Annotated in this window: 49 protein-coding genes (1 of these 49 running past the window's edge); 12 read left to right on the top strand and 37 right to left on the bottom strand. The window is 57.7% G+C overall.

The window, feature by feature from the left end; genetic code table 11:
* Nucleotides 1-1,025: 1,025 nt before the first annotated feature.
* Nucleotides 1,026-1,796: a Crp/Fnr family transcriptional regulator gene (locus CA948_RS13660; protein WP_108728300.1), complete on the top strand. Its 771-nt coding sequence runs from the start codon at nt 1,026-1,028 to the stop codon at nt 1,794-1,796.
* Here CA948_RS13660 and CA948_RS13655 read toward each other — a convergent pair.
* Complete coding sequence (locus tag CA948_RS13655; RefSeq protein ID WP_108728299.1) at nt 1,735-3,102, bottom strand: hypothetical protein; 1,368 nt, start codon at nt 3,100-3,102, stop codon at nt 1,735-1,737. The genes CA948_RS13660 and CA948_RS13655 overlap by 62 nt on opposite strands.
* 4 nt (nt 3,103-3,106) lie before the next feature.
* On the bottom strand, nt 3,107-3,328 hold the full coding sequence (locus tag CA948_RS13650; protein ID WP_094195343.1) for a DUF2249 domain-containing protein: 222 nt from the start codon (nt 3,326-3,328) through the stop codon (nt 3,107-3,109).
* A gap of 248 nt (nt 3,329-3,576) precedes the next feature.
* Between CA948_RS13650 and ubiU the strand changes: the two genes are divergently transcribed.
* The 3 genes from ubiU to ubiT are packed head-to-tail and all read left to right on the top strand — an operon-like array spanning nt 3,577 to nt 6,006.
* Nucleotides 3,577-4,572: a ubiquinone anaerobic biosynthesis protein UbiU gene (gene ubiU / locus CA948_RS13645; protein WP_108728773.1), complete on the top strand. Its 996-nt coding sequence runs from the start codon at nt 3,577-3,579 to the stop codon at nt 4,570-4,572.
* A gap of 18 nt (nt 4,573-4,590) precedes the next feature.
* Nucleotides 4,591-5,493: a ubiquinone anaerobic biosynthesis protein UbiV gene (ubiV, locus tag CA948_RS13640; RefSeq protein ID WP_094195344.1), complete on the top strand. Its 903-nt coding sequence runs from the start codon at nt 4,591-4,593 to the stop codon at nt 5,491-5,493.
* Between the two features lie 24 nt (nt 5,494-5,517).
* Nucleotides 5,518-6,006, top strand: a complete 489-nt coding sequence (gene ubiT / locus CA948_RS13635) for a ubiquinone anaerobic biosynthesis accessory factor UbiT (protein WP_238988597.1) — start codon at nt 5,518-5,520, stop codon at nt 6,004-6,006.
* Nucleotides 6,007-6,013: 7 nt separating this feature from the next.
* On the opposite strand, the gene CA948_RS13630 is transcribed toward ubiT, so the two are convergent.
* The 9 genes from CA948_RS13630 to CA948_RS13590 form a co-directional block, all read right to left on the bottom strand.
* On the bottom strand, nt 6,014-6,763 hold the full coding sequence (locus tag CA948_RS13630) for an anaerobic ribonucleoside-triphosphate reductase activating protein (protein ID WP_108728298.1): 750 nt from the start codon (nt 6,761-6,763) through the stop codon (nt 6,014-6,016).
* Between the two features lie 17 nt (nt 6,764-6,780).
* Complete coding sequence (nrdD, locus tag CA948_RS13625; RefSeq protein ID WP_094195346.1) at nt 6,781-6,963, bottom strand: anaerobic ribonucleoside-triphosphate reductase; 183 nt, start codon at nt 6,961-6,963, stop codon at nt 6,781-6,783.
* Nucleotides 6,964-7,143: 180 nt separating this feature from the next.
* Nucleotides 7,144-8,988 carry a ribonucleoside triphosphate reductase gene (locus CA948_RS13620; protein ID WP_108728297.1) on the bottom strand — a complete coding sequence of 615 codons (1,845 nt, stop codon included), beginning with the start codon at nt 8,986-8,988 and terminating at the stop codon, nt 7,144-7,146.
* A 444-nt stretch (nt 8,989-9,432) separates the two neighbouring features.
* The gene (locus tag CA948_RS13615; protein ID WP_108728296.1) at nt 9,433-9,891 is read right to left on the bottom strand and encodes an HIT family protein; all 459 of its coding nucleotides are present in this window, start codon (nt 9,889-9,891) and stop codon (nt 9,433-9,435) included.
* Nucleotides 9,888-10,688 (bottom strand): indole-3-glycerol phosphate synthase TrpC, encoded by an 801-nt coding sequence (gene trpC / locus CA948_RS13610; protein WP_042488673.1) that lies wholly within the window; start codon nt 10,686-10,688, stop codon nt 9,888-9,890. The genes CA948_RS13615 and trpC overlap by 4 nt, the downstream gene beginning before the upstream one ends.
* Nucleotides 10,685-11,719 carry an anthranilate phosphoribosyltransferase gene (gene trpD / locus CA948_RS13605; protein WP_108728295.1) on the bottom strand — a complete coding sequence of 345 codons (1,035 nt, stop codon included), beginning with the start codon at nt 11,717-11,719 and terminating at the stop codon, nt 10,685-10,687. The genes trpC and trpD overlap by 4 nt, the downstream gene beginning before the upstream one ends.
* 3 nt (nt 11,720-11,722) lie before the next feature.
* Nucleotides 11,723-12,286 carry an anthranilate synthase component II gene (locus tag CA948_RS13600; protein ID WP_108728294.1) on the bottom strand — a complete coding sequence of 188 codons (564 nt, stop codon included), beginning with the start codon at nt 12,284-12,286 and terminating at the stop codon, nt 11,723-11,725.
* Nucleotides 12,287-12,323: 37 nt separating this feature from the next.
* On the bottom strand, nt 12,324-13,844 hold the full coding sequence (trpE, locus tag CA948_RS13595) for an anthranilate synthase component I (RefSeq protein WP_108728293.1): 1,521 nt from the start codon (nt 13,842-13,844) through the stop codon (nt 12,324-12,326).
* 216 nt (nt 13,845-14,060) lie between these two features.
* On the bottom strand, nt 14,061-14,741 hold the full coding sequence (locus CA948_RS13590) for a phosphoglycolate phosphatase (protein ID WP_230018843.1): 681 nt from the start codon (nt 14,739-14,741) through the stop codon (nt 14,061-14,063).
* Between the two features lie 210 nt (nt 14,742-14,951).
* Between CA948_RS13590 and CA948_RS13585 the strand changes: the two genes are divergently transcribed.
* Nucleotides 14,952-16,754, top strand: a complete 1,803-nt coding sequence (locus CA948_RS13585; RefSeq protein ID WP_094195353.1) for a GGDEF domain-containing protein — start codon at nt 14,952-14,954, stop codon at nt 16,752-16,754.
* A 55-nt stretch (nt 16,755-16,809) separates the two neighbouring features.
* Here CA948_RS13585 and rpe read toward each other — a convergent pair whose 3' ends face one another.
* Complete coding sequence (rpe, locus tag CA948_RS13580) at nt 16,810-17,505, bottom strand: ribulose-phosphate 3-epimerase (RefSeq protein WP_094195354.1); 696 nt, start codon at nt 17,503-17,505, stop codon at nt 16,810-16,812.
* 117 nt (nt 17,506-17,622) lie between these two features.
* Here rpe and apaG point away from each other — a divergent pair, with 117 nt between their 5' ends.
* The 7 genes from apaG to CA948_RS13545 all read left to right on the top strand — a co-directional run bounded on the left by apaG (nt 17,623) and on the right by CA948_RS13545 (nt 26,596).
* Nucleotides 17,623-17,997 (top strand): Co2+/Mg2+ efflux protein ApaG, encoded by a 375-nt coding sequence (gene apaG, locus CA948_RS13575; RefSeq protein WP_094195355.1) that lies wholly within the window; start codon nt 17,623-17,625, stop codon nt 17,995-17,997.
* A 15-nt stretch (nt 17,998-18,012) separates the two neighbouring features.
* Nucleotides 18,013-19,308, top strand: a complete 1,296-nt coding sequence (gene mltA / locus CA948_RS13570) for a murein transglycosylase A (RefSeq protein ID WP_108728291.1) — start codon at nt 18,013-18,015, stop codon at nt 19,306-19,308.
* Nucleotides 19,305-20,498 carry an FAD-dependent monooxygenase gene (locus tag CA948_RS13565; protein ID WP_108728290.1) on the top strand — a complete coding sequence of 398 codons (1,194 nt, stop codon included), beginning with the start codon at nt 19,305-19,307 and terminating at the stop codon, nt 20,496-20,498. The genes mltA and CA948_RS13565 overlap by 4 nt, the downstream gene beginning before the upstream one ends.
* A gap of 39 nt (nt 20,499-20,537) precedes the next feature.
* Entirely contained in the window at nt 20,538-21,269 is a 732-nt protein-coding gene (locus CA948_RS13560) for a DsbC family protein (RefSeq protein WP_108728289.1), read from the top strand.
* Between the two features lie 312 nt (nt 21,270-21,581).
* Complete coding sequence (locus tag CA948_RS13555) at nt 21,582-23,198, top strand: EAL domain-containing protein (RefSeq protein ID WP_108728288.1); 1,617 nt, start codon at nt 21,582-21,584, stop codon at nt 23,196-23,198.
* Nucleotides 23,199-23,376: 178 nt separating this feature from the next.
* The gene (locus tag CA948_RS13550) at nt 23,377-24,909 is read left to right on the top strand and encodes a methyl-accepting chemotaxis protein (RefSeq protein ID WP_238988596.1); all 1,533 of its coding nucleotides are present in this window, start codon (nt 23,377-23,379) and stop codon (nt 24,907-24,909) included.
* A 109-nt stretch (nt 24,910-25,018) separates the two neighbouring features.
* Complete coding sequence (locus CA948_RS13545; RefSeq protein WP_108728286.1) at nt 25,019-26,596, top strand: alpha/beta hydrolase; 1,578 nt, start codon at nt 25,019-25,021, stop codon at nt 26,594-26,596.
* Between the two features lie 853 nt (nt 26,597-27,449).
* Here the strand turns inward: CA948_RS13545 and CA948_RS13540 are convergent.
* The 25 genes from CA948_RS13540 to CA948_RS13420 form a co-directional block, all read right to left on the bottom strand.
* Nucleotides 27,450-28,232: a 2,3-dihydro-2,3-dihydroxybenzoate dehydrogenase gene (locus CA948_RS13540; protein ID WP_108728285.1), complete on the bottom strand. Its 783-nt coding sequence runs from the start codon at nt 28,230-28,232 to the stop codon at nt 27,450-27,452.
* A gap of 13 nt (nt 28,233-28,245) precedes the next feature.
* Nucleotides 28,246-28,884 carry an isochorismatase family protein gene (locus CA948_RS13535; RefSeq protein ID WP_108728284.1) on the bottom strand — a complete coding sequence of 213 codons (639 nt, stop codon included), beginning with the start codon at nt 28,882-28,884 and terminating at the stop codon, nt 28,246-28,248.
* Nucleotides 28,885-28,898: 14 nt separating this feature from the next.
* Complete coding sequence (locus CA948_RS13530; RefSeq protein WP_108728283.1) at nt 28,899-30,104, bottom strand: isochorismate synthase; 1,206 nt, start codon at nt 30,102-30,104, stop codon at nt 28,899-28,901.
* Between the two features lie 69 nt (nt 30,105-30,173).
* A complete protein-coding gene (locus CA948_RS13525) occupies nt 30,174-31,571 on the bottom strand; it encodes a YncE family protein (RefSeq protein WP_108728282.1) in 1,398 nt (465 codons plus the stop codon).
* Between the two features lie 97 nt (nt 31,572-31,668).
* Nucleotides 31,669-32,919: an enterobactin transporter EntS gene (entS, locus tag CA948_RS13520; RefSeq protein WP_108728281.1), complete on the bottom strand. Its 1,251-nt coding sequence runs from the start codon at nt 32,917-32,919 to the stop codon at nt 31,669-31,671.
* A gap of 3 nt (nt 32,920-32,922) precedes the next feature.
* Nucleotides 32,923-36,846 (bottom strand): non-ribosomal peptide synthetase, encoded by a 3,924-nt coding sequence (locus tag CA948_RS13515; RefSeq protein WP_108728280.1) that lies wholly within the window; start codon nt 36,844-36,846, stop codon nt 32,923-32,925.
* A gap of 21 nt (nt 36,847-36,867) precedes the next feature.
* Nucleotides 36,868-37,113 carry a phosphopantetheine-binding protein gene (locus CA948_RS13510; RefSeq protein WP_108728279.1) on the bottom strand — a complete coding sequence of 82 codons (246 nt, stop codon included), beginning with the start codon at nt 37,111-37,113 and terminating at the stop codon, nt 36,868-36,870.
* Nucleotides 37,110-38,756: a (2,3-dihydroxybenzoyl)adenylate synthase gene (locus tag CA948_RS13505; RefSeq protein WP_108728278.1), complete on the bottom strand. Its 1,647-nt coding sequence runs from the start codon at nt 38,754-38,756 to the stop codon at nt 37,110-37,112. The genes CA948_RS13510 and CA948_RS13505 overlap by 4 nt, the downstream gene beginning before the upstream one ends.
* Nucleotides 38,757-38,806: 50 nt before the next feature.
* Nucleotides 38,807-39,484: a 4'-phosphopantetheinyl transferase family protein gene (locus CA948_RS13500; RefSeq protein WP_108728277.1), complete on the bottom strand. Its 678-nt coding sequence runs from the start codon at nt 39,482-39,484 to the stop codon at nt 38,807-38,809.
* Nucleotide 39,485: 1 nt separating this feature from the next.
* Nucleotides 39,486-40,202: an ABC transporter ATP-binding protein gene (locus CA948_RS13495; RefSeq protein WP_108728276.1), complete on the bottom strand. Its 717-nt coding sequence runs from the start codon at nt 40,200-40,202 to the stop codon at nt 39,486-39,488.
* Nucleotides 40,199-40,957, bottom strand: coding sequence for an ABC transporter ATP-binding protein (locus tag CA948_RS13490; protein ID WP_108728275.1), 759 nt, complete (start codon nt 40,955-40,957; stop codon nt 40,199-40,201). The genes CA948_RS13495 and CA948_RS13490 overlap by 4 nt, the downstream gene beginning before the upstream one ends.
* Nucleotides 40,954-41,892, bottom strand: coding sequence for a branched-chain amino acid ABC transporter permease (locus CA948_RS13485; RefSeq protein WP_108728274.1), 939 nt, complete (start codon nt 41,890-41,892; stop codon nt 40,954-40,956). The genes CA948_RS13490 and CA948_RS13485 overlap by 4 nt, the downstream gene beginning before the upstream one ends.
* The gene (locus CA948_RS13480; RefSeq protein ID WP_094195374.1) at nt 41,893-42,774 is read right to left on the bottom strand and encodes a branched-chain amino acid ABC transporter permease; all 882 of its coding nucleotides are present in this window, start codon (nt 42,772-42,774) and stop codon (nt 41,893-41,895) included.
* On the bottom strand, nt 42,771-43,973 hold the full coding sequence (locus CA948_RS13475; protein WP_238988595.1) for an ABC transporter substrate-binding protein: 1,203 nt from the start codon (nt 43,971-43,973) through the stop codon (nt 42,771-42,773). The genes CA948_RS13480 and CA948_RS13475 overlap by 4 nt, the downstream gene beginning before the upstream one ends.
* Nucleotides 43,974-44,225: 252 nt before the next feature.
* A complete protein-coding gene (locus tag CA948_RS13470) occupies nt 44,226-44,687 on the bottom strand; it encodes a MarR family winged helix-turn-helix transcriptional regulator (RefSeq protein WP_094195376.1) in 462 nt (153 codons plus the stop codon).
* 128 nt (nt 44,688-44,815) lie between these two features.
* A complete protein-coding gene (locus CA948_RS13465) occupies nt 44,816-45,592 on the bottom strand; it encodes an ABC transporter permease (RefSeq protein ID WP_238988594.1) in 777 nt (258 codons plus the stop codon).
* Nucleotides 45,593-45,632: 40 nt separating this feature from the next.
* A complete protein-coding gene (locus CA948_RS13460) occupies nt 45,633-46,418 on the bottom strand; it encodes an ABC transporter permease (RefSeq protein WP_094195377.1) in 786 nt (261 codons plus the stop codon).
* Nucleotides 46,415-47,179, bottom strand: a complete 765-nt coding sequence (locus tag CA948_RS13455) for an ABC transporter ATP-binding protein (RefSeq protein ID WP_094195378.1) — start codon at nt 47,177-47,179, stop codon at nt 46,415-46,417. Before CA948_RS13455 ends, CA948_RS13460 begins: the two co-directional genes overlap by 4 nt.
* A complete protein-coding gene (locus tag CA948_RS13450) occupies nt 47,176-48,150 on the bottom strand; it encodes an ABC transporter substrate-binding protein (RefSeq protein WP_108728272.1) in 975 nt (324 codons plus the stop codon). The genes CA948_RS13455 and CA948_RS13450 overlap by 4 nt, the downstream gene beginning before the upstream one ends.
* Before the next feature lie 74 nt (nt 48,151-48,224).
* Complete coding sequence (locus CA948_RS13445; RefSeq protein WP_094195380.1) at nt 48,225-49,241, bottom strand: 3-hydroxybutyryl-CoA dehydrogenase; 1,017 nt, start codon at nt 49,239-49,241, stop codon at nt 48,225-48,227.
* On the bottom strand, nt 49,241-50,323 hold the full coding sequence (locus tag CA948_RS13440; protein WP_108728271.1) for an NAD/NADP-dependent octopine/nopaline dehydrogenase family protein: 1,083 nt from the start codon (nt 50,321-50,323) through the stop codon (nt 49,241-49,243). The genes CA948_RS13445 and CA948_RS13440 overlap by 1 nt, the downstream gene beginning before the upstream one ends.
* A gap of 164 nt (nt 50,324-50,487) precedes the next feature.
* Nucleotides 50,488-51,267: an alpha/beta hydrolase gene (locus CA948_RS13435; RefSeq protein WP_108728270.1), complete on the bottom strand. Its 780-nt coding sequence runs from the start codon at nt 51,265-51,267 to the stop codon at nt 50,488-50,490.
* Between the two features lie 6 nt (nt 51,268-51,273).
* Nucleotides 51,274-52,407 carry an ABC transporter substrate-binding protein gene (locus CA948_RS13430; protein ID WP_108728269.1) on the bottom strand — a complete coding sequence of 378 codons (1,134 nt, stop codon included), beginning with the start codon at nt 52,405-52,407 and terminating at the stop codon, nt 51,274-51,276.
* A gap of 14 nt (nt 52,408-52,421) precedes the next feature.
* Nucleotides 52,422-53,207: an ABC transporter ATP-binding protein gene (locus CA948_RS13425; protein ID WP_108728268.1), complete on the bottom strand. Its 786-nt coding sequence runs from the start codon at nt 53,205-53,207 to the stop codon at nt 52,422-52,424.
* A 3-nt stretch (nt 53,208-53,210) separates the two neighbouring features.
* A protein-coding gene (locus CA948_RS13420; protein ID WP_094195385.1) for a FecCD family ABC transporter permease crosses the window boundary here: on the bottom strand, nt 53,211-53,432 show its 3' end. The gene runs 831 nt beyond the window's last position; the window shows 222 of its 1,053 coding nt (coding positions 832-1,053); the start codon falls outside the window, past its right edge; its stop codon occupies nt 53,211-53,213.

Below are 53,432 nucleotides of genomic sequence, written 5' to 3'. Positions count from 1 at the left end.
GCCACACGTACACACGGCTGCCCAGCTGTGTTCTGGCGGCATAAGGACCGGATCCCTGCGATCATCGGTCGGACGTCCCTTCCTTCCTCCTGGCCCGTTCTGGGCACCTTGTCTCCCTTCTTCTTCTGTACGGCTTACTCGTGTCTGCTTCGGCTTGCCCCTCGGGTAGCTCCGCCGCGTAGCATCCGGTGCTGCTAATACAGGTCGGAGCCTTCAGCCTCACCTTCCTTCCTTCTTCTGTACGGCTGTTGTCCGCCCCTTCTTCTCGGCTTGCCTCGGGTAGTTACGTGGATTGGCATCCAGTGAGCCAAGAAAGCCTGTGGTTTGATCGAGCTGATGGTCTATCGGCTGGGGGGACGCTGGATCTTCCCCATTCTTCTTCTACAACACCCCTCCATCCCACCCGTAAAAACTCATTCCGGGCGCTTCTTAACCTACCTTCCTTCCTCTGTTCGCTTACCCACCGTCGCTTCTATCGTCATGGTGCTTGCCTAACTCTGGCTGCGTGGGGTGTTTGTTGTTGATAGCTCTGCACACCTGCATCACCATCAGCCCGTTTCGGTTACTGATCTTCCTTCCTGCTGTACGGCTGTTACCCGCCATTGCTTCCATCGTCATGGTGCTTGCCTGACTCTAGCTGCGTGGAGCGTCTATTGTTGATAGCTCTGCACACCTGCATCACCATCAGCCCGTTTCGGTTACCGATCCTCCTCTGGTCTCGGAGCTGTCAGGCCTGATAGGTGGATTGCGCTTATTCAGCATTTAAGAAGATGTGGGTAACGCGCTTGTTTCAATCAATTCTGCCATCTCATATTCCTTACCTCTAACATGGTCAAATTTGACCGCTTCTTGCTTGGATCTGTTCTTAAGTCATGTTGAACTAACCGTTCTGACAGCCTTTTACTTTCTCCTGAATGCCTCGATTTATCCGTTTGACGTGTATCAATCAGGCGCCGAGCGAATCTGAACAAGAGGGAAAGGAGTGTGTCAGTCTAGCAATGGTTCTATTGGTTTATGGAAAAGATATGGCGGTTCAAGACACAGCCTCACCGGCAAGCAATGAAGATTTATCAGACACCAAGCTAGCGCAGGGGGAAGGGCCTGGCCGTTGGAAACGCATACAGGCTCAATTGGCTCATCTGCCCATATTCAAGGAGTTGCCCTCAGAGCAGTTGGAGCCTATCGCTAAAGGCACTCAGGAAGTGCACGCTTTGCGTGGAACGACTTTATTTCACAGCGGCGACCCTTGTTTGGGCTTTCATATGCTGGTCTATGGTCGGGTGAAACTAGTATTTGTATCGTCCACGGGGGCCGAGCGTGTTGTACGTTTGGTAGGCCCAGGTGAGGGATTTGGAGAGGCGTTGATGTTCATGGGGCGCAATTACATTGTGACGGCCCAGACATTAGTGGATTCTCTGTTATTGCATATCAACCGCGACACTCTGATGGAGCAGTTGGGCAAAGGCAGTGACGTTGCTCGTCTGATGCTGGCTGGCTTAAGTGAGCGACTTTACCGTTTGATGGGAGAGCTGGAGGCTTATACCTTGCAAAATGGTGTGCAGCGTTTAGTCAGTTATCTTTTGCAAGAGTGGCCGGGCGAAGAAGGCGTGCCTTTCAAGATAGAGGTAGGCAAGTCTGTGATTGCTTCCCGCCTGAATCTAACCCCGGAGCATTTGTCACGTACTTTGCGTGATTTGATGGACCGGGATCTGATTCGGGTTCAGCGGCGTAATTTTACGATTCTGGACAGTGCGGCTTTGCGGCAATATGGTGCTCTGCCTGATATGCGCGGATAGCATGTAGGCTATTGCGGTAGCGCTGCCAGGCTGTCCAGAGATTCCACGACAAGATCGCAAAGGACAGTAGCAAGGCAGGTGCGGCTATCCACGTGAAAGATTCGATACCCAAGCTTGCACCGGTCCAAAGCGCCAGGCTTAGGCTATGCAAAGCCCAGTGAGCTCGGGCGGTGGATGCGGGGATGTAGTTGGCAGTCTTGGGGATGAAGCGCAAGAGGGCGCGTGTGTGCTCGGTATTATCGGTGTCCATGCTGACATGCTTTTGTGCCTCGCGCCAAAGCAGAAAGGGTACGATGGTATAGAGCATTCCACACACTACGGAACCTAAGGCTCCCATAATAAGCAACACTCCTATCGCCAGTTCTGTGTTGGAAGCGGCGGGGTTGTGAGTCCAGAAGTTCAGAAGTACAGCAATCAACAGGCTGCTTAAGGAGCTATACCAGAACAAGGTGCTGGCTCCTGCTGTTGGACGCTTGCGTTGCCAGAGCCGCGCCCAAGTGATCACTGCCCATAAACCGTAGCTTAGGAAGATCAGGTAGGTGACCAGATCACGCACAGGTAGCCAGGAGCCAGGCAAAGAGGCCAAGGCCCACTGCGCGATCAGCAACGCGCTGACAACCCAAGGTAGCCAACGCACCAAGGGGGCAGGGTAAAGCTCGGTGATTTGAAAAATGGGCAGCAACTGGAATGACATGGCAAGCAGTAGTAAGCCTGCCCAGGCGGCCAGACCCATCATCATGTGCAGGTTCAGTAGATTGGCGACGGCTTGTTCGCTTGCCAGCGCAACCAGCATGGCCAGTCCGGTCAAGACAGTCAGCAACAGCCCCAGCAAAGCCAGTCGGATAGGGGCGACGATCTCTTTGGCTCCGCGAAAGACGTCGCGCCGAGAGTGCCACAAGGCCAGCATGACCGTCAGCAGATAGCCTCCCAGAGCAAGAGCCAGGCAAATGCCCGCCAGCTTGTATGTCCAGCTTTGCCAGCTAAGGAAGCCTGTCATCAGGAGCAGTGTGCCGACGCTGAGCAAGCTCCAGAAAACCAGAGCCCGACCGCTTGATACCTGAATACGCACATTACAGGCCACCGCCAAAATATGCGTCAAAGAGGCAAACATGGCGCTGCCCACGATCCCCAAGGTCCAGGCGTGGGTCAAGGCCAAGGTAGCCGGGTGCCAGCGGGAGTTGAACAATTCCGGTCCGCTATAGAGCGCCAGCAAGGCAGCCAGCAGTCCAAAAAAAGGGACGTTCGCAAACAGGGGCAAGGTCAGGGACAAAGAGGGCGATTGATCCAGCGATAAAGCGCGTTGCATAGATTTAGTTCCTGCGGATGATGAGCCGAAAGCCGTTTTCTTGGTGTGTGCCTTGATACTTGAAGCCACTGCGCCGCAGAATTTCATATAAAGGGAAGGGCTCTCTATCCAGCCACATGAGCAAAGCCTGGGTGGGGGCCAGTTCGGCCAGGGCTTCCAGGCAATGCTCCATGGGCTCGGGTGCGGGCAGGCCGCGAGTATCCAGTGTGATCTCAGTCTGTGTCATCAAAACTCCAGCACGAAAGGCTTGAAAAGCATTGTGGACTATTCTGACCGCCGATGGCGCAGGCAAAGTGGGACTTGTTTGCCGAGGGTCAGGAGGTGGGAAGAATTTGATATGCGTTAAGGCCCCTTCATTTCAGAGCAGGCATAGTGGTGGTCTTGTCGAGCCAGGATTCGCCCTGGCCAGATTGCTGATCGGGGAATGTCATGAATACTGCGTCCACGGCTTTAGCCGCGTCCGATAACCCGCAGATGGAATTGGTTTGTCCTGCAGGCAGCCTGCCTGCCTTGAAAGCGGCGATTGATAACGGCGCCGATAGTGTTTACTTGGGGTTTCGGGATGCCACCAATGCCCGGAATTTCGCCGGGCTTAATTTTGATGCGCAGGCGATTGCACAAGGGATCGATTACGCACATCAGCGCGGCCGCAAGGTTTTGCTGGCTCTTAATACCTATCCGCAACCCAATGCCTGGCAGCAGTGGCGCGACGCGGTGGACCGGGCTGCCCAGGCTCAGGTCGATGCAGTCATCATGGCAGACCCTGGTTTGATGGCGTATGCCAGCCAGACACATCCTAATTTGCGCTTGCACTTGTCGGTGCAAGGCTCAGCCACCAACCCGGAAGCCATCAAGTATTACCACCAGAACTTTGGTATTCAGCGTGTGGTCTTGCCGCGTGTCTTGTCCATGGCCCAAGTGGAACAGGTCTGTGAGCAGGTCCCTGTTCAGGTTGAAGTTTTTGGTTTTGGCAGCTTGTGCGTGATGGTGGAGGGCCGTTGTGCCTTGTCCTCCTATGCCACCGGTGAATCGCCCAATACGCATGGAGTCTGTTCTCCCGCCGGGCATGTGCGTTGGGAACAAACTGATCAGGGCCTGGAATCACGTTTGAATGGTGTGTTGATCGACCGTTATCAGGATGGCGAGAACGCGGCTTACCCTACTTTATGCAAAGGGCGCTTTGATGTGGCGGGCGAAAACTATTACGCCCTGGAAGAGCCCACCAGTCTGAATACCTTGTCCTTGTTGCCACAGTTGCTGGCGGCGGGTGTTAGCGCAATCAAGATTGAAGGCCGACAGCGCAGCCCGGCTTATGTGGCTCAAGTTACCCAGGTTTGGCGTCAAGCCATTGACTCGGCCAAATCCACGCCAGCCCGTTATTCCGTTCATCCAGCCTGGATGGGGGCTTTGAACAAATTGGCCGAAGGGCAGCAACATACGCTGGGTGCCTATTCTCGGCCCTGGAAGTAGAGCATGGGAGGCTCAAACATGAAATTATCTTTAGGCCCCTTGCAGTACTACTGGTCCCGTGTTGCCACCATGCAGTTTTATGAGTCGGCCTGCGATTGGCCGGTAGAGGTGGTGTATCTGGGCGAAACCGTATGTTCACGCCGTCACGAGCTACGACTGGATGATTGGCTGGATATTGCCCAGATGCTGGCCCAGGCCGGCAAAGTGCCGGTTCTGTCCAGCCAGGTTCTGCTGGAGTCCGGGCGGGACGTGAATACGCTACGCAAGGTCACCGAGCAGGCCGATTATCTGGTCGAAGCCAATGATATGGGTGCAGTACGTTTGATGCAGGGCCGGGACTTTGTCGCCGGCCCTTTTTTGAATGTTTATAACGGGCCGGTGCTGGATTTGATTGCCTCTCAAGGCGCTGTGCGCTGGGTGATGCCCCTGGAAATGGGGCGTGCGGGATTGGCACAACTGCAGCAAGACAGGCCTGCTGGTTTGGAAACCGAAGTCTTCGCCTTCGGGCGTTTACCTCTGGCTTTTTCGGCTCGTTGCTTTGCCGCACGTAACCGCAACTTGCCTAAGGATAATTGCCAGTACGTGTGCATGGACTATCCCGATGGCCTGTTGCTGGAAACCCGTGAAGGGCAGGGATTCTTGACGATCAACGGTATTCAGACTCAATCTGCCTGGGTGTACACCTTGCTGGAGCAGATACAGGATTTGCGCGACTTGGGTGTGGACATGCTGCGCTTGAGTCCGCAGTCTCAACATATGGATGCGGTGGTGCATTTGTTTAAGGATGTCGTGCAAGGACGTATCCAAGCGGCGGATGCCCACGAGGACATGCTGCCTTTACTGCCCGCTAAAGCCTGCAACGGTTTCTGGCATGGTCGTCCCGGTCTTGAATGGGTGGCGCCGGTGTCCGAGCGTTTTTAAGGGAAGGATGCAAGAGTGAATGAAATGACGACTCCTCGTTTGCCCGCTGTGGTGGCTGGTGTTTTAAGCCGCTTGCCCCCTTGGCCCGGCTCCCGCTTGTTTTGTACGGGTTTGAACGTGCTGATGCGTCCGCACTTGCCTGCTGATATTGCGGAGCGACTGGAAGGCCGGGCTTTACGCATACAAGTGGCGGATGCTGGTTTGGCGTTTGACTACACCTGGCGTCAGGGCGCTTTTTACCCTTTGTCTGCGCGCGCGCAGAGTCCGGATCTGATTCTGAAAGCAGATCTTTGGGCGTTTTATCAGCTTTTACAGCGGCAGGAAGATCCGGATACCTTGTTCTTCAATCGACGTTTATCGATTGAAGGTGATACGGAGCTGGGCCTGATGGTGAAAAACACTCTGGACGCCTTGGACCCCGACATTCTGCATCCGCGTGCGGTGATTAAGCAGGGGAAAGCGGCTTTACAGGATGTGCTGCGCCGCCCGATTCGTACGCCTGCCTCTTCATAACTCTCTCTTAAGAGCGCCGCACTTCAAAATGCGGAAACAGCTTCTGCAGGTTTTGCAAGACCTCTGTTCCTGGGTAGGCCTGAGAGGCCTGCCCAGTTTCATTCAGGAAATCATCATTACAGCCTTGCTTGCGGAAAATCTGTACGGCATAGCGCTGTACGCCCAAATCATGCAAGTGTTGCCCCAAAGCCAGTACCGATACTGGACTATGCAGCTGGGGGTGAATGGTGCTGCGGCATTCAAACAGGACATCCTCGTTTAGCAGCAACTGCAAGCTGCGTAGCGGCGCCGCCGCACTATTACTGCGTTGCGTGATGGCGTCGTAGTGTTGAAACTCGGCTTTGATATCCAGACCTATCCAGTCTACCCACGGCAGGACTTCCAGCAACCTGGCTGGATGTGTGCCTGCTGTGTGTAAACCGATTTTGAAACCTAGTCTACGCACTGCGCGTATAGCGGAACCCAGGGCTAGGTCCAGTGTGGGTTCGCCACCGCTAAAGACCACGGCATCCAGCAGGCCGACGCGGCGATTCAGAAAATCCAGCAAGGCGTTCCAATCAATAGCACTGTTTGGCCTGCGGTCTTGCAAGTGAGGGTTATGGCAGTAGCCACAGTGCCAGGGACAGCCTTGCACAAAGATGACAGCGGCTAACTGGCCGGGGTAATCCGTAGCCGAGAAAGGGGTGCAGCCGCCCACTTTCAATGCCTCTTTGCGAGCAGGCTTGGCCGGGTAAAGATGGCGCGTGGCGTAAATCATGTCACTTAACCAGATTTTTACAGATTGGGGCCAGTGCTGCTTACAGAGGCGCTGGCTTCGGTGAAGTAGCGGCGCTCATGAAATTCGCCTTGCTTGCCAATATTGAAGGATGACATGGGGCGGTGATAGCCCATGACGCGTGTCCAGATTTCGCAGGGCTGGCGTTCGCAATCTTCAAGAGTGATGGTGTCGGTGTTCATGAGTAACTCCCTGGATAAAAAGGGCCGTCACGCTAAGCGGATGTGACTAGCCAAGGTGTGTGCCAAGAGGTGGGTTGTGTAGATACATGCTGAGGAAAGTGAAGAATCTGGCTTTCGCTGAGCTAAGTGGGTTGGGTTTAGCTGGTCTTGGCAAAAAGGATCTGTTCGAAGAGATCGGATTTAATGGATTGGTGTCGGTGTCGGTGTCGGTGTCGGTGTCGGTGTCGGTGTCGGTGTTGCTGCCTGCGACCGCATTGAGGTTTCCGCGCCCGCGTCGTTTTGAGCGTCAGTTTCGACCCTGGCCTGAGCTATCTTGTTAGCCAGCAATTCGCTGTCGCAATGCGGGCAAAACTCATGTTTTCCAGACAGATAGCCATGTTTAGGGCAGATGGAAAAAGTAGGTGTGACGGTGATGTAGGGTAAGGAAAAGCGGTTCAAGGCTCGTTGCACCAGATTACGGCAGGCATCGGTGCTGGACAGGGCCTCGGTCATGTACAGGTGCAGCACGGTGCCGCCGGTGTATTTGCCTTGCAACTCGTCTTGTCGTTCCAATGCCTCGAAGGGGTCTTCGGTAAAGCCTACCGGCAACTGTGAGGAGTTGGTGTAGTAGGGCATGTGCTCGGTGCCTGCTTGCAGAATGTCGGGCCAGCGGGCGCGGTCCTCTTTGGCAAAGCGGTAGGTGGTGCCCTCGGCAGGGGTGGCTTCCAGGTTGTACAGGTGGCCGGTACTTTCCTGAAATTCCACCATGCGCGCCCGAATGTGATCCAGCAAACGCAGGGCAAAGCGGTGTCCCCACGGCGTGCAAAGATTCTGCTTGTCCTGGGTAAAGTTGCGGATCATCTCGTTAATGCCGTTCACTCCCAGTGTGGAGAAGTGATTACGCAAGGTGCCCAGATAGCGGCGTGTGTAGGGAAACAGCCCTTGGTCCATATGCTGCTGAATCACGGTACGCTTGATTTCCAGGCTGTCGCGGCCCATTTCCAGCAGTTCATCCAAGCGGGCAAACAGGCCTGCTTCATCACCTGGATACTGATACCCCAGGCGGGCGCAGTTCAGGGTGACCACTCCCAGGGAGCCGGTCTGCTCGGCAGAGCCAAACAAACCATTGCCGCGTTTGAGTAGTTCACGCAGATCCAGTTGCAGGCGGCAGCACATGGAGCGGATCATATTGGGTTCCAGTTCAGAGTTAATGAAGTTCTGGAAGTAGGGCAGGCCATATTTGGCCGTCATGGCAAACAGGCGCTCGGCATTGGGGCTGTGCCAGTCAAAATCCCGGGTGATGTTGTAGGTGGGGATCGGGAAGGTGAAGGCACGGCCACGGGCATCGCCCTCGCTCATGACTTCGATATAGGCCTGATTGATCATGTCCATTTCGGCTTGCAGATCCCCGTAGCAAAACGGCATTTCTACGCCACCGATTTGCGGCACTTGCTCGCGCAGGTCGTCCGGACATACCCAGTCAAAGGTCAGATTGGTAAAGGGCGTCTGCGTACCCCAGCGTGAGGGTACGTTCAGGTTGTAGATCAGCTCCTGCATGCATTGGCGCACCTGCTTGTAGTTCAGGTCGTCCTTGCGGATGAAGGGTGCCATATAGGTATCAAAGGAGCTGAAAGCCTGGGCGCCAGCCCATTCGTTTTGCAGGGTGCCCAGAAAATTGACGACCTGGCCAACTGCACTGCTTAGATGCTGCGGTGGGCCGGATTCGATTTTTCCGGGTACGCCATTGAGCCCTTCATTCAGGAAAGTGCGCAAGGACCAGCCGGCGCAGTAGCCCGAGAGCATGTCCAGATCGTGGATATGCAGGTCGGCCTGACGGTGTGCCTGGCCGATGGCTTCGGGGTACACATGGCTGAGCCAGTAGTTGGCAATCATCTTGCCCGAGCTGTTCAGAATCAGTCCGCCCAGCGAGTAACCCTGGTTGGCATTGGCCTGGACGCGCCAGTCCTGGCGGTCCAGATATTCAGTAATGGAGCGGATGATATCCAGCTGAGCAGTTGGACGCGATGCGGTTTCCTGGGTAGCCATATTTTTCGCCAAAAACTATATGTAGTGATTTTTAGGATTTACGACACTATATATGGTGGTTTTTGGTGGGGCCAGACGATTGTCGCCTAGGCTTGATCTAGGTTAATTCTGTGCTTGAAGTGACAAGAGCAGCGATCTTGTCGGAAGGAGGTTGCAGGACGCGGCTTGCCCGTATCGTTCTGATGTGGAGGGTGTGTGACGGCGAGAAGGCCGGGCTCTCAAGCGCAAAGAGGTGGCTATGACCATGCCAAGCAAGCAGTTTATGTGGTTTGCGAGTAAGTAGCGCAAGAGCAGGCTTGCTCTTGTCGGTGCAATAACGCGTCAGTGCGCCTTATGGATGGGCGGCGTGCTTGCCAGTTATTGTGCGCCGTCTCTTTTTTTGGGGAGGCACAAAAATACCCGCTGCCTTTTCATAGGCCAGCGGGTACTTCTTGAATAGCGGGTTTAGTGCTTGAATCGTGCTTTTAGCGCAGTACACAGTGCCTGCTGATACTGGCTGACTTGCTCAAGCAGGCGTTCTTCGTGGGAAGCCCAGCCTTGTTTTTGTTCTTCTGTGCGTGCGGGGGCGGGCGACCAGGCCGAGTCCGGAAAGAAAGGGTCGTCCGTCCAGCGTGGGATGATGTGCCAGTGCAGATGCGGCACCTGATTCCCGAATTGGGCCAGATTGATCTTGGTGACTCCCAACTGCTCGCGTTGTGTCTGTTCAACTACATAGACCGCCGCCATAAGGTGCTGCCGCTGCGCGTCAGACAGATCTGTCATTTCAGCCACGTGATCTTGCCAGATCACCCGTGTATAGCCGGGAAACGGGCTGTCTGAGACAGCCAGCACCTGCAGCCCTGCACCCGACCATAACAATTGATCGGGTTTCAAGGCGCACAGAGGGCAAGCGGTGGAGCTCATGCAGGTTGACCGAAGAACAGGTTTTGCAGGGCGACGCCCGGATCAGGTTCACGCATGAAAGCTTCACCCACTAGGAAGGCTTGCACCTGGTTTTCACGCATCAGGGCCACGTCTTCAATAGTGTGGATACCGCTTTCGGTCACAACGCGTTTTTCGCTAGGAATGAAGGGCAGCAGGTCCAGGGTATTCTGAGTGCTGGTTTCAAAGGTGCGCAGATTACGGTTATTGATACCCAGCAGGCTGGTTTTCATTTGCAAGGCAATATCCAGCTCGGCGCGGTCATGCACTTCAACCAGTACGTCCATGCCCAGTTCGTGGGCCATTTCTTCGTATTCCATCAGTTGATCCTGCTCCAGCGCGGCGACGATCAGCAAGATGCAGTCGGCACCCATGGCGCGGGCATGGATGATCTGGTAGGGGTCAATAATGAAATCTTTGCGCAGTACGGGCAGCGCGCATACCGCGCGGGCCTGACGCAGGTGGTCGTAAGAACCCTGGAAATATTGAATATCGGTCAGCACCGACAGGCAGGCCGCGCCGTGGGCGGCGTAGCTGGAAGCAATTTCCGTGGGGTTGAAGTCGGCACGGATCACACCCTTGGACGGGGAGGCCTTTTTGACTTCCGCAATAATGGCAGGCTTGCCTTGAGCAATTTTGTCTTCAATGGCGCTGGCAAAGCCGCGCAGGTCGTTCCGGTTCTTCGCTTCGCGCAGCAGATCGGACTCGCTACGCAGTTGGCGGGCGGTGACGACTTCAGCTCTTTTGGTGTCGAGGATCTTGGCCAGAATGTCGTTCATGGATGTAAATTCCTTGTATAGGCACGGAATTGTTCGAGTTTTTCGCGTGCGGCACCGTTGGCAATGGCCTCAAAAGCCATGCGCAGGCCTTGTTCAATGGAGTCAGCGTGGTTGGCGGCATAGATGGCCAAACCAGCGTTGAGGCCCACGATATCACGAGCCGTCCCCTCTTGGTTATTGAGGGCTTCCATAATCATGACGGCGGATTCCTCTTTGCTGGAGACGCGAATGCTGCGGTTGGAGGTCATCGCCATACCAAAGTCTTCGGGGTGAATTTCGTATTCACTCACCTGGCCGTCTTTCAGTTCGCCTACCAGGGTGGCCGCACCCAGAGAGGCTTCATCCATGCCGTCCTTGCCGTGTACGATCAATACGTGTTTGGCGCCCAGGCGTTGCATGACGCGGACCTGAATCCCCACCAGGTCGGGGTGAAAGACGCCCATCAGCTGGTTGGTTGCTCCGGCCGGGTTGGTCAGGGGGCCCAGAATATTGAAAATGGTGCGCACGCCCAGTTCTTTGCGCACGGCGGCCACGTTTTTCATGGCTCCGTGGTGAGCAGGGGCAAACATAAAGCCGATATTGGTGTCGGCAATACTTTGCGCCACTTGCTCGGGCGAGAAAGTCAGGTTCACCCCCAGGGCTTCCAGCACGTCTGCACTGCCGGACGAGGAAGACGCACTGCGGTTGCCGTGCTTGGCTACTTTCACCCCTACGGAGGCAGCCACAAACATGGAAGCCGTGGAGATGTTGAAGGTATTGGAGCCGTCGCCACCTGTCCCGCACATATCCAGCAGTTCGTCCGGGTTCGGTGTAATGACGGGGGTGGCAAATTCGCGCATCACCTGGGCGGCGGCAGAAATCTCACCGACGCTTTCTTTTTTTACGCGCAGGCCCATCAGCAAGGCAGCCGAGATCTGGGGCGACATTTCGCCGCGCATCAGCATGCGCATCAAATGCAGCATTTCGTCGTGGAAGATTTCCCGGTGTTCGATACAGCGCACCAGTGCTTCGGTAGGAGTGATGGTGTTCATGATTTAAAGGTCCAGAAAGTTCTTCAGTAAGGCGTGGCCATGCTCGCTGAGCACCGATTCGGGGTGAAACTGCACGCCATAAATAGGCAATTCACGGTGACGTATGCCCATGATTTCGCCGTCTTCGGTTTGCGCGGTGACTTCCAGGCAATCGGGCAGGCTGTTGCGCTCGATGGCCAGGGAGTGGTAGCGGGTGACGTTAAAGGGCGAGGGCAAGTTGCCAAATACGTCCGTGCCATGGTGGGTAATCGGGGAGACTTTCCCATGCATGATTTGCTGCGCACGAATAATGCGGGCACCAAAAGCATGCCCGATTGCTTGGTGACCCAGGCAGACGCCCAGAATCGGTAGCTTGCCGGCAAAGTGCTGGATCAGTGCAACCGACAGGCCCGCATCCGCAGGGGATTTGGGGCCGGGCGAGACGCACAGATGGCTGGGATTCAGGGCTTCAATTTCTTCAAGAGTGACTTGGTCGTTGCGTCGTACCACTACCTCCTGACCCAGTTCTCCAAAATACTGGACCAGGTTGTAGGTAAACGAGTCATAGTTATCGAGCATGAACAGCATGGGAATACTCCGGCAAGAAAGGGGGGCAGTCAGGCGATTAAATAGGTTCGTCCAGACCGAATTGCACTTGTTCGGCCGCGCGGATAACCGCACGTGCCTTGGCCTCGGTCTCTTGCCATTCTTTTTCGGGATCGGAGTCGGCTACAACACCGGCAGCGGCTTGCACATAGAGCATGCCGTCCTTGATGACGCCGGTGCGGATCGCAATAGCCAGATCCATCTCGCCTGAGTAGCTCAAGTAGCCGGCCGCACCACCGTATACACCACGGCGTACGGGCTCCAGTTCATCAATCACTTCCATGGCACGCACCTTGGGGGCACCGGTCAGGGTGCCAGCGGGAAAGGAGGCACGCAGTACATCCATTTGGCTCATGCCGTCTTGCAGTTCACCGCAGACGTTGGAGACCAGGTGCTGCACGTGCGAGTAACGTTCGATCGCCATGGTGTCCGTTACTTGAACCGTGCCGGTTTTGGCGATGCGGCCAATATCGTTACGGGCCAGATCGATCAGCATCAGGTGTTCAGCGCGCTCTTTGGGATCGGACTTGAGCTCGGCGGCCAGCGCGGCATCGGCTTCAGGTGTGGCTCCGCGCTTGCGGGTGCCGGCCAGAGGACGAATCGTGACGCGCTCATGGTTGCGACCATCCTGGCGGTGTTCTTCCTGACGCACCAGGATTTCTGGCGATGCGCCCACAACCTGGAAGTCGTCGAAGTTCCAGAAGTACATGTAGGGCGATGGGTTCAGCGAACGCAGGGCGCGATACAGGGACAGGGGCGAGTCGCGGAAAGGCTTGGTGATGACCTGGCCGATCTGCACTTGCATCAGATCCCCTGCCGCAATGTAGTCCTTGGCGCGGGCGACAGCCTTCAGGTAATCCTCTTTGTTGAAGTCGCGCTCGCATTCGGTTTGCATGCTGGCGTAGGCGTAAGGGATCACCACGGGTGAGCGCAGCTTTTCACGCAGCTCTTTCAGACGGCGCTTGGCCAGTACGTAGGCTTCGGGCTGGGCCGGGTCCGCGTAGACCAGCAGGTAAGTGCGGCCAGCCAGATTATCCACAATCACCAGCTCGTCCACTTGCAGCAACATGATGTCCGGCACGCCTTCTTCCTGATCGGCAGGGAAGGGTTTATGGTTCGGGCCCAGAGACGGTTCGATGTGGCGCACGGTGTCGTAGCCGAAGTAACCGGCCAGGCCACCTGCAAAGCGGGGCAGGCCAGGGCGCAGGGCGACTTTGAAACGAGCCTGAAATTGCTCGATAAATTCCAGTGGATCGCCTTCGGCTGTTTCGACAACCTTGCCATCGTGCAGCACTTGGGTATGGCGGCCATAGCTGCGGATCACGGTACGGGCGGGCAAGCCAATAAAGGAATAGCGACCGAATTGCTCGCCGCCCACAACCGATTCCATCAGGCAACTGTAACGCCCCCCTTCAGGGCCGTTGTGCGCCAGTTTCAGATAAATCGACAGGGGCGTATCCAGGTCGGCGTAGGTTTCCGCAATCAGGGGAATGCGGTTAAAGCCTTCTGCTGCTAGGGCATTGAATTCTATTTCTGTCATTGGGATCTCGAGGGTCAGTGGGTACGACGAGCCGGACAGAAACAAAAAAAAGCCCGGTCGTTGTGATTACCGGGCTTATTTTCCTGGAGGCGGTCCGCTGTGTACTACTTTGCAGGGACGCCAGACTTCAAGGTTATATCTACCCGATACACGAACGCCACCAGCGCCAATAAGCGCCGTAGATTGTGGATGCGTGAGTGCGAGTAGACATGAATTTTATGACGTAAATATGGGGTTGCTTTTGTTGCGCAGCCAAATGGCGGCGTCGGCAATAGAGGCAACTATACCATCGGAATCCAGGGTTTGCACATCCTTGCCTTCGTTATAGCCGTAGGGCACCAACAGTACGGGGATATGCGCTGCGCGTGCTGCCTGGGCATCATTCATGGAGTCCCCAATGACCAAAGCTTGTTCAGCAGCGAGTTTCATTTGCTCGCAGGCGTATAGAAAAGGCATGGGATCGGGCTTTTTGCGCGGGCAGGTATCGCCGCCCACAATCAGCTCGAAATAGGGACTTAAGCCAGTTTGTTCCAGCAAGGGGCGCGCAAATTGTTCAGGCTTGTTGGTGACGACAGCCAGACGCAACTCCTGGCTTTTAAAGTCGTTCAATCCTTCTAGTACACCGGGATACAGGCGGCTGTGTTGGCCATTACACAATTGGTAATGGTAATAAAATGATTCCAATGCCTGGGTGTAGTGGGCGGGGGGATTTGGCAGGTCTGTCAAGGCGCGCCGGACCAGATTTTCCGAGCCTTTACCCACGAAAGTGGCGATACGCTCCTCGGGGAGCGCAGGCAAACCCAGGTCAATGCGCATGGCATTACATGCCGAGGCCAAATCAGGAATGGTGTCCAGAAGGGTGCCATCCAAATCAAACAGTACAGAGCAAATATTCATCTTTTTGTAGCGAGCTTGTGACAAAATATTGTCAAATTCCTGTTAAGGTCGAGCAGAAATAGTTTCCGGAAAATCGAGTTTTCATTTCGTTTGATTCATCATGTTAAAGCTCCTTACTGCGCGCGGGCTTATCAATTTAGTGAGCAAACCGTATTTTGGTACAAGATTGGCTTTCGATGGTCTGTTCAGAAAGGCCCTAGGAGCGGAAGAATGATGTTCGAGACATTTCATCAGATTCTCTTAGAAAAACAAGTTACGCCCGTGTTTCAGCCTATTGTAGATCTGCAGTCTGGCTTGATTCTGGGTTACGAGGGTTTGATTCGAGGTCCGAAGGACACCAGTTTTTATTCGCCCCTAGCCTTGTTTGACGCTGCCCGACAGTGCGGGCGCTTATGGGATCTGGAAGAGCTATGTTGCCATACTTTGGTCAATAGCTTTAACCAGCAGGGTTTGGCCGGCAAACTGTTTCTGAATTCCAGTCCGGATGTCGTGATGGGGCTGTTGCCCTCGGCCCGCATTGAACCGCGTACAGGCATGCCACAACTCGATGGTATTGATTGGAGCCGCGTGGTGGTCGAGCTGACCGAGTCCGAGCGCACCGACAGCTACGATTATTTGAATCAGGCAATTGAGCTATATCGAAAAGAAGGCCTGCAGTTTGCGATTGATGATCTGGGCGAAGGTTATGCCTCGCTGCGTTTGTGGTCCGAGTTGCGGCCCGAATACGTCAAAATCGACAAATATTTTGTGCGCGATATTGATACCGATGTGCTCAAGCAGCAGTTGGTGCGCTCCATTTGCGATATTGCCAATCACGCGCACTCTATTGTGATTGCCGAAGGAATTGAAACTGGGGCGGAATTGCGCACCTTGCGTTATTTGGGTGTGACCTGCGGCCAAGGTTATTTGCTGTGTCGGCCCCAACCCAACCCTCCCCCTCAATTGGAACCGGCCCAGGCTGCTTTGTTTGGCCCTTCCACCGTGCGGGCCCAGCGCCAAGTGCAGGGCCGGGATTCGATGAGTGTGCGGCGTTTGCTGCGTGCGGCGCCGGCTGTTCCGGACCACACTCCGACCAATCGCGTTTATGAACTCTTTCAAAGCCGCCCTGATTTGAGTGCGGTGGCTTTGTTGCGGGGCGACAGGCCAACGGGGATTTTGCGTCGTAGTCAGCTTTACGACCAATTGGCACGTCCTTATCACCGCGAACTGTATGGTAATAAGCCATGCTCCTTGTTTATTGAAACGCCGCCATTGATTGTGGACTGCGATACCAGTCTGCTGGAGCTGGGCACCTTGATGACGCAGGGCGAGGGCGAGGCCCTGAGTGATGGGTTCATCATCACCGGTGCGGATGAATATTTGGGCCTGGGCTCCAGTGTGGAGCTCATGCGTGAAATTACGCAGATTCAGATTATGACGGCCCGCTATGCCAATCCATTGACGCAATTGCCGGGCAATGTGCCCATTGATGAGCATATAGAGGGTTTGTTGCGTAATCGACAGAGCTTTGCCGTATGTTACGCGGACCTGGACCATTTCAAACCCTATAACGACTTATACGGCTATCGCAAAGGAGATGAGTTACTGCGTTCCATGGCAGAGCTCTTTACTCGATATGCCGTTGCGCGCATGGACTTTGTGGGTCATGTGGGGGGAGATGATTTTATTTTGGTGTTTACCAGCCCGGATTGGGCTGAGCGCTGCCAAGGTATTTTGGACGAGCTGGAAAAAGAGCTGGAGTCCTTGTATCGAATGGAGCACCGGCAAGCAGGCGGTTATTTGGCTGAGAACCGCCAGGGTGTGCTGGTGTTTCACCCGCTTGTGAGCCTGTCTTTAGGTGTCGTTACTGTTGAAGAGCCCGAATTGTATTCGGGCTCTTTAATTGCGGAGCTGGCCAGTTCAGCCAAGGCGCAGGCCAAACGGGTGCAGGGTAATGCCTTGTTTGTGGAGCGCCGTCGGCCAGACAATACGATGCAGCAAGGCTGCTACAACCGCAGTACGATGCTGCAGTAGATAAGGTGGCTGGGATTTGCAGCGGCCCTGCCTGTTGGCGGGCCGGGCATTGCACTTAAGCTTGCTCTGCCAAAGCGATTTGAGCACGCATGTCGCGGATGACCTGAGCGTAGTCGGGCTGGCCAAAAATAGCGGAACCGGCCACAAAGGTGTCAGCACCGGCAGCACGAATGGCCCCGATATTGTCCACTTTCACACCGCCGTCGATTTGCAGCAGGATGGGTTGGCCACCTTCTGCCGTCCAGGCATCAATGCGGGCGCGGGCCTGGCGCAGCTTGTCCATGGCGCTGGGGATGAAAGCCTGGCCACCAAAGCCAGGGTTAACGGACATCAGCAAGACCAGATCCAACTTGTCCATCAAATGATCCATCCAGTTCAGCGGGGTGGCCGGGTTGAACACCAGGCCGGCCTTACAGCCGTGGTCACGGATCAGCGATAACGTGCGATCCACGTGGCGCGAGGCTTCGGGGTGAAAACTGATGTAGTCGGCACCCGCCTTGGCAAATTCAGGGATAAGTGCGTCTACGGGTTCTACCATCAGGTGTACGTCGATGGGAGCGGTGGTGTGGGGGCGCAGCGCAGCACAGACCATGGGACCGAAAGTCAGGTTGGGTACAAAGTGGTTGTCCATGATGTCGCAATGAACCCAGTCGGCTCCGGCGGCAATGACATTGCGGACTTCTTCTCCCAGACGGGCGAAGTCAGCCGATAAAATACTGGGAGCGATACGTGTGGTGCTGGCTTGGGACATAATAGGTGCCGTAAAGATTAGACATCACGAAAATCGTGGCCATATGTCATCATTATAGTTTCAAGCGGGGGGCTGTGCAGCGCCCCGTATTTGTACAGCCGTAACCTGGAATCCATCATGAAGCCTGACGATATTGAGGTGCAAATCACGCCCCAGTACCTGCCTGAGCAATCCGAGCCCGAGAGTAACCAATACGTGTTTGCCTATACCGTACGGATTACCAACAATGGACAGCAGACGGCCCAGATTATCAGTCGTCACTGGATCATTACGGACGACAATCAGCAGGTTCAGGAAGTGCGTGGCCTGGGTGTTGTGGGACAACAGCCGGTGCTCGCTCCCGGCGAGACCTTCGAGTACACCAGTGGCTGTCCCTTAAATACACCGTTTGGCACCATGCGTGGCAGCTATCAATGTGTAGGTGAAAATGGTGTGCCCTTTGAGGTCCTCATCCAGGAGTTCATCCTTTCCTCCCCCCGTACCTTGCACTAAGGGCCAAATCCAGCCATGAAGTTAATTTATTGCGTGCCAGCCGTACTGCTGGCATTAAGCGCCTGTTCAACCACGCCTGTGGATCAGGGCTCTTCGTCAACGGCTCCGGGCACCGCAGACAGTGGTCCTGATATCGCCTTGCAGCCTTTGCAGGTGCCGTCCTTGTCGGCTTTGCCGGAAACCCCGGCGCGGGCGCTGGCGGGGCGCTATCAGGCCGTGAACTGGTCAACCTTGCCAGGCTGGCAGGCCGATTCGCTGGATCATGTCTGGAAAGGCTTTATCAATAACTGCAAGGGTTTGATGCGTCCGGTCAGTGGATCATTGGCTATGCCTGCTCGTGCCAACCCTCGTGCCTGGCAGCCTGTCTGCCAAGCTGCGGCGGCTGCGGGCCTGAACGCTGACACCAAAGATACGGCGGCTGTACGCAATTTTCTACAGCAACAGTTGCAGCCCTGGCGCTTGTTGACAGGCGATGGCAAGGTGGCTCAAAACACCGTCACAGGCTATTACGAGCCTTTGCTCCAGGCTTCCCGTACTCGCAGCGCTGGCTATCAGTGGCCGCTGTTCGCTGCGCCGGATGATTTGTTGACGATTGATCTGGGCAGTTTATATCCCGAGCTGGCTGGCAAGCGTATTCGTGGCAAGCAAGTGGGCAAACGCGTTGTGCCGTACGATACGCGCGAACAGATCATGGCCCAGTCGGAGCGCCAGCCGCCCGTGATTGTGTACGCGAAAGACCCGGTAGAAGGTTTTTTCTTGCAGATTCAAGGTTCGGGCCGTGCCGTACTGCCTGATGGCAGTGCCGTACGCCTGGCCTATGCCGATCATAACGGACGCCCTTACGCTTCCGTAGGCCAATGGCTGGCCAAGCAGGGCGAGATGCCTTTGGCCCAGACCTCCATGCAAAACATCAAAGCCTGGGCCAAGCGCAATCCGCACCGTGTTCAGGAAATGATGAATGTAAATACGGCCATGGTTTTCTTTCGTGAAGAGGCCATTGTGGACCCGGAACTGGGGCCTAAAGGCGCTTATGGCATTCCTTTGATTGGCCTGCGCTCCGTTGCTATTGACCCCACTTATGTACCCTTGGGTACGCCGGTGTATCTGGCCACTTCGCAACCTGCAACTAAGCAGCCTTTGCAGCGGCTGGTCTTTGCCCAGGACACGGGTGCGGCCATCAAGGGGCCTGCACGTACCGACTTGTACTGGGGTACGGGCGATCAGGCGGGTGCACAGGCCGGACGCATGAAGCAGCAGGGGCAAATGTGGCTGCTGTGGCCACGTCAGGCAGGAGAACCGAGCGCGCGATGAATAAAGAACGGATTGTGGTGTGTGGTGGGGCCTTGGCCGGTATGGCCAGCGCCCTGGGTTTACGCAAGGCCGGGTTTGATGTCAGCATCTTGTCCCCCGCCTACAAGCCTATGGAGCTGGCGGGCGGGCAGTATCACCCCCGTGTCTATGCTGTCTCGGTGGCCAGTCAGCGTTTTTTGGCGCAACTGGGTGTCTGGAACTTGATGTCAGCCCAGCGCATTTCGCCGGTGCAGGCCATGGAAGTGCATGGTGATGGCGGTGCTTGTCTGAATTTGCATGCCTGGCAGGATGCGCAGGACTATTTGGCCTGGATTGTTGAGTCCGGTCAGATGGAGCAGGCGTTGTATCAGGCACTGCAAGTATTTGGAGTGCCCTGGATTGAAGACCGCTTCGAGCGTTTGGAAGGCAATACCATTGTGACTGCCGGGCAAAAACGCATCACTGCGGACTTGTTTGTAGGTGCGGATGGGGCTCGATCGGGACTGCGTACTGCAGCCGGAATTGAGCACCACGGACGTGAATATGGCGATGCCGGTTTGGTGGCCCACTTCAATGTAGAGCGGCCACATCAGCAAGTTGCCTTGCAGTGGTTTACCGGCGATTCGATTCTTGCCCTGTTGCCTATGCCGGATGTGGATGGCAAGCCGCAAGTCTCCATGGTCTGGTCTGTGCCGCAAGCGCAGGCCGACAAAGTGTTGGCCATGCCCTCAGAGGAGCAGGCGCAATATCTGCAAAACAGCTTGTTCTCCTTATCGAATGGCCGTTTGGGGCAGTTAAGCTTGCGTAGCCCGGTACACGGTTTCCCTTTGACCTTTGAGCGTAGTGGCCTGGTGTCGCCCGGCGTGGCCTTGGTCGGTGATGCGGCGCATCGCGTGCATCCTTTGGCCGGTCAGGGATTGAATCTGGGTCTGGGCGATATCGAAGCTCTGATCAAGGTGTTGTCCGAGCGCGGCCCGCATTATTCGGTAGGTGATATGCGTGTGCTCAATCGCTACAAGCGCGCTCGCGCTGAACCGATTGCGGCCATGCGCGCTGCCACCGATGGTCTGTACCGTCTGTTTGCGGCACCGGGGGCTCCGATCTCCATGTTGCGTAATGCTGGTATGCAAGTGGTGGACCGCCTGCCTTGGGTCAAACGCCGCCTGATTGCTCATGCGGCTGGAATCAAACCAGGCGCTCTCCTGTTCTAAGGCCGCTAGAGCCTTGTTGATTAGCAAAGGAAGTACGTCATGATGTTGCACCTTCGTTCTGTCTTGGCCCTGGCCCTGTTGTCGCTGTGTGGCCTGGCTCAGGCAGCCGGCCCTGCCAAAATAGACACGCGTTTCGAGGCTACTCGCCAAGCGTTTGAGGCGGTTTTTCCGGGCGTGACGGTGGATGGTATTCGTGCCACACCGTTTCCCAATCTGCTGGAAGTGGAGGTAGGCGGAACCTTGCTTTATACCGATCCGCAGGCCAATTTTGTGATGCAGGGTTCTTTGCTGGATAGTAAAAATCGAATTGACTTGACCGAGCGACGCATGCAGGAGCTCAGCCGTGTTTCACTGAATGACTTACCGCTGGATAAAGCCATTAAGCTGGTGAAAGGCGATGGGAGTCGCCAAATGGTGGTTTTTGAAGATCCCAATTGTGGTTATTGCAAACGTCTGCATACCACTTTGCAGGAGATCGACAATATTACGGTTTATAGCCTGATGTTCCCCATCCTGGGCCCCGATAGCCGCCGTAAAGCCGAGGATATCTGGTGTGCACAGAACCCGGCTAAAACTCTGAGCGACTGGATGGGGGGTGGAGCTCGGCCCGAGAAAGCCTCGTGTGAACATCCCTTGGATCAAATACTGGCCGCTGGGCAGAAACTGCGCATCCAAGGTACACCGGCTATTTATTTTGCTGATGGCAGTCGTGTGGATGGCTGGTTACCTGTTGACCAGCTGCAGTCCCGTCTGCAGGCCGCTGTCCAATAACTATTCCAGCCAGTCTTGAGCTAGAGCAACCCGCTTTCGAGCGGGTTTTTTATACCCGTGTGTTATGAAAACTATAATTATTTGTGAGATGGGTATTTTAAGAAATCAGTGTTGGAAAATAATCCCGATCTGGTTCATAGGGTAAGGCTGGCGTTATTTTGAAGACAAAAAATTTCAAAAGCCACATTTGACCATTCTTTACTTTGTGCTCTGTATTCTAGAAGTGATAATTCCAACTATTGATAAAAAATAGTATTGTCGGCCTGCACTTGGATCATCGCAGCGCTGGCAATAATTAAATAGTAGGCGCTTATGGAACATGCACGCTGCGTGTTGATTGTTTTGGAAGAAGGCGAGGGCTTGCACTACTGGCTGGAGCAACTGCGGGTTTTCGGTACCAAAACAAGCGTTGTCAGCTCCTTGGAGCAGGTCGCCGAGGCACGCCTGAGCCAGGCTGATCTGCTGTTGTTCCCCGTTGAGGCGGGCTACGTGCCGTTGATGGTGGCCAAATTGCGCAATGACTTTGGCTCTTTGGGTATTGTGGCCGTTCAGTCCGGCCTGTCTGCCAGTGCGCGAGTACAGTTGTTGCTGACGGGGGCGGATGCCTGTCTGGCACTGGATGTGCAAGTTCCCGAGTTGATGGCCTGGTGCCATGCCGTGCGCCGCCGTAATGTTTATGCTGCCGTGAGTGCCTCCCAGGCGATGCAAGAGGTTCAGGAACATAGCGGGCAGCAGGAGTGGATCCTGCGTGATAAGGGCTGGACCCTGGTAGCTCCTAATGGTGTGGGCCTGGAGCTGACGCATAGCGAGCGTCAATTAATGGATGCATTTATACGGCATGCGGATGCCCGTTTCAGCCGTGAAGACCTGATGCGTGACAAGGGTCTGGCTGCTAGCGACAGCCGTGCCGTGGATTCTTTGATCAGCCGTTTGCGCCGCAAGGCCAGCCAGGCGGGTGTGGCTTTGCCGATCAAGTCGGTGCATGGTTGGGGTTATACCTTTACGGGTAAATTAATCGCCCAGCAAGAGCTGCAAGACACCGAAATTATGGAGTTTTACACTCCGCGCATCGAGCAGGAAGCGTCCCAGCCTACGCCGCTGGAACTGTTGCACGCGCTGGAAACGTTGGATGTGCTCGATCCTCAGGTTAGTGAAGCGCTGTCTTTTTCTTATCAGTTGCGTGTGGCCACGAGTACTGGCCAGTACAGTGGCGTGGATGCCCAGGTGTTCTGGACAGCGCCCACCGGTCTGCGCCTGTCCTCGGATCTGGTGCTGCGTCATATGCTGGACTCGATTCACCGCCAGGCCTTGTGTGAATGGATGCTGCGCACTTTGATGGCCGATGTGCGTCGCTGGTGGCAAGACTATTCGCTGCGCGCCAGCCATATTGGCCTGAAACTGCCTATCGATATGGTGCTTCCTATCTATAAGCGCATGCCGGCTATGTTGCGTCAGTTTGAGTTACAGCCTTGCTGCGTGGAGCTGGATTTGTTCAGCGACCAGGAGCTGGAAGAAACGCCGGAACTGATCCAGGCCTTGCAGTTCCTGAAAGAGCAGGACATTCAGGTCTGGCTGACCAGCACTGACATTGAAAACCATAAGCTTAGCCGCTTGCGGGGCTGGCCGATTAGTGGCGTCAAGCTGGAAGCTGAGGTCATTCAGCGCGCCTGCCGTGAGTCCACCTTCAAGGCTTTGCTGGAAACCGGGTGCCATTTGCTGAGCGAACAGGGTTTTGAGCTGGTCATTAAAGGCGTCGATAACCTAGAGCAGCGTGATCTGGCGCTGAGTCTGGAGTTGGGCCATTACCAGGGTCGCCTGACCTCGGAGTTAATGTCTGAAGACGGTTTCTTGCTGACTTTAGCCAGCAGTGAGCCCTCTTTTGGTCAAGGTCACGATGCTTCCCGACGTTTGAGCGGTAGTGTTTTGTAAGCCGCCTTAGTATCAATTATCTCCATATGTAACTTTAGTTAAGTATTTTAAGCCCGAGGCCGTTACCCAGCTTGTTCGATGGGGCCTCCTGGCAGGCCGACCGTTTTGACACGGTCGGTTTTTGCATACCTGGGACCTGTCTTTTCAGTGCTGCTCGGGGAATATGATGCGTTTGGGTTTGAGACAGAAATTGTGGTTGCCATTGATCTTGTGTTTGATGGCTTTGGCGGCGGTTTTTACGTTTGTGAACTACCAGCTCTATCAGGCACAGATGCAAGAGCGAAAAAGCAGTTTGCAGCATATCGTCAATATTGCCGTGAGCATTACGCAGGACTACCAGCAACTGGTCAGCAAAGGCATACTCAGCAAGGAAGAGGCGCAAAAACAGGCGCTGCAACGCATTGGCAGTATTCGCTTTGGACAGGAAGGTTATGTGTCGGTTTTATCGACTGACGTTGTGTCCATCATGAACCCCACCCGACCGGATCTCGATGGCCAGGACGTCAGTGCCGTGGTCGATAGCAATGGGGTACACCCCTTTGCCGAGATGAGCCGTATTGCCCGCAATGGCGGCGAAGGATTTCTGGAGTATCACTGGCCCAAACTCACTGACAAAAGCAATGCGCCCAAACTGGCCTATGGCAAAGGGGTGGCCCAGTGGGACTGGGTGCTGACCTCGGGCGTGTATATCGATAACATCAAGGACAGTTTTCTAAGCCGCCTGTTCAGTTCCTCGGTGGTGTTTTTGTTGATTATTGTGCTGGTGTCGGCAGTGACGGTGTTTCTGGCGCGCCAGATTTTGGCCGAGTTGGGTGCCGAACCCACCGTTTTACATGGCGCTGCCCAAGCAATTGCCGATGGTGATTTGCGGGTTACCCATTCCCTGCGTTCGATTCCGGACAATAGCGTGATGGCGTCCATCGAGCAGATGCGTTTGAAGCTAAATGACGTCATGCGCACCTTGCAGCACAGCAGCGGAGTGATTGCGGACGATACCTCGCAACTGTCCGCTGGCAATCTGGAGCTGTCCAGCCGCACCACTCAGCAGGCGGCGGCCTTGCAGGAAACGGCATCGGCCATGGAAGAGATGACCGGCACAGTGCGTATGAGCGAAGAGAACGCCATGCGTGCCGAGGAAGTCTCCAGCCAGGTGCAGAAAACCGCTCAGCATGGTGGTCAGATGGTCAGCGAGCTGGTGGACCGCATGGATGCGATTCGTGACTCCAGCGGCAAGGTGGCAGACATTACGACTGTGATTAACTCGATTGCTTTCCAGACCAATATTCTGGCTTTGAATGCGGCTGTGGAAGCGGCACGGGCCGGTGAGCAAGGTCGAGGCTTTGCGGTGGTGGCCGGTGAGGTGCGTGCCTTGGCGCAGCGCACCACGGCCTCTGCTCAGGAGATCGCTCAATTGGTGGAAGCGTCCTCCGACAGTACTCGGGAAGGGGCCAGATTGATGGGGCAGGTGGGTGAGGTGATCGATGAGATGGTCACGGGTAGTTCGCAAGTGATGACGATTGTGCATGAGATTGCCGCTTCTACCCGCGAGCAAACGATTGGTATCGAGCAGATTAACGTGGCTGTGGGGCAGCTGGATTCTGCTACTCAACAAAACGCGGAGATGGTGAACCAGGTGGCACACACCTCCAGTGAATTGCAGGACCAGGTGCAAGAGCTGGATCGTTTGATTCAGGCTTTCCGCCTGGAGTGATCAATGGCGCCATCTCGCGTCAGCCAAGGGGGGCGCTGATTATTTTTGATCGTATACTGCTTCTTGGTACTGGGATTGTCCTGCGGCAAACCGGCGTTTAGGAGGATGTATGTTGCGCGCACCTGTTGTTGCTGTATTGATGGTGGGAATGCTCGGGTCGGCTTGGGCGGCTACGCTGCCCTCGGCTCAGGGTGAGGTTCAGCCGCACGAACATCATGAACGCATACTGAGCTTGCAGCACAATGATCTGGTGCAAGGCAGTTGGCAGCACAGTGGTGATGTGATGCTGGAGCTGTTCGGCCCGGATGGCAAGGCGATTCGTCATTGGGCGGATGCCCCGGAGCGAGGTGGTCCTTTTGGTTTTATTGCCAGCACGGCGGGCGAGTATCGTTTGCGTGTGCTGGGGCAGGGCGAGTACCAGTGGCAGGTGAAATCCGTCACGGCGCCTCAAGCTCCCGTTCAGGCCGAGCCTTTGCAAGGTGATGTGATCCGTCAGTGGAGCATGCGTTTGCGGGCGGGTGAGTCGTCTCGCGGTTTCTGGGACTATGTGCAGCGTGTCGGCTCGCCTTTGGTGGAACGCTACAGCAATACGCATGATCGCGTCACGTTTGTCTGGCGCGGGGCCCAAAACGAGGTTCGTCTGCATGGTGGACCCTTCTCTTATAGTGATCGCATGCATCGTTTGGGCCAGTCCGATATCTGGTACATCACCTACGATTTGCCGCGTGATGCCCGCTTTGCCTATCGCATGGCACCGGATGTGCCTTATGTAGGCCAGAATCTGGCGCGTGAAGTGTTGCGTGCGGCCTTGCAGCGGGATCCTCACAATTTCAGGGTGTTGCCGGAGAACAGCAAGGATCTGTTTGATGGCGATTCGGTCTTGCGTCTGACGCAGGCACCGGCCCAGGTGGTGAATCTGGAGTCGCAGCAGTTGGGACAGGGGCAATGGCGTACGGAACGCTTGCCCAGTGAGGCTCTGGGTGTGGAGCGGAAGGTGCAGATTTATCAGCCTGCTGGTACTCGGGCTCAGGAAATTGATCACACCTTGATTTTGTTTGATGGCCGTGACTATCGGGATTTGGCGCGCGCGCCTGCCATGCTGGATTCCTTGATTGCGCAGGGGCGTGTGGCGCCGATGTGGTTGGTCCTGGTGGACAATCCAGGCATGGCGGAGCGTGCACGCGAGTTGCCGCCGAATGAGGCTTATATTCAGTTTCTGGAAAAGGAGCTGATGCCTTGGTTGAGTGCTCAGGGTGTGCAATCGACAGCAGATAAGGCGGCGATTGGTGGTTCCAGTTATGGTGGTTTGGCTGCCATGCATGCGGCCTGGCGATTGCCGCAGTTGTTTGGCAATGTTTTGAGCATGTCAGGCTCGTTCTGGTGGGCTCCCGCCGGTCAGGCGCGCGGGCAGTGGCTGACGCGGCAGATGGCGGACTCGCCTGCTGTGCCAGTGAAGATTTACATGAGTGCTGGGGTATTTGAGTCCTCTGGCTCCAGCCGGGATGTCAGCCTGGTGCAGGCTAATCGCCATTTGGATGATGTGCTGCGGGCGCGAGGGTATGACGTGCGTTACGTGGAAAGTGCGACGGCACATGATTTTGTGGCTTGGCGGGATGCGTTGGCGTTGGGGCTGGAGCATTTGTTTGGGATTGAGCAGGGTGAGGTTCCGGCTGAGGAGAAGAAGTAGCTGCACCTGGACTTAAGCTGTGAGGGACGGGCTACATACAGACAGGCTCAGGAGAGTGGACCGGGGGCTGTTCGGGTCGGGGCAGGCTCCGGCTGGGCTGAGCGCCTGCTGGTGCTGCGCACCAGTTTCCTTGGCCTGAGATTGCTACGGGCGGGGCCTGAACTCGCCAGGTACTTGGTCCCCCGGGCCAAGTACAAGCGCCTGGCTCAAACAGCAGGCCCCTTGCATCCCTACGCAATTTCAGGCCCGCGGCAAGCACTCTGATCCGCCCCGCCTGAGCCTGCCCCGACCCGAACAGCATGGCAGCCGTGCTCTTGAGTGGACCGGCTTTCAACAGTTGTTGGTGGGGCGTTTGGAATACTGGAGTTGCTCGATCTACTGCAGAAGATTTGACTGGGTTAGGGGATGGTGCCGTAGGGTGTTGTCAGTAATGTGGGCTAATCTGATGCTGACCTGACCTGACCTGACCTGACCTGACCTGACCTGACCTGACCTGACCTGACCTGACCTGACCTGACCTGATTTGATCCGATTTGATCCGAATTTGTTCTGACTGAGCCTGGCTTCATTTAGCCATGCTCAAGATGATTCGGTTTTCTTGTGTTTTTTTCTTGGTTTGGCTTTATGTGGTCAGTTCTTATCAGCGAGGTCACTAATGTGAGTGTACGTAGGCTTTTATCTGGGGTTTTCCGGTGGGGAGTTTAAAAGCCAGACGCGTAATGACCTTGGCGACTTCGGACTCTTTGCCCTAATTGATTCTTTTCCGATAGGGGAAAAAGTGTCAACGTAGCTCAGGACGGGGCAGGGCAATAAAAAAAGGGCGGAGAAGCCGCCCTTTTTTGCGTCTGGCTGTTTAGCCTTGGTCCAGTGTGGCACCGCCGTCTACCCGCAAGTCAGATAGGGTGATGTGGCTGGCGCGGTCCGAGAGCAGGAACAGCACGGCTTCAGCAATTTCTTCGGGAGTGGCAATTTTCTGCAGGGGGATGCCCAGACGGTAGTTCTCGCCGGAGCCTGCGATGACAGTTTCGCGCGAGCTACCTTGCGCCCACAAGGCTTGTTGCATGGGGGTGTCGGTGGAGCCGGGGGAGATGATGTTCACCCGGATACCGTGTGGGGCCAGTTCCAGGCCCAGGCAGCGGCTCAGTTGGGTGACGGCAGCTTTGGAGGCGGCATAGGCGCCCATGGCGATGCGGGGAGTGGCGGCGGAGTTAGAGCTGACGTTGACGATGGCGCCTTGTTTGCGCTCTATCATGCCTTTGGCCACGTTGCGACAGACGTTAAAGACGCCGGTGGTGTTGATGGCGAAAGTGCGGTCCCATTGCTCGTTACTCAGTTCGGTGATGCGGCCCATTTGCAGGACGCCCGCGACACAGGCCAGGCGCTGGATGGGGCCCAGTTTTTCCTGGCCTTGGGCCAGCGCTGCATCAACGGCATCGGCCTGGCTGATGTCGACCAGGTGGCAGGAAACCCGATCACTGTATTCGGATTGGCTCAGTTGGGTCAGACCTTCTACGTCCAGGTCCAGGGCGATGACGCTGGCGCCTCGCTCCAGCAGCAGTTTGGTCACAGAGGCGCCGATGCCACGGGCCGCGCCCGTGACGGCAACGCATTCACCTGCAAATTCTTGTGTGCTCATGTGTACTCTCTGTTTAGCGTTGCAGGCTGTCCTGGATTTCGGCGCAGGTCAGGCTGACGCCGCAGCGTTGCGAGACGTGGCGGATGGCCATGTGGTGTTCTTGCAGCGAGAAGTCGGCAACGCCGTCAATGGCCAGGAAGGGTTGTACGTCTTGCATGAAGGCTTCCAAGGCAGTGGTCATGCAGCCGATGTGGGCGTAAACGCCGGTGATGATCAGCTGGTCGCGGCCCAGATTGCGCAGTTGCTCACGCAGGTTGGAGCGCTGGAAGGCGCTGTAGCGCCATTTGGTCAGCATGATGTCCTGCTCGGCCGGTGTCAGCTCGGGCACGACGGCTTGCTGGGTGTGAAATTCGGTGGCGGTCAGGCCTGGACCCCAGAAATCGTTCAGCAAGGCACGGTCTTTCTCGGGCTGCTCGGTAGGCTGGGCGGTGTAGAACACGGGAATGCCCAGCGTGTGGCAGACCTCGCGCAGGGCCGCGATGCGTTCGATCAACATGGGGATCGGAGCCTGGCTCATATCGTATTTCTGCAGAAAGTAGGTCTGCATATCGTGAATGAGCAGGGCGGCACGATTGGCCTGAGGCCGCCAATTGACGCGGTTGGCTACGGGGGTTTGAGGCAGCTCGTAGCTGGGCAAGGCGTGAATCGTCATGAATCGTGTCTCCGTTAAAGAGTGATGTCTTGTGCCAGACCCAGGGAGTTGATCAGGGTCATGAGTTTATTGCCGGTTTCCTGACGCTCCAGGGCAGGGACGGAGCCGTCCACAATGCCAGCGCCAGCCGATAAGGTCAGATTTTGCCGGGTGTAGTGGCCGCAGCGGATGGCCACGGCCCATTCGCCGTTGCCTTCGTGATCGTTCCAGCCTATGGCACCCGCAAAGTAGCCACGATCAAAGACTTCGGTGGCTTCGATGGCCTGCATGGCGGGCTGGGTGGGCAAACCGCACACGGCCGGTGTGGGGTGCATGGCCAATGCCAGTTCCAGAGAGGTGACGGATGGGTCGCGCAAACGGCCACTGATACGCGTGGACAGGTGCCACAGGTTGGCGGTGCTGGTCAGGCTGGGGCCGTCGGGCACGTCCAGGCCGTCGCAGAACTGGGACAGGATGCGTACTACATCCTGGATCACGTAGGCATGTTCACGCAGGTCTTTGCTGGACGCCATCAAGGTTTCTGCGCTGGCCTGGTCGCGCTGTGGGTCGGCAAAGCGGGGGGCAGTGCCTGCCAGCGGGTTGACGGTAACCAGATCGCCCTGGCGACGCACCAGCAGCTCGGGGCTGGCTCCAAAAAATAGATCCGGGTCTTGAGTCTTGCCGCCCGGCAGGGGGAGGGCATAGGTATAGCCAGCCGGATTGCTGTGGAGCATATTGCTCAACACAGTCTGACGATCCAGGGCTTCGTTCAGCGTGATGGTCACGGTACGGGCCATCACGGTTTTGGAAATGTCCTGTTCGCGCATCGTTGCCAGGATGCGGCTGACGCTGTCTTCGTAGCCCGCACCGTTGGGCAGCAGACTTTGGCTGGCAATGCTGTTACCGGATTTGGCCAGCGGTGGTCGCTGGACCGGGCGCAGCAAGACGGGATCGCGTCGGTATTCCTTGGGCACGCGCAAATAGGCTTCGCGGGCCGGGTTAAAGGGAATCACACCCAGTAGCAGGGGGGCGTCCAGACCTTGTTGTGCGGCTTGTGACAGCAAGGTCTGGGCATCTGCCAGCAATTGTCCTTGGGCATTATGGGTATGCCGCTCCAGTGCCGTGCCGTGTGCCATCAAACTGACGGTGGGAGAGGCAAATACGCTGCTGTCGGCCCGGTAATGCCTTAACCATTCTTCAATGGTGGCGGGGCGGACTTGGTCGGCTATACGGCTGTTCATAGGAGTCCTTTTTAAGGGCAAGGGTTTTGCCTTTGCGCCCCTTTTTATGAAAGGGGCGCGTTGGGCGGCTTACTTCAGGTGAATACGCGTGATACGGTCAGCGGTCTGGTCATCCTTACCTTTGGATTTGTTGACCAGATAGGCATTGCCTTCGCCATCCAGGGAAACGTGGTTGGGGAAGCTGCCACCGTCCAGGTTGGCAACGATTTCACCTTTGCCGTTCACGGCCGTCACAGTGCCCGCACCGCGGGAGGCCACGTAAGCCAGGGATGTCTTGGGATCAAAGACTACGTTCAAGGCGCCAGCGCCAATCTTGATGTCGTGCTGAACGGCACCGTCTTTGGCGTTGATGATCAGCAGGTTGTCGCTGCCTTGGGCGGCTACGTAGACCTGGTCATTCTTGCTGTCTACCGACACACCAGCCAGACCACGTGCGCCGGGTACGGGGAATACGGTTTGCGCATTGCCGTTTTTCAGGTCAACAATGATCAGCTCGTTGGTGCTGGCGCTGACGGTGTACAGACGGTCTTTTTCAGCGTCCAGGATCAGGCTCATGCTGCCGGGCTTGTTGCGGGTTTTCGATTGCAGTTCGATCGGGTCCAACTGAGTCAGCTTTTTGGTGTCGAACACGGCCAGAGTGTCAGCGCCGGGCGAGGACACGTAAGCACGGTTGGTCTTTTCGTCCACAACCACATCACGTGGGTGGCTGACGACGCCGTCTTCAAACTGTTTGACCAGTTTCAGGTCTTTCTGGCTGTACACAGCGATGGAGCTGCTGCGGGTGTTGGTGACCCAGACATTGCCTTGCTTGTCGTCCACGTCCACACCGTACACGGCTTGAACCTGACCATCGTCACGGCCTTTTTGGGCGGCAGGTGTCACGCTGGCTTCAACGACCAGGGTCTTGGGGTTCACTTTGACCAATTGCGATTGCTTGACGGGGGGACGGCCCACGGCGGAAGTCACGAACAGCACGTTGTTCTTGGGGCTGTAGGCGCTTTGGTACAAGCCGGGCACCAGGTGCTGGGATTGCAGTTCAAATTTGTCCTGGCCGCTCAGCTCAACTTTAGGGGAAACCTTCAGGTTGAAGATGCCAGCGGTCGATGGCTTGCTGACCTGCATGACCACTGGGTGCACTCCAACGGCGGCTTCGGCTGGAATGGCAAGGGTGGTGCTCAGATTGCCGTCTTTATCGGCGACCAGGGCGGCAGGGGTCAGGGTGTGGCCGTTTTGCAGCAGGATCACTTCCTGGCCGGGCGTAAAACCACGGCCTGCCAGTTGGGCTTCGCTGCCTGCATAGACCACGCCAGCGGCATTCATGGAGCCACGGAAGTCAGCATCAGGCTGGTCGAAGGCGGGAGCGGCAAAGGCATTGGCCAGGGACAAGGACAGGACGGCTGCGCTCAGGCCGGCCTTGCGTAGCAGGGCAGCGGGGGTACGACGAATGCAATTGACATTGATTAGCATCTTTTAATCCTAAATAAAAGTTCGGTCGACAAGACGGTCCATGTAGGAGCTCTTTCTACAGGCGTGTAGCAGGCGTGGGTAGAACAAAATCGAGATGTCAGGCATGGGGTGGGCCATCCTGTTTGCGGGCTGAACGCAGACCTTGATTGAACACGCCGAAACCACCTGCGACCGCAGCGCAAGCCAGACCGCCTACGGCCACAGCGACTGCAGGGCCAAGCAGGCGGGACAGATAGCCCATTTGCATATTGCCCAGGGCCTGGCCCAGGGAGTATTGCGTCATCCACAGGCTGGAAACACGGCCCAGCAGGTAATCGGGGGTGTGGTGCTGAACCAGCGCCATACGCATGATTTTGGAGATGGTGTCGGCTGCGCCCATGATGGCCAGGCAGATCAGTGCCCACCATAAGGTGGTTTGCAGGGACAGGGCGGCAACAGCCAGACCCCAGATCAGTACGGCAAGCACAATGGCGGCACCGGGACGGGACACTTGGCGGCACCAGCCACTGGACAGGGCAGCCAGCGTGGCACCTACCGCCGGGGCGGCGTAGAGATAGCCGGTGGCGGTAGCGCCCATGTTCAGAATGGTGTCGCCCCACTCGGGCATCAAGGCCAAGGGCGTGGCCAAAATCAGGGCGGCCAGATCAATCAGCAATAGGGCGCGCAGCAAAGGGTGGCTGGCTACAAAGGCAAGGCCATCGCGCAGGGATTGGAAGGCGTTTTTCTGGGGCTGCTTGCCCGCTTGCGGAGGCAAGGGCGGCAGAGCGCGCAAGAGCAAAGGGGTGACGATGACACCGCACAGCACGATCACGTAGCAGAAAATCAGGCCAGGGCCGGAGATCAGTACGCCTGCCAGTGCGGGGCCGATAATGCCGCCCAACTGCATGGCCAAACCGGACAGGGCAGCCGCAGCGGCCAGCTTGTCTCGACCGACCAGGGCAGGGGTGGCCGACATCATGGCCGGGACGCTGATCCCGCCTGCCGCACCACCAATGGCAGCGGCCACATAGATCAACCAGACCTGCGGGTTGGGCAGCAGCGTATTGAGCAGGAACAGCACCACGCTGAGGATATAGACACTGCGCGACCAGACCATCAGGCTGCGCCTGTCCATGCGGTCCGACAAGACACCGCCGGCAATCAGTGCCAGCACCATGGGGGTGGCCATGGATACGTTCAGGAAAGCAACGGCCACACTGGATTTGGTCAGCTCATAGAGCTGTACGCTGGCAGCCACCATCAACATGCCGGTAACCAGTACAGTCGCGGCCCGAGCGAAGTAGGCAAAACGGAATGCCCGGCTTTCGATCAGTGGTGAGATATCCAGAAAGAAACGTCTTACAGACATGGCTTATACATCGAGTTCAGGTTGGGCTTGTGCCTGTTCGGCAAAAGCCATGGCCGAGTCCATCAGCGGGGCCATGATGGCCACGGCTTCAGTACCGGTCAAATGCGCGTGTAGGGAGGCAATATCGTGCACGTCCAGCTGCCCTGCATAGGGTTGCCACAAATCGGGATGCAATTGTGTGCCTGCGTGATCCAGAGCGGCGCGGAAATACAGCATGGGGCCGTCATAGGTGTGATGCTCGTACAGACGTACCAGACGGTTATTGTTCTCGACCACCTGGAACACGCGGTCCAGACGCGTGTCGGGCAATTCGGCCAGCGGGTGAGCACTGCGCTTGAGGAAGTCCACCACACCCTGACGGGTCAGGGAAACGTCGGGCAAGCTGTCCGGGTCATGGCCTGCAATATGCAGCAGGGCCTTGTAGATAGCGTTGGGCTCGGGAGGTGGTTCGTTACGCCAGGCGTCGCTGGGATAGGCGTCCAGCAAGGACAACATGCCGACTAATTGACCGCGACGACGCAGCTCGACCGCCATGGCCTGAGCAATAATGCCGCCCACCGACCAGCCGGCCAGATGGTAGGGGCCCTGTGGCTGAACGTGCTCGATACGATCCACATACACCTTGGCCATGGCATCCAGGCTGCCATCCAGACCCAGCGAGGCGTCAGACAGCAAACTGGCTTGCAGGCCGTAGACGGCACGGCCAGGGGGTAGATGACGAGCCAGTGCCCCATAGCACCAGGACAAGCCACCAGCCGGGTGAATCACGAACAGCGCAGGCTGGTCGCTTTGTGCCGGACGCAAGGTGATGATGGGGCCAAAACCATCGGCAGTCGTGCTGCCTGCCTGATCCAGATGCTTGGCCAGACGGGCAATGGTGGGGTACTCAAAAATAGTGCCAATCGAGACGGCCTGACCGCGTGCTTCGCGCAGCAGCAAGGCCAGTTTGGCAGCCAGCAGCGAATGTCCGCCCAGGGCGAAGAAATCGTCGTCGGCGTAAAACGCGTCGCTGCTTTCCAGCACAGTGGCGAAAGCAGCGGCGATTTGATGTTGAGTGGCACCTTCCAGTGGCAAACCAGCAGAGCGTGCTTGCAAGGCCGGTACGGGCAGAGCCTTGCGGTCCAGCTTGCCGTTGGCCGTTACGGGCAAGGTGTCCAGACTGATCCAGGCACTGGGCACCATATAGGACGGCAAGTGCTCGCCGACATACGCGGCCAGCGTGTTGTCCGTGCACTGGCTGCCTGCTTGCGGCACCCAGTAAGCCACAATCGCCATTTGACCGGGTACATCTTCACGGGCAATCACGGCGACGTGGGCCACATCGGGGTGGCGCGCCAGCAAGGCTTCAATTTCGCCCAGCTCGATACGCTGGCCACGCAGCTTGATCTGGTGATCGGAGCGGCCCAGGAAAATAACCGCGCCATCGTCACGCCAGCGGGCTACATCGCCAGTGGCGTACATGCGGTCGCCATGTAGGGCGTAAGGGTCGGGTACAAAGCGTTCTTCAGTCAGGTCCGGGCGGCCCCAGTAGCCTTGCGCCAACTGTCTGCCAGCCAGGTACAGGTGGCCGGCCACGCCCGGCGGTACAGGCTGCAATTGCTCGTCCAGAATGTACAGGGCGGTGTTCCACACAGGGAAGCCGATGGGCACAGGCTGGGATTGGTCCTCGCGCGAAGCCGGCCAGTAGGACACGTCCACGGCAGCTTCGGTTGGGCCGTACAGATTGTGCAGCTCGGCGTTCAGCAGAGAGTGGAAGCGGTCGCGGGTAGCGGCCGATAGTTCCTCACCACTGCAAAACACCAGACGCGGCGCTAGCCCACGAGCCTCAGGCTCATCCAGGAAGGCGCTGAGCATGGAGGGCACGAAGTGCAGCACGGTGATGGACTGTTCGCGCATCAGGCGGGCAATATGGGCTGGGTCCCGATGTGCCTGTGGGGGAGCCACGACCAGGGTCGCACCGGACAGGAAGGGCAGGAAGAACTCCCACACCGACACGTCAAAGGTGGCTGGGGTTTTCTGCAAAATTCGATCACCGGCACCAATGCCGTAATGGGTTTGCATCCATACCAGACGATTGACGATGGCGTCGTGGTTGACCAGCACGCCCTTGGGTGTGCCGGTAGAGCCGGAGGTGTAGATCAGGTAGGAAGGATCGTGCGGACCGGCGGCGGCCCAGTCTGGCGCACTGCAGGTTTGTTCTGGCTGCGGGACCAGCAAAGAGGCATTGAGCGTGCAACCGGGCTGGCCGACCAGCAGACGTGGTTGAGCGGCCTGCAAGATGGTGTTCAGACGATCGGCAGGCTGGTCCAGATCCAGCGGCAAGTAGGCAGCACCAGCACGGTGAATAGCCAGCAAGGACAGCACCAGTTCCAGCGAACGAGGCAGGGCCACGGCAACGATGTCGCCGGTCTGCACACCGGCCAGACGCAGTTGCGCGGCCAGATTGGCGGTTTGCTCGTCGATCTGGGCGTAGCTGAGCTTCTTGCCCTCAAATTCCAGGCCACATTGTTCCGGGTGAGCCTGCAACTGGGCGTGGATCAGTGCCCACAGCGTTGTTTCAGGAACCGGGTGAGCAGTCTGGTTGACGGTCTCAATCCAGTGGTGGTGTTCGGCATCCGTCAAGGTTGGCACGGCAGACAGGGTTTCAGCCTGCAAAGCACGCAGCAGGAACTGTTCCAGCCGGACCAAATGGGTTTGAATCTGCTCGTCGGTGTACAAACGCGGGTTGGCTTCCACTTCCAGACGCAAGCCACTGGCATCGGGTTGGGCGCGGAAGGTGAAGTTCAAGTCTTCCACGGGGCCAGCGCACAGCACGGTCTGGCTGGCGGTCAGGCCCGCCTGTTCGTAGGGGGCATCGAACGGCAGCACGTTGATGATGGGGCCGTGCAGGCGACGCATACCACCGAGCAAACCCAGATCACGACGCAGTTGTTCACTGCGGTAGCGGCCATGGCGACGCGCCTGGCGCAGTGCCTTGGAAACTTGAATCAGGTATTGATTCAACGGCTGGGTTTCGTCGATCTGCAAACGCAGCGGGGCCACATTCATGACGGTGGAGACGATACGGGCGCTGATATGGCCCAGACGTCCCATCCACGGCACACCGACGGTGCATTCGTCCTGGCGGGTGTGACGGCGCACATACGCGGCGGTCAGGCCCGTCAGAATGTCTGGCCAACTGATATCGCTGCTTTGTGCCAATGCTTGCAGGCTGGCTGTCAGCTCGGGCTTGACGGCGCGGCGTGCCAGCAGGAAATGATGGTCGCTCAAGGCCTGGGATTCGCTCAGGCTTTGGGCGGGTTCTGCATCGCTCAAGGTGTCCAGCCAGAACTGTCTGTCCTTGCTGCGGCGCTCGCTCTCCCGATAGCTTTGATCGTCATCCTGCAAGAGGGCGAACGATTCCAGCTCATGGCCATGATCTTCATGGCCATTGAGCAAGGCCTTGTAGAGCTTGACTACCCGCGTCTCGATCAGCGCCATGCCATAGCCGTCAGCGGCCAGGTGATGGATACGCTGATACCAGAGATGGTGCTTGGGCCCGAGCACAAACAGAATGTGCCGTGCCAGCGGTGCAATGGTCGGGTCCAGCGGTGTGCGCAGGTCCGCCATCAACTGGGTTTGGGCTTGTTCGGCACCGTCTGCGTGGGCAGACAGGTCCACAACTTCCAGCTGAATCGGCTCTTGCGGGCGCAGGTACTGGGCCGGGCCGTCGGGCGTGTCCACCATGCGCAAGGTCAAGGCATCGGCTTCGGTCAGCGTCAGATTGATGGCCTGTGCAAACAGCGCGGTGTCCAGCGCCGAGTGGATGTGGGTGCAATGCCCGGTGTTGAAAATCGGGTTGAGCGGGTCCAAACGCTGGGCGTACCACAGACCTTCTTGTGCTTCGGTCAGGGGGCGCAATGGCAGTTCGGAAGGGGAGCTAAACATAAGCGTGTTGCAGTAAGAAAATCAGCGGCCGTTTTGTTGGGCACGCTCGATCAGCGACCACCATTGGCCCAGGGTGACAACCGAGGCCATTTCGGAAAACTCGATAGGAGCGCCGGCCTCGCGCCAGCGGGTGGCCAGGGTCATGACGCGCATGGAGTCCAGGCCCAGATCGATCAGGTTGTCATCGTCCAGAATGTCTTGCGGGTCTTCATGCAGCATGGCGGCAATGTCTTGCCGCATGCGTTCCAGGGTAAGGGGAGTACTCATGATGATTCTTGCGTTGTGTTTTCTAATTGCTCGCGCAACTGGGCGCGCAGTTCTTTGCGGCTGATCTTCAAGGCCGCCGTTTCCATGAAACGGTCTACAAACACGATTTGGTCCGGTACTTTGAAGTCGGCCAGACCACGGCTGCGTATCCATTTCTTCAGTTCAATCGCGCGCGGCTTGTCATCCTTGGGGATGATGAAAGCGCAGCTGCGCTCGCCCAGAAACTCGTCTGGCACCGATACCACGGCAGCGTCAAAGACCTGCGGGTGGGCCAGCAGATGATCTTCAATTTCCTCGGCGGAGATTTTTTCGCCAGCGCGGTTGATGTGGTCAGTGGCACGGCCCTGAACCATCAAATAGCCTTCGGGCGTCATGCGTACCACGTCGCCTGTGCGGTAAAAACCGTCCTCGGTAAAGGAGCGGGCATTGGCCGACGGGTTGTTGTGATACGCGCGGATTGTGTAAGGGCCACGTGTCAGCAGGTAGCCGGTTTCGCCAGGGGCGACCGGGTTGCCGTTGTCGTCCACGATCAGGATTTCATCGTCCGGGCTGATAGGGCGGCCCTGGGTGTTGATGATGATGTCCTCGGGGTCGTCCAGGCGGGTGTAGTTCACCAGGCCTTCGGCCATGCCAAACACCTGCTGCAAGGTCACACCCAGCGTGGGGCGCACGCGCTTGGCGGCTTCGGCGTTCAGCTTGGCTCCGCCGACCTGGATCACTTGCAGCGACTCCAGATTGGCATGGGTCTTGGTGGCCGCATCCATCCACAGCATCAGCAGTGGGGGGACCAGGCTGGTGTCGGTCACGCCTTCGCGCTCGATCAGCTCAAAGCAAACGTCCGGGCTGGGGGCGGGACTGAGCACCACTTTGGCACCGGCGTACAGCGCACCCAGAAAACCGGGTGAACTCATGGGGAAGTTGTGGGCAATGGGCAAGGCGCCCAGGAACACGCTGTTTTCGTTCAGACCGGCAATCTTGGCGCTTTCACGCAAGGTGTAGATGTAGTCGTCGTGCGTGCGGGGAATCAGCTTGGACAAGCCTGTGCTGCCACCTGAAATTTGTAGGAAAGCCACGTCAGAAGGCTGGGCTGCCGATACGGGCACGTCTACGTCGGCGGCGCTGCTTTGCAACAGGGCCAGGGAGGTGAACTCTTGTGCATCGCCCACGATGTAAACCTGTTCTACATGCGGACAGCGTTCACGCAGCTCGCGCACCAAAGGCAGATAGTCAAAGCCGGCATGCGTATCGACACCGATATAGGCGCGTGCCTGGGCGGTATTGGCAAAATGTTCGACTTCGGTAATGCGGTGCGCTGGCAGGGCGTACACGGGCAGGAGACCAGCACGGAACAGGCCAAAGATCACGCTGACAAATTCAGGGATGTTGGGCAGGTGGACCAGAACCCGATCACCCTTGCGCAGACCAGCTTGCAGCAGGCCCGCTGCGATTTGGCTGGCGTACTGATCCAGCGCGCCATAGGTCCAGCGTTGGGTGCCGCCAACAAGGGCTTCACGTTCCGGGTGGTTTTGTGCGCGCGCGCGCAGCAAAGCGCCAAACGTTTCCCCTTGCCAGTGTCCAGCATCGCGGTATCGCTGGGCAAAGGCGTCAGGCCAAATTTGTTCAACAGGAATAGATTTCATCATGGTAATGAGAACTATTACATAAATAAGTAGGCTTGTCAGATTTACTCGTGCTAAGTCAGCTTGGTGTCAGGCAGTTCAACACTGTCCAGCAAGCTGACCGTCCACGGAGCAAAAGGGGTGTTCAGGCAGATCGCAGCGGCATAGTTTTCTACTGGCCGGTGACTGTGCACCACCAAATCTTGCAAGATGGGATGGGGGGATTGTACGGTGCATCCGTAATCCGGATGGCCGTTCAAGGATAACTCTTGAGGCTGAATATGAAAACCGGTGCCCGCCTGTTTCAGGGCTGCTTCCTTTCCACACCACAGCGCATAAAAATCCAGATCACATTTTAACCAACTGCGTTCGGACGGCACACTGCAATGTTCGACCAACCCTGGTTTGACGGGCAGGCGCATGGCTTCTATGTCCACGCCGATGATTCGGTCGGCCATGCCAATCAGCACGCGCTCGCCGCTGTGCGACAGGCTAAAGTGCAGATCGGTATCGTCCAGATCCAGCACCGGCTTGCCATGTTCCAGCGTAGTAATGGGGACGGCGCGTGGCGTACACCCCAGCAAAGGCGCCAGAAAATGGCGCAGGGCACCGTGGGCCAGCAGGCTTAAGTGCTGATCTGACTGACGCTTGCGGCGGGCAATCACGGCCAGGGTGCTGTCCGGGATCTGGCTTCGTAACCAGGATTCCATACCTGCAGGCAGGGGAAGCGACAAGCTGTACACAGCCAGCATGTCAAAGTCCCAAATGGCGTTGCAAAAGGGCGGCGTCCTGGCGCAACTGTTCGGCAGGGCCGTCGTAAACCAACTGACCATTGCCCAGCAACAAGGCTCGATCCGCCAATTGCAGAGCCAGGCTTAAATTCTGTTCGGCAATCAGCACGGTAATGCCCTGCTCGTTTAGCGTTTGCAGCTGCGGCAGCAAGGTGTCCTGAATTGTCATGGGGGCCAGGCCTTCGCTGGGTTCGTCCAGAACAATAATGGAGGACTGTGTCAGCAGGGCGCGGGCCAGTGCCAGCAATTGCCGTTCGCCACCACTCAAGGCGGAGCAGGAGGACTGGCGGCGCTCGTACAGACGCGGCATGGATTCATAAATGCTGTTCAGCGTCCAGCGATCATCCGAGCGTGGACGGCGGGCCAGCCCGGCCAGGCGCAGGCTTTCCTGCACGGTCAGTGTGGGAAAGCGGCCCCGGCCTTGTGGCACCAGCGCCATGCCTAGCAGGGCGATTTTGTGGGTAGGCCAACCCGTAATGTTTTGACCGTGCACATGGATTTGCCCACTCCATTGCGGGCCCATATTGAACAGGCAGTGCAGCAGACTGGTTTTTCCGGCACCGTTGCGGCCCAGCAGGGCCACGCTTTGTCCGACGGGAATATTCAGCGAAATTTCTTGCAAAATGTCGGCCCGATCGTAGCGTGCATGCAGGCCCGAGATGTTCAGCGCTGTGCTCATGCGGTCTCCAAAGCCAGTTCACCCAGATAGGCCTGGCGCGCGCCAGCGTGCTGGCGCACGGCGTCCGGGGTATCGCAGGTCAGCAAGGTGCCGGACGACAGCACGGCGATCCGGTCACATTCCTGGAAAACAATATCGATGTCGTGGCTGATCAGCAGCACGGCGCATTGGCCGCGCATGGCATGGACCAGCGCCATGACTTCACGGGATTCGGATTCGGACAGGCCAGCCGTTGGCTCGTCCAGCAAGAGTACGCGGGGTTGCTGCGCCAGGGCAATCAGCAAATCCAGAATGCGTTGCTCGCCATAGGACAGGGAGCGTGCCAGCAAATGCCCGCTACCGGCCAGGGCGCTGTGCTCCAGCAATGCTTCGGCCGCCTGTTGACTGGCGCTGCGGGCAGACTTGCGGCCCCACCAGTGATAGCCGCAGCCTTTTTTGATGCGCACGGCCAGGGCCAGGTTTTGCAGCAGGCTCAGTTCGGGAAAAATGCGGCTGGTCTGAAAGCTGCGCACCAGACCTTGCCTGGCGCGCTCAATAGGCCCCAGACTGCGCAGGTCCTTGCCTTCCAGCAAAACCTGGCCGCTGGATGGCGTGGCCAAACCGCTGATGATATTGAACAGCGTGGTTTTGCCTGCCCCATTGGGGCCAATCAGCCCCAGGGTTTCGCCTGCACGCAGCTCCAGGCTGACATCTGTCAGGATATCCAGGCCCCCCACATGCAAGGCCAGTTCGCGAGTGCTTAGTAACACGCTCATGAGGACCTCTTGCGCCGCTCAGCCAGACCGTTGGGCATGAACAGAACCGTCAGCACAAAGATCAACCCCACCAGCAACTGCCAACGATCTGTGTAGGAGCTGAGGTAGGTCTGGGCAAACAGATAAAACGTAGCGCCGATGAATGCGCCGCGCCAGGTGCGTATGCCACCGATCACACCCATGATGATGAGCGTGGCCGAGAAACTCCAATGCACTTGTTGTGGGCTGACGTACTGGTTTGCAAAGGGATACAGGCCGCCAGCCGCACCCGCTACCGCACCCGCAATCATGAATGTGTAAAGGCGAATGCGCCATGCTTGATAACCCAGGGCGGCCATGCGCAAGGGCTGGTCGCGCAGGCCGGTCAAGGCCAACCCGATCGGGGCGCGGCTGAAGGAGCGCAGCAACAACCAGCAGACCACCGCCAGCACCAGGGCCAGAATCATCAGGGTGTAGGGGGCGCTCAGGGGCAACTCGCCCAGGCTCAGACGCGGGAAACCGCGCAGGCCGTCTGCACCACCGGTGACGTCACGCCAGCGAAATGCCACTTCCCAGATCAACTGACCGGCAACCAACGTGGCCACCATGAAAAACAGCTCGGAACTGCGCAAGCTGATCAGCGCCATCAACATGGACAGCAGGGTGCCTGCCGCAATGCCGACCAGCAGCATCAAGGGCAAGGATGCGCCCCAGTATTGACTGCTGACGGCAGTGGCGTACGCGGCAAAGCCAAAGACGGCACCGTGGCCCAGAGAGACCAGACCACCGTAACCAATCAAGAGGTTGATGCTAAGGACGGCGCAACCGATCAGCAGGGCTTCGGTGCCAAAGCGCCATAAGAAGGCGTCGCCCCAGAAATAGCTGCTGAGCAAGACCAGGCAGGCCAAAGCGGGCCAAAGTCCAGTGCGTAGCAGGCAGGTGTTGAGCTTGTTCATTTAAACCTGACGCGTAGCGGATTTGCTTAGGCCATTGGGCCAGCAAAGCAGAAGGCCCAGCATGACGGCCAGGGTAGCGGCATTGGCAAAAGCAGGGACCCAGACGCGGGCAAAAGTGGTGACGAAACCCAGAATCAGCGCGCACAGCAAGGTCCCGCGCACTGAGTTCAAGCCACCAATGACCACCACCAGCAAGGCCAGCAAGAGGATTTCTTCATCCAGACCGGGGTAGACCGACAACATGCCTGCGCCCAAGGCGCCACCCAAACCGGCCAGACCGGCGGCCAGCGCCATGCCGATGGCAAACAGGCGACGCGAGTTCAGGCCCAGGGTCTCGACAATCTGGGCGTCTTGTACGCAAGCGCGAATGGCCGCACCCCACAGGGTGCGATCCAGTAGGAACCAGAACAACAAAGCCAGTGTCAGGCCGGTAACGATCAGGAACAGGCGATAGGTGGGGAAAGGCAGGCCCATGATCCACACCCCGCCACGCAGCACTTGCGGCAGCATGGGCGAGAGCGTGTCGGCGCTGAAACCCCAGCGCATCAAATCGGCCAGAATCACGGACAGGCCGTAGGTCAGCAGCACCTGCATCAGGTGAGTGCGTTGATAGAACTGGCGAAAGGGAAAGCGGTCCAGTAACAAGCCCATCAGCCCACACAGTACAAACGCGGCGGGAAAGGCCAGCCACCAGGGCGCGCCAGAGGCCAGCCATTGGACACTGATGTAGCCGCCCAGCAGGAAAAAAGAGCCGTGTGTCAGGTTGATGAAGTTCATCAGGCTGAGCACTAAAGACAGCCCCAGCCCCGCCAACATCAGCAGGGCCGAGAAGGACAGGGCATTGAGGATTTGAAGCAGGTAGTAAGACAAGGTGTGGCTCAAGAACGCGGGCCGGGGTCCTGGATACGCTGGTAAGTATGAACCACGGTGTTAAAGGGGCGACCTTGCGCGTCTTTTTCCACCCGGTTGACGTAAATATCCAGAATGGACTGGTTATTGCGCGGGTCAAACGCCATGGGGCCAAAGGCGGTGTCGATAGGCTTGTCCAGCAGGGCTTGCTTGAAAGCGGCCTTGTTGGACAGATCGCCCTTAACCGCATCCAGACCGGCCTTGATGACCTGGCCGGTCACGTAACCGGAGGTGCTGGCCTCGCCGGGCAAACGGCCACGGCTGGCTTGGTAGGCGGCCACAAAGTCCTGGGCAGCCGGAGCGCCGGGGGACTGGTGGAAGGTACTGACGCCACCCAATGCGGCCTCGCCCACCGCAGTGATCACATCTTCCTGGTCGAACAAGGCACCGGGGCCCACGATCTGGATCTTGCCGTGTAGTTGGTAATCCTGCATTTGCTGGTGGAAACGAACGGCGTCGGCACCAGCCAGGAAGGTGTAGACAAACTTGGGGTTGCTGGCGGCCAGATTCATCAGGATAGGCGCGAAGTCGGGGGTACCCAAGGGAGTCCAGATGCGCTCGCCCAGTGTGCCGCCTTGTTCCTGATAGGTGTTGGCGAAGTCCTCAATGTATTCGCGGCCTGCGGTGTAGTCCGAACCCAGCGTGATACCGCCGGATTTTTCGATCTGCTCGAAGGTCCACAAAGCGCCGGTATGACCCAGCATCCAGCTCGTTTTGGTGGGGCGGAACACGTAGGGGCTGGCGGCTTCACGGGCCAGGCCATTGGCAGCGGCATTGGAAATAAAGGTAGGCAGTTGCGCATCGTGGACGATGTCACGAATGGCCAGCGCGATATTGGCGCTGATAACGCCGCCCAACACATCGATTTTGTCGCGCTCGATCAGCTTGCGCACTTTACGGATGGCTTCGTCCGGTTTGCCGTGGTCGTCCTCGACCAGCAACTGCACCTTGCGTCCGCCCATCTCGTTATTGCACTGTTGCAGCATCAACTCCAGACCGGCGCGCATGCTCTCGCCCAAGGAGGCGAAGGGGCCGGACAAGGATGTCAGCAAGGCAATTTTCAGGGGACCGTCTTGGGCACGAAGCAGGCGGGGTACGCCAAATAGCAAAGGGCTGGCCGCAGCGGCCAGCAAAAGCTGACGACGTCCAGCACGGGTAGGGGAGAGAGTCACGAGAGCTTGTTTCCGTAAGAGAGCCAAGTTCGCCTGGGTAGACATTTCAGGCAGGAGGCTGCACTACTAAATGTTAATCATTATCATTTTATGGTCTTTCCTGATGTAAATAAAGGCTCATCGCCCTTGAATGTCCATTTCAAGCGTGGGCCTTCAAGGGCAGCAGGCCTCGATTGGGGGCAGATTCAGGGGTTGAGGCAGGTCAAAGCGGCCACGTGGACGCTTTGCAGGAAAGGCGCAGGGGCGGGGTGCTTAGCGCCCATCCCCGTTGATATTGGCGCGAATGCGGTTCAAAAACTGCCGTAGCTGGGCCAGTTCCTCAGCCGAAAAGCCCTGAATGGCGCGGTGATGAATATCCAGCGCGGCGGGCAGGACGCGCAAAAAGTGCTGCCGACCTTGCTCATGCAGATGGATCAACACACGACGCTGGTCCAGCGGATCGGGCTGGCGGGACAGGTGGCCCGCGTTTTCCATCACCACCAGGGCGCGTGACAAGGTGGTTTGGTCCACATCGGTATATTGCGCCAGGGTGCTGACGCCCAGTCCATCGGTTTCATTCAGAAAAGCCAGCACGCGCCAATGCAGCAGGGTCAGTTCATGGCTGCGCAGCAAGGTTTGAAAGTCAGCATTTAAGGCCGAGGTACTGCGATTGAGCAGATAGGGAATAAAGGTATCGTGCCCGGTATAGGCGTCGGTCAGAGGGGGGCTGGCCATAGTGAAGCGGCTTCCTTGATGCAGAAAAAAAGCAGGCTACTCGTTCCAGATGATTGAGATAGCCTGCCAAAGCCCGGTCATCGCTGTAAGCAGACCGGGCAAGTGGTGGTTTTTACGGTGAGTGGAACTTAGTTTGCATGATCCACTTTGCGTTGCAAAGCGGCAATGGTCAGGTTCAGTGCGAAGCCCAGCACACAGATCCAGACCAGGGGTACAAACATATCAAGCGTGCGGTAACTGCGAGCGGCGGCGGTCAGCATATGGCCCAGACCGTCGGTGGAGGCAATCATCTCGGCCAGAAAGACCACTACGCAGGCAATCACGCCGGCCACCCGCACACCGGCCAGCACCGTCGGGCTGATGGCGGGCAAAATGATTTTCCATAGGCAGGTACTGCGGGAGGTGCCTGCGGCACGTGCCGACCAGATCAGCTTGCGGTCCACCGTTTGCGCCGCCACCCAACTGGCCATCAGCACAGGGAAAATGGCATCCGAGACCACCAGCGCAATTTTCGATGCGCTTTCAAACCCCATGATCAGGATCAGTGCCGGGTAAAGGGCGATCTTGGGAATGGGGGCCAGCAGACGGATCAGCGCATCCAGTAAAAACGAGCTCCAGCGTGTTAGCTGCGCAATCAATGCCAGGGCTACACCAGCCACACAGGCAATCAGCAAACCGCTGATCAGACGGTAGACGGTGATGCCCAGGTTCTGCCAGAAGTCAGCCTGACCGGCCAGCTCCAATACCCGCATCAAAATGGCAGAAGGGGCAGGCAACAACTGCGGGCTGACCCAGCCCGAGCGGGTACACAGCTCCCAGATAATCAGCAAGATGGCCGGGCTGATGCACAAAGACAGACCGGACAGATCCCGGCGCCTGGCCGGGCGGGTTTCAGTAGAACGCATTGCTTGCCCCGATGAGGCTAAGGTTTTAGTGGTCATCGCGTCATCCTTTGTCCATCAGGCCCTGGGTGGAGTCATGCCAGTGCGTGCAGCGCTTGCGCACGAACTCAAACAAGGCGTCAAAGGCAATGCCCAGGACCGCCAGCAGCATGATGACCGCATACACCGTGGAGTACTGCGCCATATCCATAGAGGTGAACAGCAGATTGCCGATGCCTTCCTGACGCGCAATCATCTCGGAGGACACCATCACGATCAGCGCCATGACCACGCCGACGCGGCAGCCAATCATGACTTCCGGCAAAGAGGCGGGCAGTACGATCTTGCCCAGACGGGCCAGTGGACCCATACCCATGGACTGGGCTACCCAGATCAGCTTGGGCTCGATACGGGTTGCACCGTGATAGCTGTGATAGAGCAAAGGCAGGGACACGCCTAGCGCAATGACCAGAATTTTGGAGAAATCCCCCAGACCGAACCACAGCATCAAGATTGGCATCAAGGCCGCTTTGGGCATGGGATAAGCCAGGGCCACCAAGGGATAGAAGGCGGTATAGACCAGGCGGCTGCGGCCCATGGCCAAACCCAGCGGTACGGCCACGACCAGCGCCAGGGCATAGCCCGTAAACATGCGGCCTACTGACTGCAGGATGGCCGACCAGGCCATCGGGTCGCTGATCAGGGCGGGTAGTTCACCCAGAGCCGCCCAGGGGCTGGGGAAGGAGTCCAGCTCTACCCAACGGGCCAGTCCTGCCCAGGCCAGCAGCACCAGAATGGCCGCCATGACCAAAGAGGCCCAGCGATGTTCATACCAGTGCTGTGGCGTCATGGGTGGGCCTCCGCCATCAAGGATTGCTCCAGACGAATAATGGTTTCCTGATAGACCGGATTGCGCAACAGCTCGCTACGGATGCGGGGGCGGGGCAAGTCAATCTCCACCACTTCCTTGATGCGGCCAGGCGAGCCAGTCATGACAATCACGGTATCGGACAGAAAGACCGCTTCGTCCACGCCGTGTGTCACAAAGACCACGGTATTGCGCAACTGCTCCCACAAGCTGAGCAGTTCCGTTTGCAGGGTGACGCGCGTATGGGCATCCAGCGCCCCGAAGGGTTCGTCCATCAGCAGAATGTCCGGCTCATAGGCCAGGGTGCGGGCAATGGCCGCGCGCTGACGCATGCCGCCGGACAGTTCACGAGGATAGAAGGCGGCGTAAGGCCCCAGCTTGACCTTGTCCAACCATTCGCTGGCGCGTTGTTCGGCCTGGGCTTTAGGCATGCCTTGTTCGCGCATGCCGTAGGCCACGTTTCCCAACACGGTTTTCCAGGGAAACAGAGCATATTCCTGAAACACCGGGCCCCGGTCTGGACCTGGGCCAGTAATGGGCTTGCCCTTGACGCGGATCTGGCCGCTGGAGCAGGACTCAAAGCCCCCTAACATATAGAGCAGGGTGCTTTTGCCGCAACCGCTGGGTCCCAGAATAGACACAAAGCGCCCTGCCGGAATGCTCAGGGCGATGTCTTGCAGGGCCGTATGGCTGTGGCCCTGCCGGGTGTTAAAGGTTTTACCGACACCATCCAGTTCAATCATGGTTTGGCCTCGCGTAAATCAGCCCGGTAAAAATCCTGCACGTTCAAGGCTTCTTTCAGGAAACCGGCCTTGTGGTAGCGGTCATAGGTGCCTTGAATGGACTCCAGATCGGGCTGCATGTCGGGCACACGTGCAAAGTCCTTGTCGGTGAACAGGTATTGGGCCAGCAAGTCCTTGGGGGCGCGGGTGATTTGGGCGGTGACTTCCACGGCCAATGCTGGATCCTTGCTGAGCATGCTCATGGCAGTTTTCAAATCCTGTACGTAGGCGCGTACCACTTCGGGGTTGGCATCGCTATAGGATTTGCTGCAGGCCTCGAAAATTTGTACCGACGGGCTGGCCACTTCGGACAGGGAAAACAGCTTGCGCAAGCCGCCTTTCTTTTCATTCAGCAGGGCAAAGGGTTGGGCCATGGGGCCGGCATCAATGCGGCCACTGCGAATGGCGTCAGCCGCAGGCGGAAAACCGGTTTCAACGATTTTCACATCCTTGTCCGGGTCAATGCCGTTTTGACGCAGCCACAGCAGCATGTCGAAGTACACCCCGGCACCGTAGGCGTTGGTGCCGATGACCTTGCCTTTCAGGTCCGCTGCCGTCTTGATCGGGCTGTCTTCTTTCACGGCCCAATAGACGGAGAAGTGCTTATCGTCCGAGTGCACGTGCTGGGCCACGATATAGGCCTGCAGACCGCTTTCAATCGCGCCATTGGCCAGCGACATGGGGGCCATGGTGGAGCACTCCAGAACGCCAGCGCGCATGGCCTGCACCATGGGTGAGGTGCCCTGGAACTGGGTCCACTGGATTTGATATTTCTTGCCCAATTGCGGGAACAGCTCGGGGCGCTTGGCCATCAGATACTTGGCTTCCTCACCCGGAATGGTCCAACCTACCCGCAGGGTGGGGACTTCTTGAGCCTGGCTCAGACCGTGACAGCTCATCAGGGCAAACAACAATGCAGCGGTTTTTTTCATCGCCGGGCCGCTCCAGGATGAAAGGCGCCCTCTTGGAGGGCAGCAAGCCGAAGGCGCAGCGTGGGTGTCTTTTTTCATTCCTGTGTCTCCTTGGCAAGGTGTTCGGCGCGGGCAGGGGCCAGGCCGATGTGATCGAGCATTCCCAGTACGCGGGCCAGCACATCTCGGCGGTATGCCTGTTGCTGGTCCACTGGGTATTCGTGAAAGCCCTGTCCGCTACGCAGACCGTTGCGCCCACTTTCCATATAGCGGGTGATGATGTCGGGTACGGCGTAGCGTTCCGGGTCCAGGTTCTGCGACAAGTACTGTCCGGCGTGATACAGAATGTCGTTGCCGCCGTAATCGATGAACTCCAGCACGCCGATGCTGGCAAAGCGAAAGCCCAGGCCGTAGCGGGTGGCTTTATCAATATCCGCCGCGCTGGCCACGCCTTCTTCCACCATGCGAGCGGCCTCGTTCATGATCAGGGTTTGCAGACGCGGGACGATGAAACCGGGGTGGCAGCCACAGACTACGGGCACTTTGCCGATGGACTCCAGATTGCTTTGCAGACGGTTCAAGGTCTGCTCGCTGGTGCCGGGGTGGGCGCTGATTTCAACCAGCGGAATCAGGAAGGCCGGGTTGAGCCAGTGCGCGTTCAGGAAACGCTCGGGATGGCTCAACATGGGGGCCAGATCCGAGGCCAGCATGGTGGAGGTGGTGGAGGCGATCAGCGCATCGGGCTGGGCCAGTTCACCGATACGACCCAGAGCGTCGGTCTTGGCTGCTAGGGTTTCGGGCACGCCTTCGTAAATCAGATCTGCCTGGCCCAACACGTGGGCAGCATCACTTAAAGGGGCAACACCGATGCAGGCCAGATAGCCGTCGATCTGCTCGGCGGCGAACATGCCCAGGTCGGCCAACTGTTCCAGCGTGGCACGTAACTCCTGACGTATTTCGGCTTCCAGACGGGCGCTATCGGCAGGCTGCCGGGGTTTGAAATCCAGTAAGGTCACGGCTTGGCCGCGCAGCGCATAGGCCAGGGCAATGCCCCGCCCCATGCGACCTGCGCCCACCGCAACGATACGTTTGATCGGGGCGGGCGTGCTCATCAGGCTCTCCCGGCGTGCAGCATCTCTTGCAATTGCTCGCGGCTCATCGTGTCCAGACCCAGGCTGGCCAGTGTGCGTTGGCCCTGGCGCAGATCTTCACCCACGATGGCACCGGCAATCGCCAGCAAGCCCTTGGTGACGGGGGCGTCCACACCGGCCCAGTCGGCTACGGAAGCGAAGAAGGCCAGACCCAGCATGGTGTCTTCACGCATGTAGCGGTGCTCGTGCAGGTCGATCTTCTCGCGCCAGTCGCCGCTTTTTACCAGCTTGGAGTGCGAGGAACGGTCGCCATACATCCACTGGTCGTTTTCGTAGTGGTCGGACAGGGGGAAGTGCGGGGCACCGTAGCCCAGCGCTTCACGAATGCGCATGCGCTCATTGTCCAACTGTGTGGTCACGGCACGTACCGAGGGCTGAGTGCCTTCGTTATGAATATCCCAGGCCGGGAAATGCTCCAGCGGGCCTGCGTTCATCATGATCAGCGGGGGGTGGATGATGGGGCCGGCATTCATCAAGGCGCCAGACAGGGCGTCTTCGCAGCGCTCCACGCTGGGGAACACTTTGCCAATCACCTCCAGGGCGTGATCGGTATTGCGCGCCGGGTACACGCCGGTAGGCAGGCGGGTGGCGCGGGTGGTGATGTTGATGACGGTATCGCCATGCTTGCGGGCCAGCCAGGGCAGGGTGCCGGTTTCGGCCCAACTGACATCGGCCTTGTTGCCGGTGCCGCGCACGATCTCGCTCATGATGAAGGAGCCAAAGGTGCCCGGTGGCAGGAACACGACCTGGCCGTCTGTTAGGTGAGGGGCCATGACGCGGGCAATATCGGTTTGTGCAATGGCGGGCGAAGGGATCAGTACCAGATCGGCACCGGCGATGGCCTCGCCAATATCCGCGCAGACCTTGGCAATGGGGATGTCGCGCTCACCTGCTTCGTCTTTCAGTGTCATGACTGGGCGGTCCAGCAAGGGCTGCAGCTGAGCCGTATCACGGCGCCACAAACGTACTTCGTGGCCCTGCTCGCTCAAGTCTGCCGCTGCTGCATAACAACCGTGCCCGCCACCTAATACCGCTACCTTCATATTCGTCTCCAATCTCTTTTTTTGATTTCTATGCACTTGCATATAAATACAGACTAAAAGAAGTTGAGGCCTAAAACAAGAGGACGAATGGGGGGAGTTACCCTAGGGCGGGAAAACTTGGATACGAAGTGAAAAGGCACCCAGTGCCCGCAAGAAAAAATCGGCTAAGCCGCGCCGCAGGCCAGTTCCAGCGCACGCAGGGTGGCTTGTGCCAGCACATGGCCGTGACCGGCTCCGGGCAGAACATGCAACTTGGCTTGCATGCCTTGGGCTTGCAGGTGCGCTTGCAGTTTTTGCATGGTGGGCAGGGTAGGCACGCCATTTTTGCGTCCGTCCGGCCCTGCCGCCTGAGCGCTAAGCGGATACCAGGCCTCGGAGGCACCGGCCAGAATATCTACCTGCACCGGCTTGCCCAATTGCTCCAGCAAGGTCCAGATCAGGGGATCGCGCCACCACAAAGAAGGGCTGGCGCACAGGTAATGATGAATGGGTAGGCTGTGCTGGCTAAGGGCATACAGCACGAATAAGCCGGCGTAGGAATGACCGTACAGGCTGATACGCGAACGGGTTAGTGCGGGTTCTACCCTTTGGGCCAATGCCAGCGCCATGCGTACTTGTTCGATCATGGCTGGGGCGCCACCGGCTTGCCACTGAGGGACGCGCGGGTCTTCCCATAAACCACCGTCCGGGCCGGGCGGGGTGTAATCCAGAGCGCGATAGCGGGTGATCTGATCGCGTTCGCCTTGATAGCCCAGCGACAAAATGGCGCAGCGTTCCAGGGCGGGGTGACCGCTTTCTTCCAGCAAGGGCAAGGTCCACTGACCATCGAGCAGGCACAGCAAAGGCAGAGGGCCTTGTTCGGGCTTGCCGTCCGGCAGGCGCAGCAAGACGTGATGGGGATGGCCGCCCGCAGGCGGCAGCTCTAGTGGAATCAGGCGCGACATGAAGGCTTAGGAGGCGGGCTTCAGATCAATCATGTAGGTGCCTTCCATCGGCACGGTCAGGAAACGCTGATTCACTTCCTCTAGTGTTTTCAGGGCCGAGACACCTTCAAAACGATCCGGGTGAATCCAGCTTGCCAGTGCTTCGATAAAGATCATGTGCAAAGGCGAATCGTTAAAGGCGTGCCAGATACCGTGGCTATTGCCGCTGCGTACGGCAGGCAAGGCCTGCAGACGGTTGCCGTCGATAATGGCTTGCAGGCTTTTACGAGCCTGCTCTTTGCTGACGCCCGTGCCAATGGTCAGGCCACCGGAGGTCGTGCGCTTGCCTGCGCCTGTGCCGGTGGCCACATAGACCACCGGGGCACGGGAATGGATGTATTCAAAGTTCAGCTTGCCAGTGGCGCTTTTCAGGACATCGGCGCCAATATTGTGGCCGCCTGCATAGGTGATCATGTCGTTGAAGGTGCCTGCGCCGGGCGAGTTGCAGCAGTCTGTGCTGCCAGCATGGGCATGGACAAAAACGGGCGGGTGATCTTCCTTGGGCAGATCGGCCAGTCGCTGGGCTACGTCTTGCATGTGTTCTTCGTAAAACTGGATGAAATCGTCGGTGCGCTCTTTTTCACCCACGGCGTAGCCCAATGCGCGCAGGCTGGGTACGGTGTTCTCCAGTGGATTGACAAAGAAGTCAATGACGATGACGGGCACTTTGGCGGCAGTAAGGCGCTGGATCAGCGCCGAGTCGCGTGTGTCCTGGCCGGGTGTCAGGCCCGCAAAGGCGGCGGTCAGTACCACCAGATCGGGGCGCAGAGCCAAGGCTTGCTCGACCGAGAAGGTATCAGCGGTATGGCGGCCCACAATAGGAATATTGGCCAGTTGTGGGTAGCGTTTCAGGTAGGTGTTGTATTCGTTGGAGAAGGAGGTCTTGAATTCGTCCGACCAACCGGCAATCAGCGTGGCGGGTTCGGGGTGGACCAAAGCCAATACCGGAAAATGGCGCGCCTGGGTCAGCACAATACGTTTGGCCGGGCCGGGCAGGGTAACGGTACGACCCATGGCATCGGTAACGTCGATGGGCTGGGCCTGCACGCCCAAAGGCAAGAGCAAGGTCAGCGACAACAGCAGGTGGCGCAGGATGTTCATGGGTTCTCCGAAGGTCACAGCACAGGCTCTTGCAGCCCGTCGATAATGATTTGCAGGGTGCCTTGCGAGCAGCTTTCCACGCGGGCACGTACGCCATAAGCCTGGGCCAGCGAGTTGGGGGTAATGACCTTGGCAGGCTCACCTTGCGCCAGCAGACCACCGCCTTCAATCATCAGGGCATAGTCGCTGTGGCGCAGAGCCACGTTCAGGTCATGCAGCACGATCAGAGTGATCAGATTGTTGTCGTGGGTTTCCTGGGCCAGCAAATCCATGACGTGGAATTGATAGTTCAGGTCCAGAGCAGACAAAGGCTCATCGAGCAGCAGCAAAGTGGGTTTGCGGATCAAGGCTTGTGCCAGGCCCACCAACTGTTTCTGGCCACCGGAGAGCTGGTCCAGATAGTGCATGGACAGGTGTGCAATGCCCAGGCGTTGCAGGATGTGCATGATGTGTTCGTGGTCCACATCGCGGGCGTGGCCGCCGGGGGCTGAGGCATTGGCCGCTACCAGCACGGATTCAAATACACGCAGGTGGACCGAGGCCGGTAGGGACTGGGGCAGATACACCACTTTTTGGGCACGCTGCTCGAAGCTGATGCCGCTCAGTTCCTGACCGTCCAGCAAAATCTTGCCGGTCGTGGGCTTGAGCAGTCCCGCCAAAGACTTGAGCAGGGTAGATTTACCGCTGCCATTGGGGCCCAGCAACGCCACCAACTGACCGGGCTGCAAGGGCTCGATGGTTAGCTTGGACAGGATTTCGCGTTTGCCGTAAGACAGGCTCAGATCGTGGACTTCAAGCATGGTTCACTTTATTTGGCGGCGCAGCACAACGCCCAGGAAGAAGGGCACACCCACCAGCGAGGTGACAATGCCGACCGGGATGATGATGCCCGGCACAATGTTTTTTGAGGCAATCGAGGCCAGCGACAGAATCACCCCCCCGACCAGCGCACTGCCGGGCAGGTAGAAACGGTGATCTTCACCAAATAGACGGCGGGCAATATGCGGGGCAATCAGGCCCACAAA

Source organism: Alcaligenes aquatilis (assembly GCF_003076515.1).
Lineage (GTDB): Bacteria > Pseudomonadota > Gammaproteobacteria > Burkholderiales > Burkholderiaceae_B > Alcaligenes > Alcaligenes aquatilis.
Note: the sequence above shows the minus strand (reverse complement) of the source record. Positions and strands in the feature narration are given on the sequence as shown.

Coding starts and splice junctions, on each gene's coding strand:
- CA948_RS13660 (WP_108728300.1), top strand. CDS start 1,026: ATGGCGGTTCAAGACACAGCCTCACCGGCAAGCAATGAAGATTTATCA.
- CA948_RS13655 (WP_108728299.1), bottom strand. CDS start 3,102: ATGCAACGCGCTTTATCGCTGGATCAATCGCCCTCTTTGTCCCTGACC.
- CA948_RS13650 (WP_094195343.1), bottom strand. CDS start 3,328: ATGACACAGACTGAGATCACACTGGATACTCGCGGCCTGCCCGCACCC.
- ubiU (WP_108728773.1), top strand. CDS start 3,577: ATGGAATTGGTTTGTCCTGCAGGCAGCCTGCCTGCCTTGAAAGCGGCG.
- ubiV (WP_094195344.1), top strand. CDS start 4,591: ATGAAATTATCTTTAGGCCCCTTGCAGTACTACTGGTCCCGTGTTGCC.
- ubiT (WP_238988597.1), top strand. CDS start 5,518: ATGACGACTCCTCGTTTGCCCGCTGTGGTGGCTGGTGTTTTAAGCCGC.
- CA948_RS13630 (WP_108728298.1), bottom strand. CDS start 6,763: ATGATTTACGCCACGCGCCATCTTTACCCGGCCAAGCCTGCTCGCAAA.
- nrdD (WP_094195346.1), bottom strand. CDS start 6,963: ATGAACACCGACACCATCACTCTTGAAGATTGCGAACGCCAGCCCTGC.
- CA948_RS13620 (WP_108728297.1), bottom strand. CDS start 8,988: ATGGCTACCCAGGAAACCGCATCGCGTCCAACTGCTCAGCTGGATATC.
- CA948_RS13615 (WP_108728296.1), bottom strand. CDS start 9,891: ATGAGCTCCACCGCTTGCCCTCTGTGCGCCTTGAAACCCGATCAATTG.
- trpC (WP_042488673.1), bottom strand. CDS start 10,688: ATGAACGACATTCTGGCCAAGATCCTCGACACCAAAAGAGCTGAAGTC.
- trpD (WP_108728295.1), bottom strand. CDS start 11,719: ATGAACACCATCACTCCTACCGAAGCACTGGTGCGCTGTATCGAACAC.
- CA948_RS13600 (WP_108728294.1), bottom strand. CDS start 12,286: ATGCTGTTCATGCTCGATAACTATGACTCGTTTACCTACAACCTGGTC.
- trpE (WP_108728293.1), bottom strand. CDS start 13,844: ATGACAGAAATAGAATTCAATGCCCTAGCAGCAGAAGGCTTTAACCGC.
- CA948_RS13590 (WP_230018843.1), bottom strand. CDS start 14,741: ATGAATATTTGCTCTGTACTGTTTGATTTGGATGGCACCCTTCTGGAC.
- CA948_RS13585 (WP_094195353.1), top strand. CDS start 14,952: ATGATGTTCGAGACATTTCATCAGATTCTCTTAGAAAAACAAGTTACG.
- rpe (WP_094195354.1), bottom strand. CDS start 17,505: ATGTCCCAAGCCAGCACCACACGTATCGCTCCCAGTATTTTATCGGCT.
- apaG (WP_094195355.1), top strand. CDS start 17,623: ATGAAGCCTGACGATATTGAGGTGCAAATCACGCCCCAGTACCTGCCT.
- mltA (WP_108728291.1), top strand. CDS start 18,013: ATGAAGTTAATTTATTGCGTGCCAGCCGTACTGCTGGCATTAAGCGCC.
- CA948_RS13565 (WP_108728290.1), top strand. CDS start 19,305: ATGAATAAAGAACGGATTGTGGTGTGTGGTGGGGCCTTGGCCGGTATG.
- CA948_RS13560 (WP_108728289.1), top strand. CDS start 20,538: ATGATGTTGCACCTTCGTTCTGTCTTGGCCCTGGCCCTGTTGTCGCTG.
- CA948_RS13555 (WP_108728288.1), top strand. CDS start 21,582: ATGGAACATGCACGCTGCGTGTTGATTGTTTTGGAAGAAGGCGAGGGC.
- CA948_RS13545 (WP_108728286.1), top strand. CDS start 25,019: ATGTTGCGCGCACCTGTTGTTGCTGTATTGATGGTGGGAATGCTCGGG.
- CA948_RS13540 (WP_108728285.1), bottom strand. CDS start 28,232: ATGAGCACACAAGAATTTGCAGGTGAATGCGTTGCCGTCACGGGCGCG.
- CA948_RS13535 (WP_108728284.1), bottom strand. CDS start 28,884: ATGACGATTCACGCCTTGCCCAGCTACGAGCTGCCTCAAACCCCCGTA.
- CA948_RS13530 (WP_108728283.1), bottom strand. CDS start 30,104: ATGAACAGCCGTATAGCCGACCAAGTCCGCCCCGCCACCATTGAAGAA.
- CA948_RS13525 (WP_108728282.1), bottom strand. CDS start 31,571: ATGCTAATCAATGTCAATTGCATTCGTCGTACCCCCGCTGCCCTGCTA.
- entS (WP_108728281.1), bottom strand. CDS start 32,919: ATGTCTGTAAGACGTTTCTTTCTGGATATCTCACCACTGATCGAAAGC.
- CA948_RS13515 (WP_108728280.1), bottom strand. CDS start 36,846: ATGTTTAGCTCCCCTTCCGAACTGCCATTGCGCCCCCTGACCGAAGCA.
- CA948_RS13510 (WP_108728279.1), bottom strand. CDS start 37,113: ATGAGTACTCCCCTTACCCTGGAACGCATGCGGCAAGACATTGCCGCC.
- CA948_RS13505 (WP_108728278.1), bottom strand. CDS start 38,756: ATGATGAAATCTATTCCTGTTGAACAAATTTGGCCTGACGCCTTTGCC.
- CA948_RS13500 (WP_108728277.1), bottom strand. CDS start 39,484: ATGCTGGCTGTGTACAGCTTGTCGCTTCCCCTGCCTGCAGGTATGGAA.
- CA948_RS13495 (WP_108728276.1), bottom strand. CDS start 40,202: ATGAGCACAGCGCTGAACATCTCGGGCCTGCATGCACGCTACGATCGG.
- CA948_RS13490 (WP_108728275.1), bottom strand. CDS start 40,957: ATGAGCGTGTTACTAAGCACTCGCGAACTGGCCTTGCATGTGGGGGGC.
- CA948_RS13485 (WP_108728274.1), bottom strand. CDS start 41,892: ATGAACAAGCTCAACACCTGCCTGCTACGCACTGGACTTTGGCCCGCT.
- CA948_RS13470 (WP_094195376.1), bottom strand. CDS start 44,687: ATGGCCAGCCCCCCTCTGACCGACGCCTATACCGGGCACGATACCTTT.
- CA948_RS13465 (WP_238988594.1), bottom strand. CDS start 45,592: ATGCGTTCTACTGAAACCCGCCCGGCCAGGCGCCGGGATCTGTCCGGT.
- CA948_RS13460 (WP_094195377.1), bottom strand. CDS start 46,418: ATGACGCCACAGCACTGGTATGAACATCGCTGGGCCTCTTTGGTCATG.
- CA948_RS13455 (WP_094195378.1), bottom strand. CDS start 47,179: ATGATTGAACTGGATGGTGTCGGTAAAACCTTTAACACCCGGCAGGGC.
- CA948_RS13450 (WP_108728272.1), bottom strand. CDS start 48,150: ATGAAAAAAACCGCTGCATTGTTGTTTGCCCTGATGAGCTGTCACGGT.
- CA948_RS13445 (WP_094195380.1), bottom strand. CDS start 49,241: ATGAGCACGCCCGCCCCGATCAAACGTATCGTTGCGGTGGGCGCAGGT.
- CA948_RS13440 (WP_108728271.1), bottom strand. CDS start 50,323: ATGAAGGTAGCGGTATTAGGTGGCGGGCACGGTTGTTATGCAGCAGCG.
- CA948_RS13435 (WP_108728270.1), bottom strand. CDS start 51,267: ATGTCGCGCCTGATTCCACTAGAGCTGCCGCCTGCGGGCGGCCATCCC.
- CA948_RS13430 (WP_108728269.1), bottom strand. CDS start 52,407: ATGAACATCCTGCGCCACCTGCTGTTGTCGCTGACCTTGCTCTTGCCT.
- CA948_RS13425 (WP_108728268.1), bottom strand. CDS start 53,207: ATGCTTGAAGTCCACGATCTGAGCCTGTCTTACGGCAAACGCGAAATC.